This window comes from Amphritea pacifica, from assembly GCF_016924145.1.
Taxonomy (GTDB): Bacteria; Pseudomonadota; Gammaproteobacteria; order Pseudomonadales; family Balneatricaceae; genus Amphritea; species Amphritea pacifica.
Genome location: NZ_JAFFZO010000041.1, coordinates 1 through 45,141 on the forward strand (window position 1 = coordinate 1; position 45,141 = coordinate 45,141).

At 52.2% G+C, this 45,141-nt stretch carries 42 protein-coding genes; 24 read left to right on the forward strand and 18 right to left on the reverse strand.

Annotation, left to right across the window (positions count from 1 at the left end):
• Positions 1–172: 172 nt before the first annotated feature.
• The 5 genes from JW499_RS18980 to JW499_RS19000 form a co-directional block, all read right to left on the reverse strand.
• Positions 173–2,110 carry a bifunctional diguanylate cyclase/phosphodiesterase gene (locus JW499_RS18980; protein ID WP_205212067.1) on the reverse strand — a complete coding sequence of 646 codons (1,938 nt, stop codon included), beginning with the start codon at positions 2,108–2,110 and terminating at the stop codon, positions 173–175.
• A 31-nt stretch (positions 2,111–2,141) separates the two neighbouring features.
• Positions 2,142–2,714 carry a transglutaminase-like cysteine peptidase gene (locus tag JW499_RS18985; RefSeq protein WP_205212103.1) on the reverse strand — a complete coding sequence of 191 codons (573 nt, stop codon included), beginning with the start codon at positions 2,712–2,714 and terminating at the stop codon, positions 2,142–2,144.
• Between the two features lie 227 nt (positions 2,715–2,941).
• Positions 2,942–4,021, reverse strand: a complete 1,080-nt coding sequence (locus tag JW499_RS18990; protein ID WP_205212068.1) for a DUF3080 family protein — start codon at positions 4,019–4,021, stop codon at positions 2,942–2,944.
• Positions 3,997–5,364, reverse strand: a complete 1,368-nt coding sequence (locus tag JW499_RS18995; RefSeq protein ID WP_232846520.1) for an MATE family efflux transporter — start codon at positions 5,362–5,364, stop codon at positions 3,997–3,999. Before JW499_RS18995 ends, JW499_RS18990 begins: the two co-directional genes overlap by 25 nt.
• Positions 5,365–5,445: 81 nt before the next feature.
• On the reverse strand, positions 5,446–7,188 hold the full coding sequence (locus JW499_RS19000; protein WP_205212069.1) for a class I poly(R)-hydroxyalkanoic acid synthase: 1,743 nt from the start codon (positions 7,186–7,188) through the stop codon (positions 5,446–5,448).
• Between the two features lie 435 nt (positions 7,189–7,623).
• Here JW499_RS19000 and JW499_RS19005 point away from each other — a divergent pair, with 435 nt between their 5' ends.
• On the forward strand, positions 7,624–7,878 hold the full coding sequence (locus tag JW499_RS19005; RefSeq protein WP_205212070.1) for a glutaredoxin family protein: 255 nt from the start codon (positions 7,624–7,626) through the stop codon (positions 7,876–7,878).
• Here JW499_RS19005 and JW499_RS19010 read toward each other — a convergent pair.
• Both JW499_RS19010 and JW499_RS19015 read right to left on the reverse strand, forming a co-directional pair.
• Positions 7,863–8,678 (reverse strand): TatD family hydrolase, encoded by an 816-nt coding sequence (locus JW499_RS19010; RefSeq protein WP_205212071.1) that lies wholly within the window; start codon positions 8,676–8,678, stop codon positions 7,863–7,865. The two genes, JW499_RS19005 and JW499_RS19010, sit on opposite strands and share 16 nt — an antisense overlap.
• Before the next feature lie 14 nt (positions 8,679–8,692).
• A complete protein-coding gene (locus JW499_RS19015) occupies positions 8,693–10,744 on the reverse strand; it encodes a transglycosylase SLT domain-containing protein (protein ID WP_205212072.1) in 2,052 nt (683 codons plus the stop codon).
• 211 nt (positions 10,745–10,955) lie between these two features.
• Between JW499_RS19015 and JW499_RS19020 the strand changes: the two genes are divergently transcribed.
• Positions 10,956–12,842 (forward strand): ATP-binding cassette domain-containing protein, encoded by a 1,887-nt coding sequence (locus tag JW499_RS19020; RefSeq protein WP_205212073.1) that lies wholly within the window; start codon positions 10,956–10,958, stop codon positions 12,840–12,842.
• A gap of 34 nt (positions 12,843–12,876) precedes the next feature.
• Here JW499_RS19020 and JW499_RS19025 read toward each other — a convergent pair whose 3' ends face one another.
• Positions 12,877–13,317, reverse strand: a complete 441-nt coding sequence (locus JW499_RS19025; protein ID WP_205212074.1) for a universal stress protein — start codon at positions 13,315–13,317, stop codon at positions 12,877–12,879.
• Positions 13,318–13,412: 95 nt separating this feature from the next.
• Between JW499_RS19025 and JW499_RS19030 the strand changes: the two genes are divergently transcribed.
• On the forward strand, positions 13,413–13,919 hold the full coding sequence (locus tag JW499_RS19030) for a hypothetical protein (RefSeq protein ID WP_205212075.1): 507 nt from the start codon (positions 13,413–13,415) through the stop codon (positions 13,917–13,919).
• 18 nt (positions 13,920–13,937) lie between these two features.
• Positions 13,938–14,156, forward strand: a complete 219-nt coding sequence (locus tag JW499_RS19035) for a DUF1653 domain-containing protein (protein WP_205212076.1) — start codon at positions 13,938–13,940, stop codon at positions 14,154–14,156.
• 3 nt (positions 14,157–14,159) lie between these two features.
• Here JW499_RS19035 and JW499_RS19040 read toward each other — a convergent pair whose 3' ends face one another.
• Positions 14,160–14,891 (reverse strand): DNA topoisomerase I, encoded by a 732-nt coding sequence (locus tag JW499_RS19040; protein WP_205212077.1) that lies wholly within the window; start codon positions 14,889–14,891, stop codon positions 14,160–14,162.
• A 204-nt stretch (positions 14,892–15,095) separates the two neighbouring features.
• On the opposite strand from JW499_RS19040, the gene topA reads away from it, so the two are divergent.
• The 3 genes from topA (at position 15,096) to JW499_RS19055 (ending at position 18,716) form a co-directional block, all read left to right on the forward strand.
• Positions 15,096–17,750, forward strand: coding sequence for a type I DNA topoisomerase (gene topA, locus JW499_RS19045; RefSeq protein ID WP_205212078.1), 2,655 nt, complete (start codon positions 15,096–15,098; stop codon positions 17,748–17,750).
• A 13-nt stretch (positions 17,751–17,763) separates the two neighbouring features.
• Complete coding sequence (locus JW499_RS19050; protein WP_205212079.1) at positions 17,764–18,288, forward strand: DUF6586 family protein; 525 nt, start codon at positions 17,764–17,766, stop codon at positions 18,286–18,288.
• A 155-nt stretch (positions 18,289–18,443) separates the two neighbouring features.
• Positions 18,444–18,716 carry a hypothetical protein gene (locus tag JW499_RS19055; protein ID WP_205212080.1) on the forward strand — a complete coding sequence of 91 codons (273 nt, stop codon included), beginning with the start codon at positions 18,444–18,446 and terminating at the stop codon, positions 18,714–18,716.
• Between the two features lie 100 nt (positions 18,717–18,816).
• Here JW499_RS19055 and JW499_RS19060 read toward each other — a convergent pair whose 3' ends face one another.
• A complete protein-coding gene (locus JW499_RS19060) occupies positions 18,817–19,272 on the reverse strand; it encodes a cell division inhibitor SulA (protein ID WP_091355552.1) in 456 nt (151 codons plus the stop codon).
• Between the two features lie 2 nt (positions 19,273–19,274).
• Positions 19,275–19,877 carry a transcriptional repressor LexA gene (gene lexA / locus JW499_RS19065; protein ID WP_232846521.1) on the reverse strand — a complete coding sequence of 201 codons (603 nt, stop codon included), beginning with the start codon at positions 19,875–19,877 and terminating at the stop codon, positions 19,275–19,277.
• Between the two features lie 129 nt (positions 19,878–20,006).
• Between lexA and dinG the strand changes: the two genes are divergently transcribed.
• From dinG to JW499_RS19095, 6 genes are all read left to right on the forward strand, one after another.
• Positions 20,007–22,127 (forward strand): ATP-dependent DNA helicase DinG, encoded by a 2,121-nt coding sequence (dinG, locus tag JW499_RS19070; protein ID WP_205212081.1) that lies wholly within the window; start codon positions 20,007–20,009, stop codon positions 22,125–22,127.
• A 287-nt stretch (positions 22,128–22,414) separates the two neighbouring features.
• Complete coding sequence (rhlB, locus tag JW499_RS19075; RefSeq protein ID WP_408627305.1) at positions 22,415–23,593, forward strand: ATP-dependent RNA helicase RhlB; 1,179 nt, start codon at positions 22,415–22,417, stop codon at positions 23,591–23,593.
• A gap of 17 nt (positions 23,594–23,610) precedes the next feature.
• The gene (locus tag JW499_RS19080) at positions 23,611–25,053 is read left to right on the forward strand and encodes a protein adenylyltransferase SelO family protein (protein ID WP_205212082.1); all 1,443 of its coding nucleotides are present in this window, start codon (positions 23,611–23,613) and stop codon (positions 25,051–25,053) included.
• A gap of 64 nt (positions 25,054–25,117) precedes the next feature.
• Positions 25,118–25,345: a hypothetical protein gene (locus JW499_RS19085; protein ID WP_205212083.1), complete on the forward strand. Its 228-nt coding sequence runs from the start codon at positions 25,118–25,120 to the stop codon at positions 25,343–25,345.
• A gap of 72 nt (positions 25,346–25,417) precedes the next feature.
• A complete protein-coding gene (locus tag JW499_RS19090; protein ID WP_205212084.1) occupies positions 25,418–26,446 on the forward strand; it encodes an NAD(P)H-dependent glycerol-3-phosphate dehydrogenase in 1,029 nt (342 codons plus the stop codon).
• Positions 26,446–26,898, forward strand: coding sequence for a SixA phosphatase family protein (locus tag JW499_RS19095; RefSeq protein WP_205212085.1), 453 nt, complete (start codon positions 26,446–26,448; stop codon positions 26,896–26,898). The genes JW499_RS19090 and JW499_RS19095 overlap by 1 nt, the downstream gene beginning before the upstream one ends.
• Here JW499_RS19095 and JW499_RS19100 read toward each other — a convergent pair.
• Positions 26,840–28,699, reverse strand: coding sequence for a PglL family O-oligosaccharyltransferase (locus tag JW499_RS19100; RefSeq protein ID WP_205212086.1), 1,860 nt, complete (start codon positions 28,697–28,699; stop codon positions 26,840–26,842). The genes JW499_RS19095 and JW499_RS19100 overlap by 59 nt on opposite strands.
• A gap of 163 nt (positions 28,700–28,862) precedes the next feature.
• Here JW499_RS19100 and JW499_RS19105 point away from each other — a divergent pair, with 163 nt between their 5' ends.
• From JW499_RS19105 to JW499_RS19120, 4 genes are all read left to right on the forward strand, one after another.
• Entirely contained in the window at positions 28,863–29,723 is an 861-nt protein-coding gene (locus JW499_RS19105; RefSeq protein ID WP_205212087.1) for an alpha/beta fold hydrolase, read from the forward strand.
• 28 nt (positions 29,724–29,751) lie between these two features.
• A complete protein-coding gene (locus JW499_RS19110; RefSeq protein ID WP_205212088.1) occupies positions 29,752–30,600 on the forward strand; it encodes a DUF4892 domain-containing protein in 849 nt (282 codons plus the stop codon).
• 57 nt (positions 30,601–30,657) lie between these two features.
• Positions 30,658–31,560, forward strand: a complete 903-nt coding sequence (locus JW499_RS19115; RefSeq protein ID WP_205212089.1) for a patatin-like phospholipase family protein — start codon at positions 30,658–30,660, stop codon at positions 31,558–31,560.
• 145 nt (positions 31,561–31,705) lie between these two features.
• On the forward strand, positions 31,706–32,617 hold the full coding sequence (locus tag JW499_RS19120) for a DMT family transporter (protein ID WP_205212090.1): 912 nt from the start codon (positions 31,706–31,708) through the stop codon (positions 32,615–32,617).
• A 118-nt stretch (positions 32,618–32,735) separates the two neighbouring features.
• On the opposite strand, the gene folE is transcribed toward JW499_RS19120, so the two are convergent.
• Together folE and JW499_RS19130 are read right to left on the reverse strand one after the other, a co-directional pair.
• A complete protein-coding gene (gene folE, locus JW499_RS19125; protein ID WP_091355518.1) occupies positions 32,736–33,275 on the reverse strand; it encodes a GTP cyclohydrolase I FolE in 540 nt (179 codons plus the stop codon).
• Between the two features lie 168 nt (positions 33,276–33,443).
• The gene (locus JW499_RS19130; protein WP_205212091.1) at positions 33,444–34,025 is read right to left on the reverse strand and encodes a Smr/MutS family protein; all 582 of its coding nucleotides are present in this window, start codon (positions 34,023–34,025) and stop codon (positions 33,444–33,446) included.
• Between the two features lie 79 nt (positions 34,026–34,104).
• Here JW499_RS19130 and prmB point away from each other — a divergent pair, with 79 nt between their 5' ends.
• The 6 genes from prmB to phaR all read left to right on the forward strand — a co-directional run bounded on the left by prmB (position 34,105) and on the right by phaR (position 39,395).
• Positions 34,105–35,022: a 50S ribosomal protein L3 N(5)-glutamine methyltransferase gene (gene prmB, locus JW499_RS19135; protein ID WP_205212092.1), complete on the forward strand. Its 918-nt coding sequence runs from the start codon at positions 34,105–34,107 to the stop codon at positions 35,020–35,022.
• A 53-nt stretch (positions 35,023–35,075) separates the two neighbouring features.
• Entirely contained in the window at positions 35,076–36,164 is a 1,089-nt protein-coding gene (gene aroC / locus JW499_RS19140) for a chorismate synthase (RefSeq protein ID WP_205212093.1), read from the forward strand.
• A 129-nt stretch (positions 36,165–36,293) separates the two neighbouring features.
• Complete coding sequence (gene speE / locus JW499_RS19145; RefSeq protein ID WP_205212094.1) at positions 36,294–37,145, forward strand: polyamine aminopropyltransferase; 852 nt, start codon at positions 36,294–36,296, stop codon at positions 37,143–37,145.
• 135 nt (positions 37,146–37,280) lie between these two features.
• Positions 37,281–38,438 carry an MFS transporter gene (locus tag JW499_RS19150; RefSeq protein ID WP_205212095.1) on the forward strand — a complete coding sequence of 386 codons (1,158 nt, stop codon included), beginning with the start codon at positions 37,281–37,283 and terminating at the stop codon, positions 38,436–38,438.
• A 142-nt stretch (positions 38,439–38,580) separates the two neighbouring features.
• Positions 38,581–38,844 (forward strand): DUF6489 family protein, encoded by a 264-nt coding sequence (locus JW499_RS19155; RefSeq protein WP_205212096.1) that lies wholly within the window; start codon positions 38,581–38,583, stop codon positions 38,842–38,844.
• A gap of 65 nt (positions 38,845–38,909) precedes the next feature.
• A complete protein-coding gene (gene phaR / locus JW499_RS19160) occupies positions 38,910–39,395 on the forward strand; it encodes a polyhydroxyalkanoate synthesis repressor PhaR (RefSeq protein ID WP_205212097.1) in 486 nt (161 codons plus the stop codon).
• A gap of 54 nt (positions 39,396–39,449) precedes the next feature.
• On the opposite strand, the gene JW499_RS19165 is transcribed toward phaR, so the two are convergent.
• From JW499_RS19165 to JW499_RS19180, 4 genes are all read right to left on the reverse strand, one after another.
• Positions 39,450–39,800 (reverse strand): ribbon-helix-helix domain-containing protein, encoded by a 351-nt coding sequence (locus JW499_RS19165; protein ID WP_205212098.1) that lies wholly within the window; start codon positions 39,798–39,800, stop codon positions 39,450–39,452.
• A 174-nt stretch (positions 39,801–39,974) separates the two neighbouring features.
• On the reverse strand, positions 39,975–40,541 hold the full coding sequence (locus JW499_RS19170; RefSeq protein WP_205212099.1) for a DJ-1/PfpI family protein: 567 nt from the start codon (positions 40,539–40,541) through the stop codon (positions 39,975–39,977).
• Positions 40,542–40,801: 260 nt separating this feature from the next.
• Positions 40,802–43,261 carry an arsenate reductase (azurin) large subunit gene (locus JW499_RS19175; protein ID WP_205212100.1) on the reverse strand — a complete coding sequence of 820 codons (2,460 nt, stop codon included), beginning with the start codon at positions 43,259–43,261 and terminating at the stop codon, positions 40,802–40,804.
• A 16-nt stretch (positions 43,262–43,277) separates the two neighbouring features.
• A complete protein-coding gene (locus JW499_RS19180; protein WP_205212101.1) occupies positions 43,278–43,796 on the reverse strand; it encodes an arsenate reductase (azurin) small subunit in 519 nt (172 codons plus the stop codon).
• A gap of 305 nt (positions 43,797–44,101) precedes the next feature.
• Here JW499_RS19180 and JW499_RS19185 point away from each other — a divergent pair, with 305 nt between their 5' ends.
• Positions 44,102–44,500, forward strand: coding sequence for a hypothetical protein (locus JW499_RS19185; protein WP_205212102.1), 399 nt, complete (start codon positions 44,102–44,104; stop codon positions 44,498–44,500).
• The last annotated feature ends 641 nt before the right edge of the window (positions 44,501–45,141 follow it).

Below are 45,141 nucleotides of genomic sequence, written 5' to 3' on the forward strand. Positions count from 1 at the left end.
GGTCTTGAGGAACAAGTTCATCGATGCAAACAAACTCAAGGGCGGACTGGGTTGGGGGGCGTTCTCTTAGCATGAGCCTATTATAAAAAATCCTCGTCATTTGACGAGGACTTTATCAACAGCCTGACCGCCTTGATGGCGGTTTTTTTGTAGCTGTCGCCAGAGTCTGGATTCAGAGCTCGGCAGGCTTGCCGTGGATCCAGCCCTGCGCGCCGTCCACTTCCAACTGGTGTAACGCGCTCAGCTGAGTATCCCGCTCAACATGTTCAGCATAGGCTTGTATATCAAGACTGTGAGCGACCGTGACCAGGCTTTTGACAAAGAACCGGTCTTCTGCGCTGCTGTCCAGCTCCCGGATCAGAGAGCCATCGATCTTAATGTAGTCAGGATGGACGGTATACAGATAGCTGAAGCCAGCAGGGTTGATGCCGAAATTGTCCACCCCGAACCGCACGCCGGCCTGCTTTAGCTGGTCGCGAAACAGCGCCACGCGACTCAGGTTGTTGAGGACGGATGTCTCGTTGATTTCGATACACAGCTGTTCTGGTCTGGGCAATCTGCTCAGATTACTGATCAGCCAGTCACAAAATGTTGTGTCGCGAACCGATTCATTGCTCAGGTTGACGCCCAGGGCCTGCTCTGGCTGCTGTTCAAGGCGATCAATGGCGGCATTGAGCACTGATCGGTCCAGCGCGGTCAGCAGATTCAGCTGTTTTACAACGCTGATAAACTCACCGGCCATGCAGGGCAGGTTTTCCTGATTGAGAATCCGGGCGTAAATCTCGTTATGAATCACCCGCTGGCTATCAGAGATCGACTTAACGGGCTGGGCCTGAAGGAATATATCACCGTTGACAATCCGGCTGCTGACATGCTGATGCCAGCTGTTTTGTTGCTCTGTGTTAGTGGTGCTGCTACAGAATATTGTGTCGTTGTCCTGACGGGCCTTTCCGGTAGCCTGTCGGGCGTTAATCAGCAGCTCTTTGGAGCTGCCCTGTTCAGAATAGGCGGCAACGCCGATAAAGAAAGGGGCGTCCCCACTACGATTATTATTCAGTTGCTGATAGGTGTTTTTAAGGCTGTCAGCCAGTTTATTCAGCTCTCTTTCCAACTGGTCCTGATTGGTCAGGTCTGTGAGCAGGATAATCTCTGAAATGCTGATACGGCCGATGACCGGGCTTTCGGTTAACCGGGCCAGTTCATTCAGCTGTCCGGCACAGGCACGGATAAAGTTATTGGCTTTCTCTATCCCCAGTTGATTATTCAGTTCCTGCAGATCGGCCAGTTGCAGGTGGATGAGGTGGCCATGGCCGAAATCCCTGCGGTAATCTATACGCTCATTCAGCTGAGTGAAGGTCGCTCGCTGATTGGCCAGGCCCGTCAGGTCGTCCTGATAGGCAGTGCGGCGTATCTCTTCAATATTTTTCGCCTGTTCATCAAACATAGTGCGAACCCGATGTACCATCATATTCATCGCCAGAACCACCTGCTTCAGCTCCCGGGTTCCGGGAATGCGGCTCTGTTCGATATATTTTTGCTGGGACAGCGCCTGGGCCTGCTCTTCGACCCCTTTCAGTGGGTTCAGTATGTAGCGCATTAGCAGGCTGATAAATACCATGCTGAAGAGAGAGAGCACCACGAACCAGACAAATGTTTGCTCGGTTCCGCGCCACAGCTGCTCATAGGCATAGCCTGCGCGGCTCTGAACAAAAATTGAGCCTGCTTTCTGCCACTGATTGGTAATTTCCCGTGTCATCTCTGGAGGGGTTATCTCCACCAGGTGGACAAACCATTCGGGTACACTATCGCTGATATGGGCATCGGTGCTTTTGACGAAAAGAGGCTGATTGTCGGCATCCACTACCCGGATCTGCTGATAGAAACCGCTGTCGAAAATTGCATTAACGGTGGTTTCGATGGCAGCGGTATCATGGGCGGCCATATAAGGGGCCAGGTAGAGACCTAAGTGGGTGGCGGTATCCTGACCATGGGACTCAAGCTGATGGATCAGCATCTCCTTGGAACTATCCGACATCAGATATACTGTGCCTGAAGCCAATCCGATCAGTACGGCTAACACGGCGGCCATTAACTGATTAACGATAGACATTGTTGATTCCTCATCTGCTCATTGATCAGGATTAGTAATCCTGATTCTCCATTCGTGATTGTAGTTGTACCCAGGGCTTCAGCTGATCAGAGGTACCCACCAGTGTGCTGCGCCGGCCTTTTTTTGACAGCCAGAGGTTGTCACCGTTAAAGCTGTAAACGTGTTGCAGGTCGGGCCGCCGGTTGGCCGGTTTTATTTCGGGTATCAGATTATCCAGTATCAGCGGTGTTGATTTTGGTGTGGCGTAATAGGTTAACACCATGTGCGCCTGATTCAGTCTGAGTGCCTTAACATAGGCGATGCTGAGTTTTTCTATCGGGATGCCGACCTGACGCAGGGTGTAGTATTTAGCGATAGAGAAGTCTTCGCAATCGCCCCCGTTGGTTATCAGAAACTCCACCGGACTGGCCCAGTAATCTTTCTGGTGCCAGTGGATAATATCATCGACAAACTCCATCTGATTGAAAAAACGGTTTACCCGGAAGAGTTTTTCATCCTCATCGAGGTCGGCGATCTCTTTGATCAGGTTCTGCCAGCTTTGTAACCGTCGTTCGGCCATGACTCCATATTTGCTGCCCAGTTTTTTGATCTGGGCGTCTGACATCAGTACGCTGAATTCAGGGGCGGCGAAGAGTGTATAGGTTAGTGAGATCAGAATCAGGCCTGCAAGCAGTCCCAGGCTGGAAAACCGGCCTGCAGAACTGTTTCTGGGTCTGTACTGTAGATCTCTGGACACGGTTAACCGCTTAAAAAATAAAGAGTAACTTTATTGTTTCACAGGGAAGATCACAACACCTGTGTTATTTACTCAAAATGGTGTTTGTCAGGCGATTAACTACCCGGCATCAGATTGCACTGGCTGAGTAGCTGTTGCCAGGCTTTAGTATGGCGATCTCTCGCCGCTATGTAGTTCTGCCACAGAGGGGCATCCGCATCGATAATCTGACTCTGATAGCGTTGCATCGCAGGGGGGATATGGTTGAAATTGTGTAGCAGACGGCGGTTCAGTTGCAGCCACTCCCTGCCTTCGCGGTCAATTCTGGACATGTAGGGTTGTAGCTCGCCAGCATAGTATTTGCTGAAAACGTTTTTCACGATTAATGCTTTCGGAGTCGCGTTTTTGTTAAAGCAGAGCGGCCTTTTTCTGAGTCTGGCTTCTATTACACCTGCGGTGTGTTCGAGGGTGTGGGTGATCAGATAGACCGATCGCAACCAGCGGCTGCCGAAACGCAGAGTAGAGAGGGCCTGGTAGTGAGGTTCAAGCTGGTCAAGGTAATCCTGTTCAGTCCATTGTGTCTGCGCTGAATCGATAGTGCTGTTCAGGGCGGCAACCTGATTCAGTATGAGTAATGCCTGGCGGCTCTGACTGAAACCGTCGTCATCGTTCAGGGACAGGGCCGGTTCAGAGCGGGAAAAGTTTCGCTCCATCGCTTCGCTGGTAAAAATGCCGTTCCAGAGCGCTGCTTCGAAGTCGTGTTTTTTAATCTGATACAGTTGGTCAACCTGACGGATCAGTTGCGGATCTGCTGTCTGAGAGCGCTGCAATGATTGTCGGCAACTGCCCAGGCCGGAGAGCAGACGTATCTCATAGACCAACCGCCGGGAGGGGGGCATCACTTTACCCAGGGAACTGTTGCGCTCAGCGATCAGGTTGAGGAGCCGACAGTGGCGCAGATTGAGCACTTCAATCAGCCCCTGACGCAGGTCTGTTACCGGCCGTATCCGTTCCCGGCGGCGAGGGTAGGCAGGCAGCGGCAGCTGAATATCCAGGTCAAGCCTGGTGTCACTGTCCAGGCTGTTGGCCACCCGGTTGCTGTAGCGCTCCAGCATCGTTTCAACGGGACGCTGATCACAGCCCTGAAGCAGGACCGTGGCGATCAGGATTATCAGGAACCTGTGGGACGTTTGCATTTCGGTTTAATGCTCTGATAGCGCAATAGTAACAGTATAGCGCCAACAGACAGTCCAGCGATCATACCCAGCCAGAATCCCCGGGCTCCGGTTGCCGGAACGATAAGATCAGTAAGTCCCAGAAGGTATCCCAGCGGCAGACCAATCAGCCAGTAAGCGGTAAATACGATCATCAGTGGCACGGCGGTATCTTTGTGCCCCCTTAATATGCCGGCGCTGGCGACCTGAATCGCATCCGGTATCTGAAAAATCGCAGCGATCAGCAGCAGGCTGCTGGCCAGCCGGATGATATCGCTATTGTCGCTGTACATAGCTGCTATCTGCATCGACAGCAGAGCGATCAGTGTACAGCTGATAACTGAACTGCAACACACCAGGGCGTAGCCATTGCGAGCCGTGATAGCGGCGCTAAGCGGGTCTTTACGACCATTAAACTGTCCAATTCTGATTGTCAGGGCCATGGCGATGCTGAGGGGGATCATAAACACCATGCCGGTAAAGCTGAGGGTTATCTGATGCGCGGCGATGACAATCTCCCCCAGCCGGGCAATCAGCAGGGCGATAACCGTAAACATGCTGACCTCGATCAGCAGTGTAAAGCCGATCGGTATCCCGATGCGTAATATGGTCAGCAGGTAGTTTGCTCTGGGCCGGGGCAGGCTGATCAGATAGAGAGAGCGAAAATGGCGGGAGTAGCGAAGGTAACAGCCGCTTGAGAGTGCCATAATCCACATCACTATGGTGGTTGCCCAGCCGCAACCAACACCCCCCAGCTCGGGAAAACCCAGTTTGCCGTAGATTAGCAGGTAGTTGAGTGGAATGTTGCACAGCAGGGCGAACAGAGCGATCTTCATCAGTGGCTGGGTTTTACCCAGCCCTTCTGAGTAGCTGCGAGCCCCCTGATAGAGCATCATCCCCGGTATTCCCCAGGAAAGGGCATCCAGATAGCCCAGGGTTTTTATTTTCAGGCTACCGGTTACCTGCATCAGATCGAGAACCACCTCCATGTTGCGGAGTATCAGCCAGGCGAATGCTCCGGCGAAAAGTGCAATCAGCACCCCCTGATGGAATATCAGCCGGGTTCTGCGCAACTGATCACTGCCTGCATGGTTGGCGACCATGGGGGTGATCGCCATCAGCAGACCGCCCAGCGAGATAAGCACAGGCAGCCAGATGCCGGAACCCAGCGCGACGGCAGCCAGATCTTCTGCGCCGTAGCGGGCCGCCATCAGGGTGTCAATAAACCCCATGGCGGCTTGTGACAGTTCAGCGATAAGGATAGGCACCGCCAGCGCGAGAATCTGACGGCTTTCCTGTAAAGAGAGTGTGGCAAGTGGTTTCAAAGGGTGTTGGTCGCAGGTCTGAGAAGCAGAATAAAAAAAACCGGGGCGCGGGCCCCGGTTTATTATCGGTGGTTTCGCTGATTAGTCAACGCGACTGGCAACATAACGGCCGGGAGCCGCTTCAATCGCTTTGAACTCGGCGTTGCCGTAATCTTTCGGAGCATCAACTTTTTTGCCCGCCTTAGGCTTAAGCCACTTAGCCCAGTTTGGCCACCAGCTGCCCTCCTGACGCTCAGCGGTTTCCAGCCAGTGGTCCGGGCCCTGACCCAGCTCACCACCAGTCCAGTAGTTACGGCGGTTCTTGGACGCCGGGTTAATAACACCCGCAACGTGTCCGCTGGCGCCCAGTACGAACTCAATTTTGCCCTGCATCATCTCGGTACCTTTGAAAGTGCCTTTCCAGGGGGCGATGTGATCCTCAATAGTGGAAAGGAAGTAAACCGGAATCTTGATATCGCGCAGGTCAATGGATTCGCCACAAATTGTCAGACCACCCGGTTGGGCCAGTTTGTTATTGATATACATCTCGTTGATATAGAAGTTGTACATCTTAGCTGGCAGGTTGGTCGAGTCGGAGTTCCAGTAAAGGATATCGAATGGAGCCGGGTTCTGGCCTTTGAGATAGTTGTTAACAACGTAGGACCATACCAGATCGTTAGAGCGCAGCATGTTGAATGCGGTTGCCAGGTTGCGGCCGTTGAGCAGGCCTTCATCATCGACTTTCTGAGTCAGTTGCTTAACCTGCTGTTCATCGATGAAGACACTCAGATCACCCGGATCGGTAAAATCGGTCAGGGTAGTCAGGAATGTGGCTGAAGCCACGGATTCATCTTTGCGCTTGGCCATGACGGCCAGCGTGGAGGCCAGAATGGTACCGCCGATACACCATGAAACACAGTTGATTTTATCCTGCTCAGTGATCTTTTTGACCGCCTCAATCGCTTTCAGAGTGCCGTTTTCAACATAATCATCCCAGGAGATATTGCGCTGTTCTACGGTTGGGTTGACCCAGGAGATAAGGAAAACTGTCATGCCCTGATCGACGCAGTATTTAACGTAGGAGTTATGCTCCTGCAGATCCAGTATGTAAAACTTGTTGATGCAGGGTGGGACAATCAGGGTCGGACGGCTATAGACCTGTTCAGTAGAAGGCTTATATTGAATCAGCTGCAGCATCTCGTTTTCAAAAACAACGGCACCCTCTGATGTTGCAATGTTCTCACCCAGCGTGAATGCGGCTTCATCGGTCATGGTAATACGACCTTTTTCCACATCGCCCAGCAGATTTTGCAGGCCATCAATTAAGCTTTGTCCTTTGGTTTCCAATGCCTGTTGCAGCACTTCAGGGTTGGTCAGTGCAAAGTTGGTCGGTGACATGGCATCGGTATATTGCTGAGTATAGAACTCAAGCTTTTTCTGCTCACTATCGCTTAGTTTAGCGTTGGCCGCCATATCGTTAAGCAGGTTTGATGTCAGCAGATAGGATTGCTTTATGTAAGAGAAAACCGGGTTTTGGCTCCACTCTTCAGCGGCGAAACGGCGATCGCCTTTCTGTGGTTCAGCAACGGGTTTCTCCACCGACTTTCCGGTCAGGATGTTCTGCCACAGGTTGATCTGTGCTTGCTGATAATCTGTTATCGCCCGAACCCATACAGAAGGGTCTTCGAAAGAGCGGGCTGCCAGTTCGGTCCAGGACTGCGTAAACTGCTTAAACATATCTTCGCTTTTCCCCTGAGAATAGATCTCCAGAACTTTTTTGCTTTCCTGATTCAGATAGTTGATAAACTCTTGCGGGTTGGAGAGGATGTTGCTGTTATTTTCCATAAAACTGCCTTCTTTCTGAAGCCTGCCTTGAGTATGCGGTGCCAACTTCTCTGGTGGGCTATCGCGAGTTGGTAACGGGCTAAAATTATATAACTGTCTGACGGGCCGGCAGGTTATGCACTTAACTAGATTGCTCCGGCTATTTTTCAAACAGAGACCCTGAGCATAGACAACTTGATGCGGCGCAGCAAGCTTCTATTGCCCTACTTTAGTCAGATTGATTGGGTTCTTTGTGCTATGCCGCCGAAAATATATCACCGGAATGTTGCAGTTTTCTTTAATCTGTATCGATATGGCCGACGGTATCCGGTTGTGGCTGGCTTGGAAAGAGATCTCCGTAAAAGATCCTTCAATTACGATATAATCAACCCGGTGAGCAGTACAGCCAAAGTGTCCGGTACCACAAAGCAGAATCGAAGAGGGTAGAGAGCCTTAATGCGACAGTTTTTACTTATGAGCAGTGTGGGGTGTCATCTGTGCGATGAAGCCGCCAATATTCTTATCAATACTCTGGACCCGCAGCTGCATCAGCTGGATGAGGTGGATATCGCTTATGACGATGGGCTGTTGGAAAAGTACGCGCTGCTCATTCCCGTGCTGGTGGATGAGGTCAGTGGTGAAGAGTTGCGCTGGCCCTTTGATCACCAGGATGTCGGCCGTTTTATCGCCCGGCTTCAAACATCTGTCTGATTAAAGCGGAAGAGTCTCTCGCAATTGATCTCAGTCTGTTGCGCCAGTTGTTGCGGGTCGCAGTCTCTCTGCCGGGCGACCTGTTCGAGAATATGCGTCAGGTATAGCGGCAGGTTACGGCGGCTTTTAGGCCGGGGTTTCAGGTCGCGCGGCAGCAGGTAGGGGGCGTCGGTTTCCAGCATCAGGCGATCAGCAGGGATCTCTTTGACCAGGCGTAACAGCTCGCTCCCCCGGCGTTCATCACAGATCCAGCCGGTAATACCGATATAGAGATCAAGGTCGAGATAGTGATAGAGCTCTTCGCGGTTACCGGTAAAACAGTGGGCAACACCGCCATAGAGCTGATCTCTGGCGTCCCTGAGCATCTCAACCTGACGGCTGTGAGCATCCCGTTCGTGCAGAAATAGTGGCAGGCCCGATTCGGCAGCCAGCTCCAGCTGTTGCTCAAAGGCCCGGATCTGTTGTTCTGGCGGGGAAAAATTGCGGTTGAAATCCAGCCCTGTTTCACCCACCGCGCGAACTTCCGGCTGTTTGAGCAAGTCTGTCAGGGTTTCCCGGGTGGTCGATGTGAACTCTTTACTGTAATGAGGGTGAACCCCGGCAGTGCAAAACAGTTGATCGGGATATTGCCGGCAAAGACTGATCGCCTGCTCACTACTGGCGGCAGTGGTACCGGTAATCAGCATCCGTTTGACTCCAACCGCTTCAGCCTCCTGAATCACCGTTTCACGGTCGGCATCAAAGGCGCTATCGGTAAGATTAATACCGATATCTGTGAGAGAGAAGCGGGCTTTATTCATTGAGGCTGCCGTTGTTAACGGGTTGTGGTGTTATCACTGTTAATCCGGATATAGTCTCTGAGCTGTTCCGCCTGGGTCGCTCCGGTCGAATTCTGCAGCGCAACACGGAAGGCTGTTTGTCCTTCCAGTATATGTGAGGGCTGACCTGCCAGGGTCCTGTATACCGCGTGATAGGCCATTACGTTCATCACATAGCGACGGGTTTCGTTAAACGGAATGGTTTCTATCCAGATATCAACCGGCAGCGATCCCCGTTCTTTTAACCAGCGTTTCACCCGGTGGGGGCCTGCGTTATAAGCTGCGGTGGCATAGATCTGATTGTTGTCGAATTTTTCCTGCATGTCGGCCAGGTAGGCAATCCCGAGATTGATGTTGGTTTCCGGCTGATACAGGTCGCTGCTGTTGCTGTAGGGAACATTGTGGTGCTTCGCCGTTGTCTTAGCTGTTTTGGGCATCAGCTGCATCAGCCCCCGGGCCCCGACGCGGGAGCGGGCGTGAGGCTGATAAGCGCTCTCCTGACGAGCGATAGCGCGGGCCCAGTTGGTGTCGATCCGGTATTTGCCTGCCAGTCTGGAAAAAGTTTCAGAGTAGGGCATTGGGAAGCGCAGACTGATATCGTCCCAGTATTTTGCCTGAGCGACACCGATGATTGCCATATTGTGCCAGCCCCAGCGGTGCAATACGGTGGCCGCGGTACGAAGCTGATCAGCATTGTAGTCGCGGGTCATCTGATTCCACTCTCTGCGGGCCAGGTAGCGCTCATCCAGTTGATACAACTCGTGGATACGCTGCATCGCCGGCAGGTCTTGCTGTTGAATAACTGTTGTTTCAGGGACCCGGTCCTGTTGCGGGTTGAGACGAAAACCGGTTTGCAGGGTGCGGGCCGCGAGTAAACCGTAATAGCTGCGCTCTCTGCTGAGCTTTACAAAGGCATCAGAATAGCTGGGTTTGAGCCCCTCAATATGGCTGGCGGAAAGCGTTTTCCAATAGACCCAGCGCTCATCCTGCTGACTTTCGACAGGTAATTGACTAATCAACTGGTGGACCTTTTTCCAGTTGAGATCGGTCAGTGCCAGCATGATGCGGCGCTCCTGAATCTCATCGTCATGGGGATGGTTTAGCTGACTCAGCAGCTTGTCCGTTTGGTTGTCCGGGCGGTAGGTCAGGCGACGCGCAAGGTTGCGTGCCAGTGTTTGCTGGTCATCCGCACTGAAGGAGAGCTTCGGCCGAATCTTTAACCATACCTGTGTTGCGGCCTGCGGGCTTTTTCTCGATAGTCGGTCGATACCATACAGATAGGTCGCCTGGCTAGCGCGATTATCGCCTGGCAGATAGGCAGGGTCCTGTACCAGTGAAGGTGTTTTGCGAACGGCGAAGAACCGCTCGGTCGCCTGCTTCTGTTGTTTCTGTTTGATAAACCGTGTCAGGTACTGGGCCAGCCTGAAGTTATCGCTGTCAACCGCTTTCCAGAACCGCTGGTATGCCAGCTTGCCGGAGGGGGCGTGGTACTGAGTCATCCACTGTTTAAACACCGGGTCGCATGCGTTAGAGATGGAGTGACCGGTATTCCATAAGCTCTCAATCTCTTTCACGGCCAGGCGGGGCTGACCGGTTTGTAATAACGCATAACGATAGTTGCACTCATACTGCTCACTATTAACTCCGGCGCTCTGATACGCAGTGATATAGTGCTTCCAGCGTTTGTTTTCCGCCAGGTAGCTGAGCCATTTCTGCTGCAAGGGGTACACCGTGGGAACCCCTTCGTACTGTTTCGCGTAGAGGTTTATATGGTGCTGAGCGACAGTGTCAAAGTTATGAATCAGCTCCTGCTGCTCCAGATAGGGGTACAGAGGGTAGTCGGTTAAGCGGGATTTAAGCTGGTAAAACGTTTCCAGGTCGTCTCCCTCCAGCATCTTGAGGGCCTGCAGATAAAGCTGTTGTGGTTCACTGGTTGTTTGCGCAGTTGAATCGGCATAGGTAAGGCCGGGTGCGCTGGTCATGACTGAACAGAGAAAAGCGCTGCAGATAATCCGGGACAGTTTAGTGGCGCTCATAATATAAAACATATATCCATATTTCGGTGATCACTGTTACCCAATCATAGCGGCAATGGTGGCGTAAACTCGAGAGAAATATATCCCGGTTTGGTGAAAATTTTACAGTGTCAGCGGTATCTCCCTGTTCTTTAAGGATAACTATAAATATATTTTCTTTGCGTATCACGCTGCTAAGGTTTTTCTGTAGAATATGCGGCCAACGATTTTGGTGGATTTAAGCATGTCTCTGATCAGACTGGATAAGGTCTCTGTCGCGTTTGGCGATAAACAACTGCTCGATCATATCGACTTTCAACTGGATAAAGGGGAACGGGTTGCTCTGGTGGGCATTAATGGCGCGGGTAAATCAACGTTGCTGAAAGTGCTGGCCCGGCATCAGCCAACAGATGATGGTGATATCTGGCAGGATGGTGGTGCCCGTGTTGCCGAGTTATCTCAGATGCTGCCAGCCGCTGACGAGCGCCGGGTCCGCGATGTGGTTGCCTCAGGTTGCGCCGAAACCGTAGATCTGCTGAATCGCTATCAAACCCTGGCTATGAGCCACAGCGATGCCGATATGGCCGAACTGGAACGGTTGCAACATCAGATTGAACAGGTCGATGGCTGGCATCTGGAACAGAAGATTCAGCAGGTTCTGGAGCGTCTTGAGCTGGATGGTGAGCAGCAGATGTCTGCACTTTCGGGAGGCTGGCGCCGTCGGGCCGCGCTGGGGGCTGCTCTGGTGCAGTCGCCGGATATATTGCTGCTGGATGAGCCCACCAACCACCTGGATATCGAAACCATTGAGTGGCTTGAAAAACAGATTATGGAGTTTCGTGGAGGTGTGCTATTTATCTCCCACGACCGCTCGCTGGTAGAACGACTGGCGACCCGTATTGTTGAGCTTGATCGTGGTCATCTGACCTCCTTCCCTGGCAATTATTCTGCCTATCTGACGCAAAAAGAGAAACTGCTGGAAGAGGAAGAGCGTCATAACGCGCTGTTTGATAAGCGTCTGGCTGAAGAGGAGAAGTGGATTCGTCAGGGCATAAAAGCGCGAAGGACCCGTAACGAGGGGCGTGTCAGAGCGCTGAAGGATCTGCGGGTAGAGCGTTCACAGCGGCGTGAGCTACAGGGTAAAGCAAAGTTTCAGGTAGAACAGGCTGATCGTTCTGGCAAGATCGTTATCGAAGTAGAACATGTCAGCCATCGCTACAACAATGAGCCGGTAATCAGTGATCTGACGCTCTCTGTTCAGCGGGGGGATCGTATCGGTCTGATCGGGCCAAACGGTATTGGTAAGAGTACCCTGTTAAAGGTGCTGCTAGGACAGTTGGTGCCTGATCAGGGGACGGTTAAACTGGGTACCAGCCTGAATATTGCCTACTTTGATCAGTTGAGAGGTAAATTAAACCCTGAGAAAACCATTATCGATAACATTTCCGAGGGGCGGGAAAGTATTACCATCAATGGAAAATCACGCCATATCATCAGTTATCTGAGTGATTTTCTGTTCTCCCCTGAGCGGGCCCGTACCCCGGTTAAAGCACTGTCTGGCGGTGAGTGTAACCGGGTGATGCTGGCGAAACTGTTCAGTCAGCCATCAAACCTGCTGGTGCTGGATGAGCCGACCAACGATCTGGATATTGAAACTCTGGAGCTGTTGGAGGAGATTCTGCTGGAATACAAAGGCACCCTGTTGCTGGTCAGCCACGACCGGGCATTTCTGGACAATGTGGTCACTTCGACCCTGGTTTTTGAGGGCGAGGGACGGATTCAGGAGTATGTTGGCGGTTATGAGGACTGGCTGCGACAGCGCTCACAGCCTATTGCTCCCCCTGTTTCCAAATCTGAAAGCAGGTCTGAAGCTGTAGTCGAACAGACGGTTCCCAGCACACCAGTAAAGAAAAAGCTCAGCTATAAACTGCAACGGGAGCTGGATCTGCTTCCCGGGCAGATAGAGCAGCTGGAAGGAGAGATTGAGCAACTACATCAGGAGACCAGTGCGCCGGATTTTTACACAGGAGACCACCAACAGGTATCCACCAGACTGGCTGAGCTGCAGAGCAAAGAAACCCGGCTTGAAGAGCTCATGGAGCGCTGGGTCGAATTAGAGGCGATGCTATAACTGTCAGTCGTTACCGCATGGGAGTAGTAAAACACTACTCCTCAGCTTTAACCCGGATAGCCAGTACGTCGCATTTGGCGCCGTGAAGTATACCGTTCGCGGTGGAGCCTAATAGCAGTGCCAGACCGTGGCGGCCATGACTCCCGACTATGATCAGATCGCATCCCTGTTCCTCAGCAACCCGGTGAACCTCTGTCTCGGTGTGTCCTGAGACGACGTGACACTGCTTAACCTGATAATCCAGTTGTTTGCAGTAACGGGTCATTTTGCTCTGGGCATGCTCATCCAGTTGCGCCTGAATGGTAGTCAGATCCATTGGCACATCACCGCCATAAGCGAAGCTCAGGGGTTCAATCACGTGGATCAGAGACAGCTCAGCGCTGGTGGATTCAGCCAACTGTTTTACTTTACCGATCAACTGATCAGACTCTTCAGACAGGTCGGTCGCCACTAATATATGTTTATATAGGGACATGGGGTTATCTCCTTTTGCTTCCTACTTAAGAGAGTAGCATACAGTTCCTGGTTTTAATTCTGACCGGGGTCAAATGAGTTTGTTGAGGATCAAATATGAAGTGGGCCATTATCGTTTTGATTATGATGTCATTACTGGGGTCGATGATGTGGGTTATGCCGAGTCCCCGGCAGCGTTTTTTGGCAAAACTCAGACAACAGGCCTCCCGTCAGGGATTTCAGGTGCAGATAGTACGCGTTACACCACCCCGGGCAGCGGGGCAGGTAAAGCCGGAGGTACTGAGCGCCACTGCTTATCGCTTACCCCGTTATAATCTGGAAAAAAAGCACAGAGAGCACTTTACCGAATGGCAGATCTTCCGTCAGACCGCTGTGGCAAATGAAGGCTTGCCTGAAGGCTGGTGCTGGGGAACAGGGGAGCGCAGTCTTAATGATCAGCAACTGGCGTTGCTCAATCAGTTGATTGATAAGCTACCGGCGGGTGTTTCGTCGATTGAATCGACTCCGGTTCATATATCACTGTACTGGGACGAAAAGGGCGATGAAGACACTTTGCAACAGTTAAAGGATTTACTGCAGCCGTTTATTGATCAGCAATTCTGACCTGGCAGCGGAGGTTTTATGACAGTTAAACCCGGTTTATATCAGCATTATAAGGGCGCGGAATATCAGGTATTACATCTTGCCAGGCATTCTGAGACAGAGGAGTGGCTGGTGGTTTACCAGCCCTGTTATGGCGAACGGGATATATGGGTGCGGCCGTTATCGATGTTCACTGAAAATGTTACCGTTGCCGATGGTTCGGAGGTCCCCAGATTTCGTTTTCTGCGGCCAGCTTAAGCCTTAGCCCTGCTCCTCTTTGCCCTCTTTAGCGGTCAGCTCTGCAAGTGATGCCGCCAGATTTCCCGCCGCCAGGGCGCTGCTGGGGCGTGCCTGGTTAAGCAGATCTCTGATGGTATCGATATAATTCTGTTTCTGTTTTTGCGGCACATTGGCCCGTGCAATCATCGCTTTGGCATGTTTGTAGTGGGACATGGCCAGTAACTTATCATCCCGTTGAAGGTAGTAGTTACCCTGATGAATGTGGGCATCGACAAAGACAGACACATGCAGCCAGTAAAGGTCATGCTGAAACTGCTTAGCCCGTGAAACGCTGAGTTTTCCTGCCTGAGCCATCTCAATACAGAGTTTTTCTGCATGCTGGATATGGATCTGGGCTTTTTTCAGTGCCCGGTCGTTGTTAAAGCCCCCGGGGGCCGGGTTGACGCGATCAGTGCTCTCCTTTTGGGCGCTGATATCCTGCAGCAGATCAGAGTCGGGTGCCAGCATAGAGATCTCTCCGATCATACTGACCACGTAGCCGCTTAATGCATCAATAATCTCAGAGCGGCAGTTTGCCTCCCTGAGGATGGCAAGGGTTTCCAGGGCTTCTCCAGAAGCCTTATTCAGCTCTCTCAATCGCTTTGTACGATATTCCTGTTGTTGCTCTCTGGTGGAAAAAAAATTATTAACCAGTAGCGCAACAAATCCTATGCCGATCAAAGAAAAAAGAAAAATCAGGTTGTCTTGCAACATATTCTCAGGTAGTTGTAATTAAGTAACAGGCTCGTAATGGCGGCAGCATACTGCATTTAAGCTACCAGAAACATACCTTTATTAGCCAATATTGTTGATCAATTAGCGTGTTTTTTTTGGCAGAAGCTTGACCCTGCTGGTTACAGCCCTTATATATGCACGCTGTTTTGTATTGTCACCTTGTCCTTTAAGGATTGTATTTATATGGGAAAGTCCCTAGTTATTGTTGAGTCACCTGCCAAAGCGAAAACCATAAACAAGTATCTGGGTAACCAGTTTGTGGTTAAATCGAGTGTGGGCCACATTCGTGATCTGCCCACCAGTGGCTCGGGTAACGGGGCCGGTTCAGACCCTAAAGAGCGCGCTCGTCAGGCCGCGCTAACCCGCAAAATGTCTCCCGAAGAGAAGCTCCTGCACAAAGCTGAGAAAAGTAAAAAACAGCTGATTGCCCGTATGGGGGTTGATCCTGAACATGGCTGGGATGCCCGTTATGAAATTTTACCGGGTAAAGAAAAAGTTGTTGATGAATTAAGGCGACTGGCAAAAGATGCAGACACTATCTATCTCGCAACCGATTTGGACCGCGAGGGTGAGGCGATTGCCTGGCATCTGCGGGAAGCCATCGGCGGCGAAGACGGCCGTTACAAACGAGTGGTATTTAACGAGATAACGAAGAAAGCGATTCAGGAAGCATTTAAGCAGCCCGGTGAGCTGGATCTCAATCGGGTGAATGCCCAGCAGGCCCGGCGCTTCCTTGACCGGGTTGTTGGCTACATGGTCTCACCGTTACTGTGGGAGAAAGTTGCCCGGGGGCTGTCCGCGGGACGGGTTCAGTCGGTTGCGGTTCGCTTGCTGGTCGAGCGAGAAAAAGAGATTCGCAGTTTTATCCCTGAAGAGTTCTGGGAGTTGCATGCCGACGTTGAGTCTGAAAAGCAGGAAGCGCTGCGCCTGCAGGTAGATAAGTTTCAGAACCAGAGCTTTCGTCCGGTCAGCGCAGCAGAGACCGATGCACACCTGGAACAACTGAAACAGCAACAGTTCAGAGTCACAAATCGTCAGGACCGGCCTACCAGCAGCCGTCCGTCAGCCCCCTTTATCACATCGACCCTGCAGCAGGCGGCCAGCACCCGGCTGGGGTTTGGGGTGAAGAAAACCATGATGATGGCTCAGCGGCTCTATGAGGCGGGTTACATCACCTATATGCGTACCGATTCGACCAACCTCAGTGCAGAGGCGGTTGCTGCATGTCGGGATTATATCAGTGATAACTTTGGCAGTAAGTATCTGCCGGAAACGGCAAACTCTTACAGCAGCAAAGAGGGGGCTCAGGAGGCGCACGAAGCGATTCGGCCATCCGATGTCACTCTTGAGGCGACCGCACTGAACGGTATGGAGCGGGATGCTGAGCGGCTATATGAACTGATCCGGCGCCAGTTTCTGGCGTGCCAGATGACGCCTGCACTGTACACAAGTACCCGCATCACCGTGACAGCGGGTGACTTTGAATTGCGAACCAAAGGCCGGATTCTGCGCTTTGATGGTTATACCCGGGTGATGAATAGCCAGGGGAAAAATGAAGATATCATTTTGCCGGATGTACAGCAGGGGGATCTGCTGCAGTTACAGCAGCTGGATCCGAAACAGCATTTTACCAAGCCTGCCCCCCGTTACACTGAAGCCAGCCTGGTAAAAGAGCTGGAAAAGCGGGGGATTGGACGTCCCTCGACCTATGCCTCGATTATCTCGACGATTCAGGATCGTGGTTATGTTGAAGTTCAGAACCGCCGATTTTATGCCCAGAAAATGGGTGATATCGTCACCGAGAGACTGGTAGAAAACTTTACCGACCTGATGGATTTCGGTTTTACCGCACGGATGGAGGAGTCGCTGGACGATATCGCCACCGGTAATGCCGACTGGAAAATGCTGTTGAACCAGTTTTACGAAGGTTTCAGTAACCGGTTGTTACAGGCTCAGCATCCGGATTCCGGTATGCGGCTGAATGCGCCGACAGAAACCGATATTCCCTGTCCCTCCTGTGGCCGGAAGATGATGATCCGCACCGGCACCACCGGGGTTTTCCTGGGCTGCTCCGGCTATGCGTTACCGCCGAAGGAGCGTTGCAAAACCACCATGAACCTGATTCATGGCGATGAAGTGGTCAGTGTTGATGGCGACGATGAGGAAGAGTCACGGATTCTGCGCAATAAGCATCGTTGTAAGATCTGTGATACGGCGATGGATAGCTACCTGATTGATGAGCAGCGTAAATTGCATATCTGCGGCAACAACCCGGACTGTCCTGGTTTTGAAGTGGAAAAAGGCAGCTTTAAGATTAAAGGCTATGATGGGCCGGTGCTGGAATGTGATAAGTGCGGTTCAGAGATGCAGCTGAAAACGGGGCGTTTCGGTAAGTTCTTTGGTTGTACCAGTGAAACTTGCAAAAATACGCGTAAGTTATTGAAAAATGGCGAGGCGGCACCGCCGAAAATGGATCCGGTACCCATGCCAGAGCTGCAGTGCGACAATGTTGATGACACTTTCATCCTGCGTGATGGAGCCTCCGGTCTGTTTCTCGCTGCCAGCCAGTTTCCCCGCAAGCGGGAGACCCGTGCGCCTAAGGTAGCCGAACTGTTGCCCCACAAAAATGAGATCGACCCGAAATATAGCTTCTTGTTTAGTGCACCAGTCGCTGACGATGAGGGAAATCCCACCATTGTTCGTTACAGCCGGAAAACAAAAGAGCAGTATGTTATGACGGAAGTAGACGGCAAAGCGACCGGATGGAGGGCATTCTATACCGGCGGTAAGTGGCTTGAAGAGCCCGCTAAAGCGAAGAAGCAAGCAACGAAGAAGTGAACGGAGACAAAGTATGAGTGGTGTGTATTTGACCCGTACCAATCAGAAATTAAATTTTACCCGTATACATCTGGATGCACTTAAAGTTGCTCAGGAATCAACCGGTTGGAGTAAGCATGCGCTGATCGATTCGTACAACGAGTCGGTGCTGTTTCATATGGTTTCTGCCTATAGTTCGCTGTTGCGCGAAATTGCTGAACAGTACCGTTTCGATGCGAACCGGATTACCAAGCTGAGTCAGCTAACCGAGCAGATGGAGGCGCAGGGGCTGGAAGCCCCGGAAGTAGCCGAACTGCAGCAATTGCATGATGATACCGGTAGCTGGCTGCACCATCTTCTGGCTGCGTATAAGGCCTGTTGGCGCGCTGAGGAGCATAATCAGTCTGCGGGGCAGGCAGAGAGTGTTTCGGAGATACATGTGATGCAGATCAATCCGGATCATGCAGAAGATGCAGATATTCTGCGCGAATATCAGAGCTGGTTTAACCAGTTTAAAATGCTGGTAGAGCGGCTGCGTGCCGGGATGCAGGAGTGGTAACCACACCCGTTCAGGTGAAATTTTTTCTGTACAGATAAGGGGGTATCAATATTAAGGTGCGCTCTGAATCTGTATAGTGGTTGTGATAAGGCTTTGTAGCGAGCCGATTACCACTGTTTTTTTCAAACCCGGGTGCGGCCTGGAATGAGAACAATATGTCAGATATGTTTTTGGAAATTATTGAGCTGGATGACGGACAGATAGCGCTGCGACGGGCGGATTCTGATGATGAGCCAATTATGCGGATCAGCTTCTCCGACAGTGTCAGAGAGCAGCTTGAAGAGGAGTGCATCGATGTGGCAAAGGTGATGCTCACGGCAGGCATCCACATGATCTCAGATCTGAATGGTAAAGCGATCGATGCTGACAATGGAGTCAGCGAGATAGAGACCGATGATGCGGATCTTCAGCCAAGAGTGATTCATTAATCTGGTGTGATCCGTCAGATCAAAAGTAAAGTGAAAAAAAAACAGCGCCTTGCGCTGTTTTTTTATTTTATTGGCTGAGGAGGTATCTGAACCTGTTGCCTCAGCTGAGGCGACGATCACGGATCACAATGCCATGGCTCTTGCCGTTTGCAGCAGCGCATTCCAGACCTGCCAGTTCATCATTGCTCAGTACGCCAGGCCAACTGATCACCGCATGGCAGGTTCCGGCTTTAAGCGCCTGACAGGCTAGCTGATAGGTTGAGTGACTCTGGTCCGGCTGCAATAACATTACCTTTTTGAGGTCGATGCCAGCGGCTTCAAGTAAACTCTTTGGCAGGGTTGCCGGTGGAGCGATCCAGGCGAACCAGCGGTCATCTTTGCTCAATTGTGCAAGTAGCGGCAGTAGCATGGTCATTTCCCCAAAATCACTGCCTTGCAGGACTATTTCGGTAATTTTACCGGCCAGGCCTGTTTGATGCGGTTGTGCTGTTGCCGGACGGATAAGCCCTGGCAGAACGGGTTCTGAGCTGTTGAAACTGCTAACTGCGTGCAACATGATTAATGTCCTCTTCTGATAACCCCGACACCGAGGCCTTCAATTGAGAGTTCCTGCGTTTGCAGGTCGACCACAATAGGCTCGAACTCTTCATTTTCTGCGATCAGGTAAACCAGGTTACCCTCGCGTTTAAAGCGTTTAACGGTGACATCGTTGTCGATTCTGGCAACTACGATTTCGCCATTTTTGGCACTCTGGCACTGATGAACTGCGAGCAGGTCACCATCCATAATGCCGATGTTTTTCATACTGGTGCCACGAACCCTGAGCAGGTAGTCAGCCTGAGGGTGGAAAAAGTCCGACGCAATGGTGATCCGGTCTTCGACATTTTCCTGCGCCAGAATTGGCTCGCCGGCAGCAACCTGACCTACAACAGGCAGCCCAGGCTCGTCATCGAAGCCGGGAATCCGTATACCCCGGGAGGTGCCGGGGATCATCTCAATCGCACCCTTGCGGGCAAGCGCTTTGAGGTGCTCCTCTGCGGCGTTAGCCGACTTAAACCCCAGCTCTTTGGCTATATCTGCACGGGTTGGCGGATATCCGGTGGTGCTGATGCATCTCTTTATGCATTCAAGTACATCTGTTTGGCGTTGTGTCAGTTTCATGATGAACTCTGTTTTTTTATCCAGTAGCTGTAACTATATACAGTATTTTGGCTTTGTAAACATTTTTCTGTCTATTTATCCAGTATTATTGCTAGAATGTGCGTGGTTACAGTGTATTAGGGCGGTCAGGTGCTTTCAGAAGAGATAAAAAAAGAGATACAGGGAGCGTACCGACGGTTTCTCGAGAGTCGTCAGCTTAAACCGCGAATGGGTCAGAAGCAGATGATTGCTGAAGTGGCGAAGGTGCTTGGAGCGATTCTTCAGGATGAGAAATCCCATCGCCTTGGTGAGCAGCATGTCAGCGTCATCGAAGCGGGCACCGGCACCGGCAAAACCATCGGTTACCTGCTGGCAGTACTGCCAATTGCCAAAGCCAGAGGCAAAAAGGTGGTCCTTTCGACGGCGACGGTGGCTTTACAGGAACAGCTGCTGAATAAGGATCTCCCTGAAGTCGCAGAACATGCCGGATTATCGTTCAGTTTCGGGCTTGCCAAGGGGCGGGGACGCTATTTCTGTATCAGTAAAGCAGAACAGCATCTTGATGCTCATGGCGCGACTGGTCAGCAGGCGTTGTACGAAGATGAGTTGTCGCTGAGACTCGACACCGATACGGTCGAATTTTATAAAAGTCTGCTCAACGAGTTTGCCGCAGGACGCTGGGATGGCGACCGGGATAACCTGAGCCAGGATATCAGTGATCAGGACTGGAGTCCGCTGACCAGCGATCATTTGCAGTGTACCAATCGGCGCTGCAGTAATTTCTCCGCCTGTAGCTTTTTTAAAGCGCGCAAGGATCTCGATCAGGTGGAATGTGTGATTGCTAATCATGATATCGTGCTGGCAGATCTGGCGCTGGGGGGCGGGGCGATTCTGCCTGATCCCGCCGACACAATCTATATCTTTGATGAGGGGCACCATCTGTCGGATAAGGCCAGTGGCCATTTCTCCTTTAACCTGCGATTGAAATCAACCGAACGCTGGCTTGCCAGTACCATTAAACAGCTGGATAAAATGCTGGAGCAAGCCGGTACTCCGCAGCTGTTGAGTGATTATGTCCAGCAGCAGAGAAAACCGGCAGAGGACCTTCAGGTCGTACTGAATAACTGGGCTGAGCTGATCAGACCCATTCTGCTGGATGATTCCTTCAAGCGGCCGAAAGAGCGGTTTCGCTATACTGGCGGAGTGGTGCCTGATGAGGTCAGGCAGTTTGGTCTGCAGGTTGAACATCTGGCTGCCCGGATGACAACAAAGATGGAGATGATTCTGGATCTGCTCAAGGAGTCGCTTGATGGCGAGGGGGGCATAGATCGTCAGCCAGCAGAGGTCTGGTACCCCCGGGTGGGGATGATGGTTGCCAGGCTGCAGACGATCACCGGTCTTGGGCGGTCGATGGGGCATCCGGATGCCGGCGACAGTACGCCGACAGCGCGCTGGCTGAGCCTGGTGGAAACGGCTCAGGGATATGATTTCGAGTGCAGCACCGCACCGGTGTCTGCTGCCGAGATGCTGCGGATGAATCTCTGGCAGCACTGTTACGCGGCGGTAGTGACCTCTGCGACACTGACCGCTTTGGGGCGGTTTGACCGACTGCTTGCCGATCTCGGTTTACCTGCAGAAACCGCCTGCTTCACTTTGCCCAGCCCGTTCGACCATTATCATGCTGCCGAGCTTTATGTTCCGCCGATGAAAGTCGAAGCCAATGATGTTGAACTGCATACTCAGGCGGTCACTGATTATCTTAATGCTGAACTGAAAACCGATTCCGGTACGCTGGTGTTGTTCAGCTCCTGGCGGCAAATGAGATCAGTGCTTGCCAGTCTCGACGAAAAGCTCAACAATAGGGTCCTGTCGCAGGGTGATTTCAGTAAAAATGAGATACTGAAGCGCCATAAGACTGAAATTGACGAGGGGCGCGGAAGTATTATTTTCGGCCTCGCCTCTTTTACTGAAGGGGTAGACCTTCCCGGTGATTACCTCACCGAAGTGATTATTACCAAAATCCCTTTCAGTGTGCCGGATGATCCGGTAGACGCTACCATGGCTGAGTGGATTGAGCAGCATGGCGGTAATCCATTTATGGAATGGTCGGTGCCGATGGCATCGGTACGATTAACTCAGGCCGCAGGACGGCTGCTGCGCACCGAGCAGGACCGGGGACGAATCGTACTACTGGACCGACGGGTGGTAACCCGGCGTTACGGCCGGCAGCTGCTGGATTCGCTGCCACCATTCCGAAGAAATATTAGCTAACCGTTCGCCCACGCGGATAAGGTATAACTTTGTTAAAGAAACTATTTAAACGTTCACACGATAACGCATCACAGAAAAGTCAGTCATCGGTTGCCAGTCCTGCTGTAAAGCAAACGGCAGCGGCAACACCGGTAAAAAGCAGCAACGCCGCTGAGCGATCAGGTCGCAGTGCTGATTCAGCTGAGCGTCCCAAAGCGACAACGTCCGACAGCGTAAAGCCGAAAGCGACTAAACCGAAAGCGCGAAAACCTGCTCCGGTTAAGCCCTGGCGGCGCGAAGATTTTGCAGTGGAACCGGTGGAAGGGAAAAAACGCTTCCATGATTTTGATCTGCCCGACGATGTGATGCACGCTATTGCCGATCTGAATTTTAAATACTGCTCTGACATTCAGGCGGCCACACTGGTGGAATCGCTGGAAGGGCGGGACATGATTGGTAAAGCGCAGACCGGTACAGGCAAAACCGCTGCCTTTCTGATCAGTATTATCACCGATCTGCTTGACTACCCGTTGGAATATAAACCGGCGAAGGGGGTTCCCCGGGCGCTGATTATCGCGCCAACCCGGGAGCTGGCGCTGCAGATCGCATCGGATGCCGAAGAGCTGGGGAAATATGCCAATATCGGCGTGGTCGCCCTGGTGGGTGGCATGGATTATGACCGGCAGCGTAAACAGCTGGCTGCCCGCCCGGTCGATATTCTGGTGGCAACTCCGGGTCGTCTGATCGATTTTGTGCGTTCCTCTGACGTTGATCTGGGGGATGTCGAGGTGCTGGTGCTGGATGAGGCCGACCGGATGCTGAGTATGGGGTTTATTCCCGATGTTCGCACGATTATTCGTCATACCCCGCGCAAGGGAGATCGTCAGACGCTGCTGTACAGTGCGACTTTTACCGATGACGTGATGAATCTCGCGCGTCAATGGACTGTCGATGCCAAGGTGATCGAGATCGCCCCGGAGCAGAAAAGTACGGATTCCGTTGAGCAACTGGTGTATCTGGTGTCCCGCAAGGACAAATACAAACTGCTGCGCAACTTTATGCAGCTTAATCAGCTTGAACGGGTGATCGTGTTTGGCAACCGTCGAGATGAAACCCGCCGTCTGGCTGAACGGCTGCAGAAAGATGGTCTTAAGGCCTCGTTGATGTCGGGAGAGATTACCCAGCAGAAGCGGGTGAAAACCCTGGAAGATTTTCGCAATGGTAAAATCAATATCCTTGTGGCCACCGATGTGGCCGGGCGAGGTATCCATGTGGATGGCGTCAGTCATGTAATTAACTACGCGCTGCCTGAGGATGCCGACGATTATGTGCACCGTATCGGCCGGACGGGACGGGCCGGTTCGACCGGTACCTCGATCAGTTTTGCCACCGAAGATGATTCCTTCCTGTTACCTGAAATTGAAGAGGTTGCCGGGGTGAAAATGAAGTGTGTATACCCAGATCCAAACCTGCTTGAGCCGGTATAGCAACCATACGGGACGCGATGATGACGAGGTCTGGGTTGGATCAGCTACAACTCGGGAACCGCTTTGCGGAGTTACCGGCCTCTTTTTATACCCGGGTTCAGCCTCAGCCGCTGAAAAATCCCCGGCTGGTTGCGCTCAGTCCCGATGCCGCAGCTCTCATCGGGCTTGATCCCTGCCAGGTTTCTGAGCAGCAGTTAGTCGAGTATTTTGGCGGCCAGCGGCTGCCTGACGGTAGTGATCCGCTGGCTACGGTGTACGCGGGACATCAGTTTGGTGGTTATACGGCCCAGCTGGGTGACGGCCGGGCTCTGTTGCTGGGGGACCTGCCGGGCAGTGATGGTCAGCGCTGGGAGCTGCAACTGAAGGGCAGTGGCAAGACCCCTTACTCGCGACATGGCGATGGTCGTGCAGCCTTGCGCTCTGTTATCCGGGAATATCTTGGCAGCGAAGCACTGGCTGCGCTGGGGGTGCCAACCACCCGGGCGTTGTGCATTGTTGGCAGTGACACGCAGATCTGCCGGGACTCGATCGAGTCTGCCGCCTCGATGGTGCGGCTGAGTCCCAGCCATATCCGTTTCGGACATTTTGAATATTTCTATTACAGTCGCCAGCCGGACCTGTTAAAACAGCTGGCCGACTTTGTCATCCGCCATCATTATCCTCACTGTGCCGAAGCTGTGAATCCCTACCTGGCGATGTATACCGAAGTGCTCGAGCGGACCGCAAAACTGATTGCCCAATGGCAGGCGCTGGGTTTTTGTCATGGGGTCATGAATACCGACAATATGTCGATTCTCGGCCTTACCCTGGACTATGGCCCCTTTGCTTTTCTGGATGGTTATCAGCCGGACTTCACCAGTAACCGCACCGATGAACATGGTCGCTATGCCTATCATCAGCAGCCCTCAGTGGCGTTGTGGAACTGTGTTTGTCTGGCCCAGAGTCTCACTGGACTGGTGAAACAGGCCGACCTCGAATCTTCCCTCAGTCGCTTTGAGTCTGTCTATGTGGTCGCTTATACCGAACAGATGAAACAGCGTCTGGGGATGGCGGGCAAGGAGCGCCAGGATGGGGCATTGATTGAAGGCTTGCTACAGTTGCTGCAGCAGGTAAACGCTGATTATCATTGCGCTTTCCTGACGCTGGAACAAGCCGTCGCAGGCGAGGTCGAACCCTTTATCGCACTGCTGGGCGATAGTCCACAGGCTGGAGACTGGCTTAACCAGTATCTCAGCCGGATCAATAGCGATGCGATGATACAGATGAAGCAACATAACCCCAGGGTTGTGTTGCGCAGCTATCTGACTCAGCAGGTGATTGAACAGGCCGGGGAGGGGGATTTCAGTGGGCTGGTCAAATTGCATGATGCTGTGCGCACACCGTTTAAAGAGCGCTCGGATATATATGCTCAGCCGCCCCCTGAGGGAGATAAAAATCGCTCGCTCAGTTGTTCATCCTGATTGGCAAGTATCGTGTCAATATCAGATGTAATATAACCGCGTTATCAGTTACAAAGAGGAACCCATGGATAAACATAAGACTGGCCGCATCAGTCAGGTTCTGGCAATTGTTGTCAGCCTGTTTTTTATTTTTATTGCGATAAACGGTTATCAGCGAACCGGTGATATCGCCGTGGCACTCCTGTTCGGCTTGCTGGCAGTGCTTGGGTATTTTATTGTTAAGCTGCTATTTTCAGGAGTTAATAAACTACTGGACTCGCTGGATGAGAAGCACAATAAGGGTTCTGAATAGTGGTTTCCGGCAGTTGTCCGGCCTTTAACAGAAACGAGTTTAAGCACATTGATAATAAGTAAGGATTCTCTGATGACAGACAGGGTAAAAGTTGCAGTACTGGGTGGCGGCAGTTTTGGTACTGTAATAGCAAACCTGATTGGCAGTAAGGGCGAACAGGTTCATCTGTGGATGCGAAATGCCGAACGGGCCGAAGAGATCAATCGCAGCCATGAGAACCACCGCTACCTTCCCGGGCGGCCATTATCGGAAAACCTGACAGCAACAGCCGATCTGCAACGGGCATTGCAGGATGCTGAGATTGTCTTTGTCTCGATACCAAGCCAGTCGTTCCGTGAAGTGATCAGGCAGGCAAAACCATTTTTACGTGCCGACCAGATAGTCGTAAGCACAACCAAAGGGATTGAAGCTAAAAGCTTCAGCCTGATGAGTCAGATTCTCAGCGAGGAACTGCCGGGCAACCCTATCGGCGTCATCAGCGGGCCAAACCTGGCAAAAGAGATCGTACAGCAGCAACTTACCGCGACAGTGATCGCCAGTGAGGATGAGCGGGTCAGAACGGCCGTGCAGCAGATTCTTCACTGTGCTTTCTTTCGCGTCTATGCCAGCAGCGATATGTACGGTGTCGAGCTGGGCGGGACGCTAAAAAATATCTATGCGATTGCCTCCGGACTGAGTGCGGCGCTGGGTATGGGGGAGAATACTAAAAGTATGCTGATGACCCGAAGCCTGGCGGAGATGAGTCGTTTTGCCGTGCAGCTGGGGGCAAATCCGATGACCTTTCTTGGTTTAGCTGGCGTGGGGGATCTGATTGTTACCTGCTCATCACCCCTGAGCCGCAACTATCGGGTTGGCTATGCTCTGGGTGAGGGGAAGACGCTTGAAGACGCTGTCGAGTCGCTGGGTGAGGTAGCCGAGGGGGTGAACACGCTGCGCTATGTGAAAGAGAAAGCCGACGAGCTGGAAATTTACATGCCGCTGGTCAGCGGTCTTTATGAGGTGGTGTTTAATCATGCACCGGTGTCTCAGGTGGCAAAAATGATGATGCTGAATACCCAGAGCAGCGATGTTGAGTTTGTCCTGCCAAGAGCCGATCTCTGATGCGCTTATTGCTGTTACGCCATGGAGAGGCGGGCTTTGATGCCCCCAGAGATGAACTGCGCTACCTAACGGAAAGAGGGCGGTTGCAGCTGCGTCAGTTGCTGACCCAACAGACAGACGAATTTGCAGGGGTGCAGCGAATAGTACACAGTCCCTACCTGCGCACCTGTCAGACGGCTGAACTGGTGCGCGAGGTGGTGTCGGTTAACGCCGAACCGCTGGATCTGCTAACGCCGGAATCAGCACCTCAGCAGGTGGTCGACTGGCTCAGTGAACAACGCGATGACAGCCTGCTGCTGGTGACCCATCAGCCGTTGATCGGCTTGTTGGTGTCGCTACTCTGTGAGGCAGACCTGAGCCACCCGGAGCCGATGTTGCCGGGCGCTCTGGCGATTATTGAACTGGAGTTTCCGGCAGCCGGGCTGGGGCAGCTGCAGAAGCTGCTGCGCTAGCTTCACGGCTTGTTCCTGTTGCTCCGCTGGCTGAAGGGCTGATTGTCTCAGGCTGGGGTGCTCCTGTTATCACCTGTTTTATCAACCGTGCACTTTCGTTCAGCGTGTTAATTTTGGGATAACGAACCTGTCCGTCCTCAATGGTTTTCAGTGCCTTCTGTTGTTCTCCGCTTGCCAGATATGCCCGGGACAGATCGATATAGAGCTGCGGTATCGGAGTGTATTCGATATAGGGGGTCGCCCACTGAATAAACTGCGGTGCAAACTGTCCCTGACGGGCATTCAGCTGACGTAACAGCAGGGTGCGCATAAAATACAGCTCAGCATCGTCGCGGAAGAAAGGGTTACTCAGGGCAGGTTGCAGCAACGCCGGTTCAGTCATCCGGCCCTGTAAAAAGCGGATAATGCTGTTGTTGGCCTGCACTGTCTGAAACATCACAACGGTCACTCCCAGAAACAGAGCGACCGCAGAGATACCGCAGGTTAGCTCAGCGGAGCGGCTTAGTCCCAGTGGTTTTGTGGCCCGGCTGTGGCGTAGCACGATAAAGATAAGGAACAGCATCAGGAACCAGGGAATATTGCTGATATAGAAGGGCAGCTCCACCTGGGTATGTAAACCGATTGGGATCAGCATCGCAATATAGCTCAGACCGCGCCGCCATCCACAGCTGAAGGCCGCATAGATAACCGTGATAACGGAGATCAGAATGCCTGCGACAGCGATAACCCCCCCCTCCACCAACCAGAACATCAGCTCATTATGGGGATGGCTGAGGCGGTCGGGAGGCAGGTTAGCATCGGGAAACCGTTGCAGGTAATCGACTTTCTGATCAAGCCAGACTTTCTGGAAACTCCCGATTCCATGGCCGCTGAGCGGTTGCTGTTTGAATACCTCATAGGCGATCTTATAGATATTGATGCGGCTGTTTGAACCGGAGTTGGCAACCCCTTCGTTGTTGGTTCTGGCCAGATCGCCGAGTTTAGCGGTACTGTTGTGGATGCCCTGCTGGCCCATGAACAGTGCTGCGGCGATGGCGATGGCTGCGGCGATCACCAATGGTTTGCGTTGCAGAAAACTACGCCAGTTACAGAACAACAGAATCACGCCACCGGCGATGGCTGACAGCAGCCCGGTGCGGGATCCGGAAAATGCGACAATAAAGCAGCTCAGAAAGATGCTGGCAAGCAGCACCAGAATAAGTATTGGCCGGGGCTTTAGTGCCAGCGGGCGGCTCAGCAGAAACAGCCCGGCCATCAGCACCGTTGCCTGAAACGATGCATGGATATTGATCTGTTGAAAAATACTGTAGGGTATCCCTTTGCTGGGGGTTATCACCAGTGGCAGGATACTGGGCCAGAGAATCTGGGAGACGCCATAGAGCCCGTGCACAATGCCAGCGATCAGTATAATAATCAGGCCCCGTTCTGCATCCCGGGAAGAAAAGCGAAACTGGAACAGGGCGATCAGAAACATAAAGCCGCCGAGTATGTAGAGTTGCCGGAACAGCCACGCGGTAGGCAGGAAGTTCTCCACGATGAAACCGAGGATAATCATACCGATCGGCAGCGCTGCCATCGCCAGCCATAAGCGGGGGTAGCTGAACTGTTTCTCCCGCAGCATCAGCAGCGTTGCGCAGGATATGACCAGTACTGCGGCGACCCAGACCGTGATATTGTGCGAAATCGACATCCCTTCGCCACCGAGGTTGGGCTGAAAGAAAAGTGTCGCCGGGATAAACAGTATCCCCAGTAACCATAGCCCTGCCTGTTGCGGTTCAATCCGTGATAGTGTGTTGCTCATCAGTGGCCTCGGGGTCGGTGAATCATAGTATTCGCTGTTGGATTTAAAATTTCTTGAAACAGTCTGTTTTTAAAAGAGAAAACAGTGCAGATACTACCTCATTTTTGTATCCTGATATATGCCGTGTGGGGACAAACTCAGCGCCAGATAAGGTTTTAATCAGATGAATACTACTCAGACTCATACGACAGAAGAGTTACGCTTTCAGGTTAATGGTCATCAGATTGCTGCAAAGTGCTGGGGGGATCGTAGTGCAACCCCGGTGCTGGCACTTCATGGCTGGCTGGATAATGCCGCAACCTTTAATCGTCTGGCACCACAGTTGCGGGGCGTACGGCTGATCGCGCTGGACCTGATGGGGCATGGTTTCTCTGATCACCGGCCTGCGTCGATGCCCTATTACATCTGGGATAATGTGATGGATGTCATCGGGGTGGCGGATCAGTTGGGGCTGACACGGTTTTCTCTGCTGGGGCACTCCATGGGGGCCAGCATTGCAACGCTGATAGCCGGTGCGTTTCCCGAACGGGTAGAGAAACTGGTATTGATAGAGGGGATTGCGCCTCTGGTCACCGAGCCTGAAGATGCCGCAGAGCAACTGGCTGCCGCCATTAAGAAGCGGATCCGTCTGCAGGGGCGGGTGCCGAAAGCCTACAGCGATTTTGGCGCGGCGGTTAACGCGCGGATGAATGGCCGCTGGCCTGTGGATGCTGAAGCGGCAACATGGCTGGTTGAGCGGGGTATTGAGCAGGGCGACGGTCGATACTACTGGCGTAGTGATGTCAATCTGATGCTGCCATCAGTGATGCGAATGTCTGAGTCTCAGGTGGAAAGTTTTCTCACCCGGGTGACCGCGGCAACACTGCTGATTCTGGGTGCAAATGGTATCCCTCAAAGTGATCGGCGCATCGCTTTGCTGCGTAACATCAGAACCGAGCGGTTGGAGGGAGGCCATCATCTGCATCTTGAAGAGCAGGGGGCCGGGCTAATTGCTACACTGATGAATGAGTTTGATCTGGTTTAACCTAAGTCGATAAACAAAAGGATTGTAAATGAGGATTCAGGCATTTTTACAGGTAGTGTTGATGCTGTTGTTGAGCACTGCAGTTCAGGCTGAGAGTGATGTCAGCGGTAGTAGTGATCCGCGTCAGTTGCCTAGGTTTCCACTAAGCTGGATCGTCAGTTATAACACCCGGGTGGTACCTGAATACGCGCTTGCCACGGGGCCGATGAGAAAGATTGAAGGCATTATCGCACCGGAGCAGGATAAACGGATAAAGGGGGAGCTTACCCGGATTACCTACAGGGTACCTGATATCCATACACCGGATCAGGTGTTTAACTACTATCTGGATCTGCTGAAAAGCATGCAGGCCAAAATTCTTTTCCAATGTAGCAGCCGGCAGTGTGGCAGCAGTAATCAGTGGGCCAATAACTACTTTGAGGTTGCTGAGCTCTATGGGCTGGACCGGACCCAGTTCTTTCTCTCCGCCAGTGCCGGCAATCTCCAGCTGGCGCTGTATACCGTAAAGCGCGGTAACCGTCGGGTCTATATCCATCTCGATCTGATTGAACCACTGAAGCAGACGGCCGAGACCCTTGCTGCCGATCTGCAACAGCAAGGCTTCAGCTGGCTGAGTGATGCTGAGCAGTTGGAACCTCTGATCGATTTTATGAGTTCGAACCCACAACAGAAGATTTTAATTGCCAGCTACAACCGGTCTGAGGGGGTTGCCACAGCTGAACTACTGGAGCTTAGTTACAATGCTTCCTCAGAAGTTAAAGATCTGCTGGTGGAAGCGGGTATTGATGCCGGCCGAATCGACAGTATCGGTGTCGGGCCGGCACTGCCGGTGATTGACAGGGAGCAAGCGTCAGGGGTGTGGATTCAGTTACGCTGACTTGCACAACGGGTGTTGTGAGCGGCTATTGAGTGTTGTTTGCAAAGGGATTAAACGATGAAAACCACAGTGTCACTGGTGCTGGGGAGCGGGGGAGCCCGGGGGTATAGCCATATTGGGGTGATTGAAGAGCTTAACCGACGTGGTTATGAAATCATCTGCATCGCGGGCAGCTCTATGGGGGCGCTGGTAGGGGGCATATATGCGGCCGGGCGTCTTGAAGAGTATACCGATTGGGTAACCTCTCTGCGGCGCATCGATGTTTTTAAACTGATGGATCTCACCCTCCGGGGCGAGGGGACAATACGCGGCGAACGTCTGTTAGCTAAACTGCGCGACATTGTTGGTAATCCTCTGATTCAGGAGTTGCCAATTACCTATACCGCAGTGGCAACGGATCTGACACACCAGAAAGAGGTCTGGTTTCAGAAAGGGCTGATGCTGGAAGCGATCAGGGCTTCCATTGCGGTGCCGGGTTTTTTCACGCCGGTTGTCGAAGAGGACCGGGTGTTGGTGGATGGAGGTGTGTTGAATCCTATTCCCATTATACCCACGGTCGCCGCCCATGCGGACCTGATTATCGCCGTTGATCTGAACGCTGAAGCCCAGCGCCACCGGGTTGTATTGCCCGAAACCCGGTATCTTGATCGCTCCGGGTTCAGTGATGAGTGGCAGGTTGAAACAAGTCATAAGTCGCGACCGCAAACAGGAAAAAACAGTGTCCGGGATGCTCAACCCCATAAGGCAGCCGGCCGGATAGATGTGCTGTTTAATTCTGTCGAGGTGATGCAGGAATCGCTGGGTAAGTATAAGGTGGCCGGCTACCCTCCTGATCTGCTGATCGGAATACCTAAGGACGCCTGTCGGTTTTATGAGTTCCACCGGGCCAGGGAGATGATAGAATTGGGACGTCTTATGGCGCAGGACAGTCTGAGGCAGATGGAAAAATCGATGCGTTAAACCGCCTCATCTGCCGTAAATGTTTTTAAGTGTGTGCTATTCGGGGCGGATATCTCAGCCCGTTGGCTTCCGTGCTGAAACGGCTTTGCCTGCCACTCCCTGAAATATCGTTTTCTTATCTCTACATCTGACTACTGAGGTGAATATGCCGCTGTCGCCTGCAGCCCGGGCCGATCTGTTGTTGTTACTGGTAACCCTGATTGCTGCGGCAGGATGGATATTTTCTAAACAGGCACTGCAGGATCTCCCGCCATTACTGTTTATCGGGATACGCTTTCTGCTGGCAGGGGGACTGCTGCTGGTTCTGGCATACAGGGATATGCATCGCTTACGTCAGCAGCAGGCTCTGGTTGCCGTCTTACGACTGGGCGTGCTGATGACCTGCGCACTGTTGTGCTGGATTATGGGGCTTAAACATGGCGCTCACCTCGGAGAGGGGGCTTTCATTACCAGTCTGGGGGTAGTGTTGGTACCGGTGATGGCATGGCTGGTATTCCGGGAACGGGCATCGCTGAGCACCTGGCTCTCTCTGCCCGTTGCAATTTTCGGGCTGATGTTGCTGTCACTGGAGGGCGGGATCTCTCTGGCTGCAGGGCAGCTCTGGTTTCTCTCGGCTGCGTTGCTGTTTTCGCTCCACTTTGTGTTAGTGTCCCGCATGGCGTTGTCGGTACCTGCACTGATCCTCACGGCGGTGCAGTTGTTGGTGGTGGGAGGCGGCGGAACTGTTGTGTCCGCGCTGGTTGAGGTATGGCCTGACTCTGTTGGCAGCGCCGCGCTGGGGTGGTTGTTAGCCAGTGCGTTTATCGCCACCAGTCTGCGTTTTGCACTGCAAACCTACGCTCAGAGCCTGGCACCGGCGAGTCATGTTGCCCTGATTATGACACTGGAGCCGGTCTGGGCCGCGCTGCTGGCTGCCATTGTCTATGGGGAGCAGATGAGTGTTTTACAGCTGAGTGGTTGCTGCGTTATTTTCACCGCCATGCTGGTGAGTCGCTGGCGCTGGTTAAAGCCACTGTTTTACGCGATACGCAGACGCAGCCTAAGTTCTCAGCGCTGATACTAAGTTCTCAGCACTGATACTAAGTTCTCAGCACTGATACAATCTGGCGGATATAAAAAAGGAGCCTGTGAGAGGCTCCTTAACGATCCATATCCTGGTGGAGATACGCCGGTGATCAGTTGATCAGGGAGAGGAACTCGCCCCGGGTTGACTGGCTCTTGCGGAACGACCCCAGCATCATCGAAGTCTTCATGCTGCTGTTCTGTTTCTCCACACCGCGCATCATCATGCACATATGCTGCGCTTCGATGACCACGCCCACGCCATCTGCGCCGGTAGCCTGCATAATGGCATCAGCGATCTGCTTGGTCATGTTTTCCTGAATCTGCAAACGCCGGGCAAACATATCCACTATCCGTGCAATCTTGGACAGGCCGATCACCTGGCCTTTGGGGATGTAGCCGACATGGCATTTACCGATGAATGGCAGCATATGGTGTTCGCACATCGAATAAAGCTCGATGTCCTTGACGATGACCATCTCACTGTTATCAGTGGGGAAGAGGGCGCCATTGATCACCTCATCCAGATTTTGTTCATAGCCGCGGGTGAGAAACTGCATCGCTTTGGCCGCGCGTTTTGGAGTATCGACCAGGCCTTCACGGGTGAGGTCTTCACCCAGCTGCTGGATAATGCTGGCAAATTCTTTTTCCATTACAGTGTGTAATCCTGTTTTGGCCTGTCAGATCCTCTGTCAGTTAAAGCTGGTAACCGATCTGGAATCACCGCTTTGTGACAGGGGCGTTAAAAAAGTGTGCTAACTTACGTGATTAGCGCACATAGGTAAAGTCTGCTGGCAAACATTTAACTGTTCACCGGGGTATTATCTGGCCCGTTTCAGCAATACATAGAGTGCGCCAGTGCCACCATCTTTTGGCTGTGCAGAGGAGAAAGCGATGACCTGATCCATCTGCCGTAGCCAGTCATTCACATATGACTTCATCAATGCGTGCTGGCTTTCTACGCTGTTGGATTTACCGTGGATCACCATCACACAGCGTAGTTGTCGATTACTGCATTCGCGAATAAAGCTGCTCAACTCGGTGCGGGCATCATCGATGATGTAGCCGTGCAGATCAAGACCCGCATCCCAGGGAATATGGCCCTGTTTCAGACGCTTCATCAGTTTCAGCTGAACCCCGGGGCTGGCGTAGATCAGTTCATCTTCCGTTTCCACCAGATTAATGACTTCGGAGTTGAGACCATCGACCATCATCTCCTCATCCTGCACCGCCATCTGCCGTTTATAGCGGGTGGTCTCGTCATCGGCCAGTTTGAGTTTTTTCGGCTGGCCCCGCAGGTCTGCCCGGTCATTTTTAATCCGGGTAACCCCGCTCATCGCCGCCGCAAAATCAAATTCAGTATTTTCAGGGTGTTCGTTATCAGGCAGATCGTTATCAGACATAGCGTTCGCAAACAATATTCATTAACATACACGGCCTGCAATAAAGCAGGCACCAATTCGACAAATTATCCATCCAGACATGACCATCAATCAAGCACAGACCCTGAAAGAGCTGCATACGATACGGGATTTCATCCGTTTCAGTATGAGTCGCTTCTATGAATACGACCTATATTTTGGTCATGGTACCGATAATCCATGGGATGAAGCGGTACAACTGGTACTGGGAGCCCTGCATCTGCCCTGGAACAGTAATCCTGAACTCCTGGACGCCCGGCTCACGGGTGACGAGAAGCAGCGGGTGCTGGACTTCCTGGAACAGCGGGTGATACAGCGTCGGCCATTGCCCTACATTATAGGGGAAGCCTGGTATGCCGGCATGCCGTTTTATGTCGATGAGCGGGTGTTGATCCCCCGCTCCCCGATTCAGGAGCTGATTGAACAGCATTTCAGTCCCTGGCTGCGGGAAGGGCCGGTGGAGCGGATTCTGGATCTGTGTAGCGGCAGTGGCTGTATCGGTATTGTCTGCGCCTATGCTTTTGAAGAAGCAGAGGTTGATCTGGCGGATATCTCAGCTGATGCGCTGGAGGTTGCCCGGCGTAATATCACCCGCCATGAGCTGGATGAACGGGTAACGGCTATCGAAAGCGACCTGTTCAGCAACCTGACCGGTCGTCGTTATGATCTGATTGTCAGTAACCCGCCGTATGTCGATAGTGCTGATCTGGCAGGAATGCCGCAGGAATACCACCACGAGCCTGATCTTGCTTTAGGATCTGGCCCCGATGGCCTGGATATCACCAAGCAGATACTGCGTCAGGCGGAAAAGTTTCTCACCGGGGATGGCCTGCTGGTGATTGAGGTGGGTAACAGCGAAGTGCATCTGCAACAGCAATACCCTCAGATCCCCTTTACCTGGCTGGAGCTGGCTGAGGGGGGGAACGGTGTCTTCCTGCTGACCGCTTCAGAGGTGCGACAGTATTGCAGCGCTATCTGAACGACTAGGGTATAATCGAGTTAATTTTTTTGCTTTAAAATCGGGAACAGACGATGTCAGGAAACACCTACGGTAAGCTATTTACTGTCACCACTTTCGGCGAAAGCCATGGGCCGGCGCTGGGCTGTATTATCGATGGTTGCCCGCCGGGGATTGAACTGACCGAAGCTGATCTGCAGCGGGATCTGGATCGCCGCAAGCCCGGTACCTCCCGTCATACCACCCAGCGGCGTGAAGCGGATGAGGTGAAGATTCTCTCCGGCGTGTTTGAGGGCAAGACCACCGGTACGCCGATCGGCCTGCTGATCGAAAACACCGATCAGCGCTCAAAGGATTACTCCAATATTGCTGAAACCTTCCGCCCGGCCCACGCCGATTACGTCTACACCCATAAATATGGTTTCCGTGATTATCGCGGTGGTGGTCGTTCATCGGCCCGTGAAACCGCGATGCGGGTGGCGGCGGGTGCTGTGGCAAAAAAATACCTGGCACAGAAAGGGGTTGAGGTTCGTGGTTATCTGTCTCAGCTGGGGCCGATTAAGATTGACGGGTTTGACTGGAATCAGGTTGATCAGAATCCGTTTTTCTGCCCTGACGTGAATAAAGTTGCTGAGATGGAAACCTATATGGATGCCCTGCGTAAAGAGGGTAACTCTATCGGTGCGAAGATCTCTGTTTCGGCAACCGGTGTGCCGGTCGGTCTGGGCGAGCCGATCTTTGATCGTCTGGACGCGGATCTTGCCCATGCGCTGATGAGCATCAACGCGGTGAAAGGGGTTGAGATCGGTGATGGTTTCGCCTGTGTTGAACAGAAGGGCACCGAGCATCGTGATGAGATGACACCGGAAGGCTTTCTGTCGAATCACGCTGGCGGCATCCTTGGGGGAATTTCTACCGGACAGGAGATCACGGCGCATATCGCGTTAAAGCCGACCTCCAGTCTGCGTCTGCCGGGCCGGAGTATCAACAGCCGTGGTGAAGAGATCGAAGTCGTTACTCAGGGTAGACATGATCCCTGCGTCGGTATCCGTGCGACACCGATTGCGGAAGCGATGATGGCCATCGTGCTGATGGATCACCTGTTGCGGAACCGGGCTCAAAATGCTGATGTTGAGTGTGAAACTCCGGTCTTAAAAGGTTAAAATTCAGAAATAGTTTTCTAACCCCTTTTTGCAGATCTGTTTCTGCAACCAAGGGGTTTTTGTTTTTAGTTGCGTGTAACTTTTTTTAACGACGGCGACATGCTCGCCTTTAGTTGTGGTGGATTTACTATGACAGTCTATAAAGAGACTCTTTACGATGGTTACGGTCAGGCGTTTGATGTGGAAGAGGTGCTGTTTGAACAGCAGACCGATTCCTGGCATCTGATTATTTTCCGTAACCCCAAATTCGGAACTGTTATGGCGCTGGATGGTATTATTCAGACCACAGAAAAAGATGAATTTATCTATCACGAGATGCTTACACATGTGCCGCTGATGGCCCACGGCAGTGCTAAGAAGGTGCTGATTATCGGTGGCGGTGATGGCGGTATGCTGCGCGAAGTGCTGAAGCACCCGAGCGTTGAGAGCGTCACACAGGTGGAGATTGATCAGGCGGTCATCGATATGTGTGTTGAGTATCTGCCGAATCACTCGCAGGGTGCCTATGATAACCCGCGTGCCAACATCGTGATTGGCGATGGTATCGATTATGTTTGTCAGACCGATGAGAAATACGATGTCATCATCTCTGACTGTACTGATCCGGTCGGTCCCGGTGAGGTCCTGTTCAGCAGTCGTTTCTATGAAGGTTGCAAGCGCTGCCTCAATGACGGAGGCATCTTCGTGGCCCAGAACGGTGTGGTCTATATGCAGCCTGAAGAGGTGGTAACCACCCGTCAGCGCCTCAGTCCCTATTTTGCTGATCAAACTTTCTATACCGCTGCGGTGCCCACCTATATTGGTGGTGCAATGACCTTTGCCTGGGGCTGCGATAATGCTGCTGCCCGGCAGCTGAGTGTGCAACAGATCGCCGAGCGCTTTAATGCCAGTGGTGTTAAAACCCGCTACTACAATCCGCAGATCCATGTGGGCAGCTTTGCACTGCCGCAGTATATTCTGGAGAAGCTGGGGGACGTCTGATTTCCCATATGAGTGGTATAGCGTATTAGTGCACAATGACAAAGATCCAGCGGTTGTAACAATCGGTGGATTTTTGTTTTTATGCCAGCACAGATGACAGGAGTCTGCTCAAATGACAATGAAACTGAATAGCTGATGTCACTCAATATCTATAGTCGTTTGTCAGGCTTCTACTTCTTTTACTTCTCCCTGTTGGGGGCTTTGGTGCCGTACTGGAGTCTCTATCTCAAGTCGTTTGGCTTTAATGCGCAAACGATTGGCAGCCTGATGGCTATTCTGATGGCGTCCCGCATTGTTGCCCCCAACATCTGGGGCTGGCTGGCCGATCGAACGGGTCAGCGCTTGCGAATTGTGCGCTATGGGGCATTTCTCACCTGCCTGATCTTTGTGCTGATCTTCTGGCAGGAGAGCGCGCTGGGGATTGCCCTGGTGATGACCGGTTTCAGTTTCTTCTGGAATGCGGTGTTGCCCCAGTTTGAGGTGTTGACCCTCAGCCATCTGCAAGGGCGTGAGCAGCTCTACAGCCGGATACGTTTGTGGGGCTCCGTCGGATTCATTATTGCCGTCATGGGGATTGGCTGGTTGCTGGATCTGGTGAGTATACGCTGGTTGCCCTGGGTGATGCTGGGGCTGATGGTGATGATCTGGATATCATCGTTGTTTGTTGAAGCGAATCCCGCACCGCGTCAGACTGATGAAAGTGGTTTTGTGCAGCAATTGCTGCGGCCACAGGTGCTGGTGTTTTTCCTGATCTGTCTGCTGATTCAGTTCAGTCACGGACCCTATTACACGTTTTACTCGGTGCTGATGGACCGTCTGGGTTACAGCCGTACCGAGATCGGTCTGCTCTGGTCGGTCGGGGTGGTGGCAGAAGTACTGATCTTTATTCTGATGCCTAAACTGATCGCCGGTCTGGGGTTACGTAAATTGATGATCATCAGCTTGCTGTTGTGCGTAGTGCGCTGGCTGCTGATTGGTCTGATACCCGAAATTCTGCCACTGATGCTGTTTGCTCAGACACTGCATGCAGTGAGTTTCGGGGTGTTGCACGCCGTAGGTATCGCGCTGGTGCATCACTATTTTTCCCCCTCCAATCATGGTCAGGGGCAGGCGATGTTCAGCAGTTTTGGCTTTGGTGTTGGCGGCGCGCTGGGGGCTTTGTGCAGCGGTTTAATGTGGGAAACCCTGGGTGCAGCCGCAACATTCAGTGTTGCCGCAGCGGCTGTTTTAATCGCGGCTGTGTGCGCAACTATTTGGATAAAACCGGAAAATTGTGCAGAAACGAATCGGTAAATTTGTTTTGCACCGCAGTTGGTATAGTATTAGATTAACAGCAGTTAAGTAATTGAATCACCATTATGCAGTTTACTCAGGTGTTGTTATCGCAGGTGATGATTTCTGACGGATAAACATATCCGGCTGAGGAGATGTGCTGATGAATTTTAAAGTCGATGTAGAGATGACACCCGAAGAGCTCCGTAAGGTGCTGGGGTTGCCGGATGTCGAATCGTTTCAGAAAGAGATGATGAGTAAAATTCAGGAGCGAATGGATGCCGGGGTGGATGGTTATGATCCCCTGACGCTATTCCAGCCCTATATGGCCAGTGGGCTTGGTTCGATGGATGCCATTCAGAAGATGCTGCTGAATATGATGACTTCATACACCAGCAGCAGTAAAAACGCAGATAAAAACAAATAATACTCCCTCCTGCCACACTGCAGCAGAGTGCCGGACAGGAGCAAAACAGGTAGAGAGAGACTATTTTGAGAATTCTCAGAAAATACACAAATCGCCGTTTGTACGATACATCCCGCAGCTGTTACATCACGCTTGAAGATGTGAAGCAACTGGTGTTGAGTCAGGAAAATTTTCAGGTTCAGGATTCTAAAACCGGAGCAGATCTCACCCGTAATATATTGCTGCAGATTATCAGTGAACAGGAAGCGCTGGGCCATGGAACGCTGCTGACCAACCAGGTGCTGCAGCAACTGATCCGTTTCTACGGTGACAGCATGCAGGGGATGATGAGCCAGTATCTGGAGCAGAGTATTGCGACCTTTATCGATCAGCAGGAACGCATCCGTGAACAGATGCAGAATATGATCGGTGCCGCCAACCCGCTGAATATGATGAACAAGATCGCCGATCAGAACATGGCGATGTGGAATATTTTCACGCCTCCGGGCGGTGAAAAATCGTCTGATAATCCCGCCAGCAATGATGCCGGGCCATCTAAAGAAGATAAGTAGACCGGCTTTGATTCGATCAGCCCGCTAATGATCCTGATAGGTCTTAGCGGGTTTTTAATGCCTGTTCTGAATCTCACTGGCCAGAATAGAGTCTGCATCCAGGGTATTGATCGCGATCTCTCTGTTCGCCGGGATCTCCCCGGTCAGTTGCAATGCCTGGTAGCGCATACAGCACACCCGCAGGAACGAGGTAAAGTTGCCCAGATCATGCCCCGCATCGATCGATTCATGATACAGGCGGGTGAGCATCTGCGGGATATTCATATGATCCCGTGCGGCGATCTCCTCCAGCGTGTTCCAGAAATAGTTTTCCAGCCGCACACTGGTGACCATGCCATCGATCCGCAGCGAACGGGTACTGCTCTTCCAGAGATCTGGGTTGGCATTGATAAACAGTTTGCACATCGCTGTTTCCTGTCTTGCCGATTACTGTTGTTGTCAGGCGTTATTCGGGTCAATAAAAAGACCGCATGGAGAGGATCGTTACCGATCCGTAACCTGAGTATAGCTGTTTATGGAACAGCCGAAGGCAAACGATGCCGATCGCCTTCGGCCCTGTTTAGAAAGCTGCGTAGGCGGTTAATTCAGCAGCGCCATAAACTGTGCCAGCCAGGCGGGGTGAGCCGGCCAGGCCGGTGCCGTCACCAGATTACCATCGGTGACTGCTGCATCGATGGCGATCTCTGCATAGACTCCCCCAGACTGATTCACTTCCGGCATACAGGCTGGATAAGCGGAACACTTTCTGCCTTCCAGTACCCCTGCTGCCGCCAGCAGCTGAGCACCGTGACAGATCGCCGCGACCGGTTTATTGGTAGTAAAGAAATGGCGCACCATGGCCAATACTTCAGGGTTGAGTCGCAGGTATTCCGGTGCCCGGCCGCCGGGAATAACCAGCGCGTCATAATCTGCCGGATCGATATCGGCAAAGGTCGCGTTCAGGGTAAAGTTGTGGCCGCGTTTTTCGCTATAGGTCTGATCGCCCTCAAAATCATGGATCGCGGTCGCAACAGTGTCACCGCTGGCTTTGTCCGGGCAGACTGCATCAACCTGATGGCCCACAGCCAGTAATGTCTGAAAAGGCACCATGGTTTCATAGTCTTCGGTAAAATCACCGGTGATCATCAGAATCTTCTTATTACTCATAACGTACTCCCAGCGGTTGCTGATTGTTTTTATATCTCAGAAGGTACGGGTTACAAGGTAGCAGCCCCCGCGCAGCAGATGGTATTAGAGGAATACTACAGTGCAACTTTACCGCAGAGGGGAGGCACAATCGATCTGTTCTGAAACGGTTGCCGATCAGCCATCTGATTCATCCCTCTGTTTGCACCACATACATAAAATAAGCCGGCCGTTGCGGGGCCGGCTTAAGCAGCAGTGATGGACTACTATCATCTCCGGGGTCAGATATACCGGCGACGTTTGAAGGACACGGTCTCTTTATAGTCCTGCATCGAGCTGACCTTGCGGATATCGGCCCAGGTCCCTTTGTAATAGGGGATATAGTTCCGGTCGGTCCAGCTGGTGACGACATCGCCCACATTGCCGTTGAAGTACCCGAACATCATGAAGGTGTGGTCTGGCTTCATGTCCGGTTCCAGATACGCCATGGCAAAGGTGGAGCCGAAATCGTTGAACACCTCGACCACGTCGCCTGACTCGATCCCCAGCTCTTTGGCATCTGCCGGGTTGAGTTCAATCGGTGCCATGGGATAGCGCCTGGTGCGAAAGTCGACGCGCTGATCGTGGTAGGCGGTCTGCCAGATATGATTGGTACGGCCGTTGTTAATCCAGAACCGGTATTTTTTACGCTGGGATTCAACCATCTCCGGCAGACCGGTCCACTCGGCAGGCAGGAAGTGTGCTTTGCCATCGGCGGTGCTGAATTTATAGTCGGTATAGACCATCTCAGTGCCGATCAGCCGGTTGTCCCTGTACTCCCTGACAGGCAGCTGTACGCCGTTGTTGCCCTGCTGGCGCAGCCGGTCATAGGTGACCAGATGCCCGGTTGCACCTCCCTGGCTGTCGATACCTTCGGGATTACGGAAACCATCGTTGAAGGAATCCTCCTCGGTTTTCCAGTCGAAGCCGGAGAATCGCTGAGCCATCGTCTTGTTACCTTCCTTCTCGTACAGCGCTTTGATGCTGTTGGCAATTTCGGCTGCTATCAGACAGTCGGGTTTGGCCGTCCCCGGAGGGTCCATGAACTTCTCCGATAGACGCATGCGCCGTTCACCGTTCATCGAGGTAAGATTCATCTCCCCCGGATGAGCTGCTGGCAGCATCAGGTGAGATGCCTGAGCGAACTTAGTCGGGTAGAGATCGATGGTGGTGATGAATAATCCGCCGCGGTTAGTGACTGCGTCAAAGATGGCGTCGACCATGCTATCTACGCCGCGACCGCGCACCTGCGCCAGCGCATCACGAACGATGTTTGCCCGGCGGTATAACGTCTGACGATATTCCTGAGCGTTCAGCGTGGACTGGAAAGCGTTGCAGGCCCACACGGTGAGCATCTTGCCATTACCTTTGATAATCTCCTGGTCGATGTAGACCGGCCGCTTACCAGGATAGGGCGGACGTGCATAGCCCTCCTGGTGGCCACCGAGACGACAGACGCCGGTGCCACGACGACCCACGTTGTGGGTGGCCAGCACCAGATCTACCAGTGCGGACTGAATACGATAGTTGTCGTTGCCCCAGATAATACCCTTTTCATACAGGTGAGCGGTGCGTGGATGGTGGCCGGACTGCTTCGGCTTATAGGCCCAGTCGGCAGCTTTCTCCAGATCCTCAACCGACACGCCGGTGATCCAGGAACACTCCTTCAGGCTCATATGGTTGGCCTTCAGGGCTTCATCGAAGCCGGTGGTGTGCTGGGCGATGAAATCCTGATCGTGCCAGCCCTTGTCTACCACGTAGGTCAGCAGACCGTTGAACAGTGCGGTATCGGTACCCGGGTTGATCTGCAGGTGCAGCACCCGGTCCCGGGCGTTAGTCTCGCAGATGGCCGTGGTCAGGGAGCGGCGTGGATCCACCAGAATAAAGCGTCCATTATCCACTGTTTCCTCTTTGAACCACTGTTTCTTTTTATTCAGGCTGGCGCCCGTCAGGTTTGGCAGGGCGTGGGCGAGAAAGTAGTTGGTCTGGGTCTCGTAGGCATTGGCACCGATGAAGATGATGGTGTCTGCCAGCTCGCTGTCCTCATAGCTATTATTCAGCTCGCCGATGCCCATGTCGCGGGTGGCGTGACACTCCGAGTTGTAAGCCGGGCGATTATGGATACGCACCATCCGGGTTTTGAGGGCAGAGAACATTAGCTTACCGCTGCCCCAGGTGTTCTCGAAGCCGCCCCCGGCACCGCCATGGTCGAAGGCGTTAAACATGATTGAATCGGGACCGAAGGTGTCCAGCATGCGTTTGGTTACCCCGGCGTAGACCGCCATGGCTTCGTCCCAGCTGACATCCACCCAGTCATCTCCGGTGAACAGGCGCGGATACTTGAGGCGGTCGCGGGTGACTCCATCGGCGTTATACATAATCGTGGCCATCTGACCACCGCGGGTGGAGGTCAGGCCCTGATTGACCACGCATTCCCTGTCCGGCTGAATCATGATGTTATATTTTTTTCCGCCATCTTCCACCACGTTAACCATGGCCGGGGTCATGGTGCCGGAGAGTGGCGGTTGTTGACTGCGGAAATCCCTGCCCAGAGCATTCTCGTTTGGTGCACGGCCACCCTCGGCTCCATGGGGCCATTTGTATACATGGTAGCCACAGCCGACGATACAGAAATGACAGGTCATATTGGTTTTCTGCGCACCCGCCGGGGGCAGTGGTACGCGATCTTTGTTATGTGACATGGTACTCGCCTCCGGGTTAGAGAATGTTAGCCTGACGGCCGAAGATCAGACCATCAACACCAACAGCAGTTACCGAATCGCTACTGGTATCGTATTCCAGACGAATCTTAGGCAGGTTCTCAGTTGCCTGGCCGGTGACCATCTGGCCCATCTTCTCGCTGTCGAACACACTAAAGTGGCAGGGGCACTTGAAGTCCCGTGACGCCGGGTCATAACTGACCGGACACCCCATATGGGTGCACAGGGTGCTGTAGGCAACGATATCCATATTGGGCCCGACACCGCCGGGCACGGGGTGTCCCATGCGAATCACCACGCAGGGAGAACTCTCATCGGGATAGTTGAAATGCACCACCTTGTTCTGTGGCAGGGATTGGGCCTTGGCAACGGCCGTTTGCGGGTAGGGCAGCGTAGTCGCCCCAGGGTTATAGGACTCAGGCGTAGCAAGCGCGCTGGTGGGCGTCATCGACGCCACCCCCGCGGCAACACCTGCTCCGCCCAGCTTAATAAAGTCGCGTCGATTGAGTTGATTCATAATAATCCTCTCCTCAAATGGGTTTCAGTTTTTGTTTTTGTTATATGCCAGTTCCCCCCACCGACTGAGCCTGTAAAGTATAGGCAAGAATTATAAAAACCATGTAAAAAGTAAGTGTTATGGGGTGGTGGCTGTTGATGACATAAAAAGTTACAAGACAAGGGGTTCTGGTTCAGTAACGCAGAACCAGAAGTGGGAGACCGTGTACATAGCGTGTCAAATTGCTGATTCCAATCTTTGTATTCGAATAGAAAATCCCCTACTATCATGAGATTAACCGCTATAAAACAACGGATTATTCGTCGATGGAACAGACTCTATGGCTGCCTGATACAGGGTCAACAGCATCTATTTTTAGCCTTTCAAACTTTCTCCGACGGCTTTGTAGCAGACAACATCTTTACGACCTAAGCCTGTGCGCGTACCTTCCTGAGATTAACACCTTCCCCTTTATCCAATACAGCGTCATCGGCGCGGTGGTGGATAATGTATCCAGCGATGCTACCGCCGATGAAAATCGCGGGTTAATCTACAAAGCCAGATTATTGATGAATAAAAGCACCCTCTGGGTGAATGGTCGCGAAGTGAATCTGGTGCCGGGTATGAGTGTTAGTGCTGAGGTGAAAACTGGAAAGCGCTATTTGATTGAATATGTGCTGACGCCGTTGCTGAGATATAAGAATGAGAGTGTAAGGGAGAGGTGAATATGAAAGGCAATAAACAATCAATTATTGATAAAAATATTTTATGTCGTTATAGGGGGAAAGGTCTTTGATATTTATAGAGTATGCTCTGATTTTTATCTGTGTTATTGGGTTTGTTTTTGTATACCTTCTCTCAAAGAAGAAAGGAGTATTGATTACTGTTTTAGCTGCTGCTATGTTTTTTTTAATAGCTCGTTCTTTTTGGAGTTATATTTTTCATTTTAAATCTGAGCGATACTCTTTTGAGGTTTACGGCTGTTTAAAAAATTTCGAAAAAAAAGGTTTGATAAAGGCTCGCCAGTGGTTAATGTCTTTGTAGATGGAAGTGTGTTGTATTTAAAATCGGCTTACTATGATTTTGAAGGGGGTGACTTTTATTTTAATGCGGTAAATAAATGCTATAAAGTTAGATTTATTGAACTTTACAATACTAAGTATTTAATTGGCTTATCAGAATGATTTGAATTAAAGGGGTCAAAGCCTGTGGCATCCCCACGAATTTTCAATAAATAAAAAATAGTTAGCTTAAGAAGGGAACGTTCATAGCCCTTGGTGATCAATTATTTCGCCAAAAACAAATTACCGCCAGAGCTATGAACGCGACCACTATATTGAACAAAATCATCCCTTTTGTCAGCCCT

Excerpts from the sequence above, each read along its gene's own strand:
- JW499_RS18980 (WP_205212067.1), bottom strand. The coding sequence starts at position 2,110 with ATGTCTATCGTTAATCAGTTAATGGCCGCCGTGTTAGCCGTACTGATC.
- JW499_RS18985 (WP_205212103.1), bottom strand. The coding sequence starts at position 2,714 with ATGTCAGACGCCCAGATCAAAAAACTGGGCAGCAAATATGGAGTCATG.
- JW499_RS18990 (WP_205212068.1), bottom strand. The coding sequence starts at position 4,021 with ATGCAAACGTCCCACAGGTTCCTGATAATCCTGATCGCCACGGTCCTG.
- JW499_RS19000 (WP_205212069.1), bottom strand. The coding sequence starts at position 7,188 with ATGGAAAATAACAGCAACATCCTCTCCAACCCGCAAGAGTTTATCAAC.
- JW499_RS19005 (WP_205212070.1), top strand. The coding sequence starts at position 7,624 with ATGCGACAGTTTTTACTTATGAGCAGTGTGGGGTGTCATCTGTGCGAT.
- JW499_RS19010 (WP_205212071.1), bottom strand. The coding sequence starts at position 8,678 with ATGAATAAAGCCCGCTTCTCTCTCACAGATATCGGTATTAATCTTACC.
- JW499_RS19015 (WP_205212072.1), bottom strand. The coding sequence starts at position 10,744 with ATGTTTTATATTATGAGCGCCACTAAACTGTCCCGGATTATCTGCAGC.
- JW499_RS19020 (WP_205212073.1), top strand. The coding sequence starts at position 10,956 with ATGTCTCTGATCAGACTGGATAAGGTCTCTGTCGCGTTTGGCGATAAA.
- JW499_RS19025 (WP_205212074.1), bottom strand. The coding sequence starts at position 13,317 with ATGTCCCTATATAAACATATATTAGTGGCGACCGACCTGTCTGAAGAG.
- JW499_RS19030 (WP_205212075.1), top strand. The coding sequence starts at position 13,413 with ATGAAGTGGGCCATTATCGTTTTGATTATGATGTCATTACTGGGGTCG.
- JW499_RS19035 (WP_205212076.1), top strand. The coding sequence starts at position 13,938 with ATGACAGTTAAACCCGGTTTATATCAGCATTATAAGGGCGCGGAATAT.
- JW499_RS19040 (WP_205212077.1), bottom strand. The coding sequence starts at position 14,891 with ATGTTGCAAGACAACCTGATTTTTCTTTTTTCTTTGATCGGCATAGGA.
- topA (WP_205212078.1), top strand. The coding sequence starts at position 15,096 with ATGGGAAAGTCCCTAGTTATTGTTGAGTCACCTGCCAAAGCGAAAACC.
- JW499_RS19050 (WP_205212079.1), top strand. The coding sequence starts at position 17,764 with ATGAGTGGTGTGTATTTGACCCGTACCAATCAGAAATTAAATTTTACC.
- JW499_RS19055 (WP_205212080.1), top strand. The coding sequence starts at position 18,444 with ATGTCAGATATGTTTTTGGAAATTATTGAGCTGGATGACGGACAGATA.
- JW499_RS19060 (WP_091355552.1), bottom strand. The coding sequence starts at position 19,272 with ATGTTGCACGCAGTTAGCAGTTTCAACAGCTCAGAACCCGTTCTGCCA.
- lexA (WP_232846521.1), bottom strand. The coding sequence starts at position 19,877 with ATGAAACTGACACAACGCCAAACAGATGTACTTGAATGCATAAAGAGA.
- JW499_RS19080 (WP_205212082.1), top strand. The coding sequence starts at position 23,611 with ATGATGACGAGGTCTGGGTTGGATCAGCTACAACTCGGGAACCGCTTT.
- JW499_RS19085 (WP_205212083.1), top strand. The coding sequence starts at position 25,118 with ATGGATAAACATAAGACTGGCCGCATCAGTCAGGTTCTGGCAATTGTT.
- JW499_RS19090 (WP_205212084.1), top strand. The coding sequence starts at position 25,418 with ATGACAGACAGGGTAAAAGTTGCAGTACTGGGTGGCGGCAGTTTTGGT.
- JW499_RS19095 (WP_205212085.1), top strand. The coding sequence starts at position 26,446 with ATGCGCTTATTGCTGTTACGCCATGGAGAGGCGGGCTTTGATGCCCCC.
- JW499_RS19100 (WP_205212086.1), bottom strand. The coding sequence starts at position 28,699 with ATGAGCAACACACTATCACGGATTGAACCGCAACAGGCAGGGCTATGG.
- JW499_RS19105 (WP_205212087.1), top strand. The coding sequence starts at position 28,863 with ATGAATACTACTCAGACTCATACGACAGAAGAGTTACGCTTTCAGGTT.
- JW499_RS19110 (WP_205212088.1), top strand. The coding sequence starts at position 29,752 with ATGAGGATTCAGGCATTTTTACAGGTAGTGTTGATGCTGTTGTTGAGC.
- JW499_RS19115 (WP_205212089.1), top strand. The coding sequence starts at position 30,658 with ATGAAAACCACAGTGTCACTGGTGCTGGGGAGCGGGGGAGCCCGGGGG.
- JW499_RS19120 (WP_205212090.1), top strand. The coding sequence starts at position 31,706 with ATGCCGCTGTCGCCTGCAGCCCGGGCCGATCTGTTGTTGTTACTGGTA.
- folE (WP_091355518.1), bottom strand. The coding sequence starts at position 33,275 with ATGGAAAAAGAATTTGCCAGCATTATCCAGCAGCTGGGTGAAGACCTC.
- JW499_RS19130 (WP_205212091.1), bottom strand. The coding sequence starts at position 34,025 with ATGTCTGATAACGATCTGCCTGATAACGAACACCCTGAAAATACTGAA.
- prmB (WP_205212092.1), top strand. The coding sequence starts at position 34,105 with ATGACCATCAATCAAGCACAGACCCTGAAAGAGCTGCATACGATACGG.
- aroC (WP_205212093.1), top strand. The coding sequence starts at position 35,076 with ATGTCAGGAAACACCTACGGTAAGCTATTTACTGTCACCACTTTCGGC.
- speE (WP_205212094.1), top strand. The coding sequence starts at position 36,294 with ATGACAGTCTATAAAGAGACTCTTTACGATGGTTACGGTCAGGCGTTT.
- JW499_RS19150 (WP_205212095.1), top strand. The coding sequence starts at position 37,281 with ATGTCACTCAATATCTATAGTCGTTTGTCAGGCTTCTACTTCTTTTAC.
- JW499_RS19155 (WP_205212096.1), top strand. The coding sequence starts at position 38,581 with ATGAATTTTAAAGTCGATGTAGAGATGACACCCGAAGAGCTCCGTAAG.
- JW499_RS19165 (WP_205212098.1), bottom strand. The coding sequence starts at position 39,800 with ATGTGCAAACTGTTTATCAATGCCAACCCAGATCTCTGGAAGAGCAGT.
- JW499_RS19170 (WP_205212099.1), bottom strand. The coding sequence starts at position 40,541 with ATGAGTAATAAGAAGATTCTGATGATCACCGGTGATTTTACCGAAGAC.
- JW499_RS19175 (WP_205212100.1), bottom strand. The coding sequence starts at position 43,261 with ATGTCACATAACAAAGATCGCGTACCACTGCCCCCGGCGGGTGCGCAG.
- JW499_RS19180 (WP_205212101.1), bottom strand. The coding sequence starts at position 43,796 with ATGAATCAACTCAATCGACGCGACTTTATTAAGCTGGGCGGAGCAGGT.
- JW499_RS19185 (WP_205212102.1), top strand. The coding sequence starts at position 44,102 with ATGGAACAGACTCTATGGCTGCCTGATACAGGGTCAACAGCATCTATT.